Source organism: Nocardioides sp. BE266, from assembly GCF_031457855.1.
Taxonomy (GTDB): domain Bacteria; phylum Actinomycetota; class Actinomycetes; order Propionibacteriales; family Nocardioidaceae; genus Nocardioides.
Map to the genome: position 1 here is coordinate 55,838 of NZ_JAURTI010000009.1, position 56,808 is coordinate 112,645.

The following is a 56,808-nucleotide window of genomic DNA, read 5'->3' on the forward strand; positions in this document are numbered from 1 at the left end:
GGTTCACCGCGTTCCACGAGGAGGCCGACGAGCAGGCGGGTCGCGCGCCCGACCCCCACTCCGGGGAGCACAACACCCTTGACAGCGTGCTGGTGCGGATCCGCGAGGGCATCGAGTGGCTGTGGGAGCTGCCGGACGGCACGGTCGCGCACCTGTCCGGCGCCGGGCTGCCGTCGTACGGCGTCGGGCGGATCGGTCCGGTCTACACGCCCAAGGAGCACCGCGGCCGCGGCATCGCGTCGTACGTCGTGGGGGAGCTGACGCGGCGTGGGCTCGAGGCCGGCACCCGGATGTGCCTGTTCACCGACCAGGCCAACCCGACGTCGAACAAGATCTACGCGAGCCTGGGCTACGAGCCGGTCATCGACATGGCCGAGCACCTCGTCAGGGTCCCGCCGACCCCCTAGGCTCGCCCGATGCGGCGTACGACACTGGCCCTCGCGCTCCTCCCGCTCAGCCTCGTCCTCCCCGTCACGGCGGCACCGGCCTCGGTGCCCGCGGGTGGTGCGGCGGACGACGCGAAGGCGGCGCCCCGCGTGCACCGGATCGGCGGGTGCGAGGTCTTCCCCGCCGACAACCCGTGGAACCAGCGCATCGACAAGCGGCCCGAGTGGAAGTGGTCGGACGCGATCGTCGGCAAGCAGCTCGCCGGGCACGACCTCCACCTCGACCTCGGCACGACCGAGGAGTACTACGGCATCCCGGTCAACGTGGTGCCGCAGGACCAGCCGCTGCTGCCGCTGCAGTTCGGCGTCGACGGCGAGGACTACGGCGACGAGAGCGACCGCGGCCCCGTCTTCGTCCCGGCCGACGCCGCGATCGAGGGCGGCAGCCGCTCCGAGCCCGACCCGGGGGATGGCGACCGGCACGTCCTCGCCGTGCGCAGCGGCACGTGCGAGCTCATCGAGCTGTACGCCGCCGAGCGGGTGCGCGACGCGTCGGGCCAGGTCGTGGCCTGGCGGGCCGCCGCCGCCGCGCGCTGGGACCTGTCGTCCAACAAGCTGCGGCCGGCACGGTGGACCTCCGCCGACGCCGCGGGCCTGCCGATCACGCCGGGCCTGCTGTCCTACGAGGAGGCCGCGTCGGGCCGGATCACCCACGCGCTCCGCTTCACGATGCCGAGCGCCCGTAGCGCCTACACCTGGCCGGCCCGCCACTGCGGCCCGAGCGGCAACACCGCGCGGGACCTGCCGGCGTACGGGCTGCGGTTCCGGTTGCCGAGGTCGTTCCCGGCCCACCGCTACACCGGCGTGGCGCGCACCATCGTCAAGGCGATGAAGAAGTACGGCCTGGTCTACGCCGACCAGGGCTCGGCGATGTACGTCACCGGCACCGCCGACCCGCGGTGGGAGGACGCGCTCGACCAGTTCCGCGCGAAGCCGCTCGACGGCAAGGCGCTCCAGGTCGTGAAGCCGTGGCGCAAGGTGGTGTCCTGCTAGGAGCCCTCGAACCGGTCGCCGAGGAAGTAGGCCAGAGACGGGAGGAACGTCGGGTCGTCCTGGGTGTCGTAGAGCCACTTCAGCGTCAGGCTGCGACCGTCGACCAGCTCGAAGCTGACGCGCTGGTGCCGCCACCGGGTGAAGGGCTCTGCGCGGACGACCTGGTCCCAGGGCACGAACACGGCCCTGCGGTCGGCCAGCAGCTCGTCCGGCGTGCGGCGGCGTGCCGCCCGGAGCATGGCGGTGTAGGACCCCATGCCCTTCGCGCTGTCGCCGAGCCGCATCCCCCTCAGCACGAGGCCGTGGGTGAGGAGGAAGCAGTAGCCCCCGGACCGGAAGGCACCCGCGCACCTGACCCGACCGATCACCGAGAGCAGCTCAGGCGCTCGGGATGCGATGGCCTCACGATCGTCGGCCGCGGCCTGCGAGACGGGCGGCTCGTGGTCGAGCGACGCCCCGTTGGCGACGAGCCACTCGCGCAGGGCGCGCACGCCGGAGGGGTCGTCGAAGGACGCCGACACCAGAGGTGACGGGTCGAGCCGCTCGGCGTGCGGGCTCAGCACGTGGGCCGGCCCGGACCAGTTCACCCGCACCCGGGCACCGCCCGCGACCAGCGCGGAGCGGCAGAGCGCGTCGAGCAGCTCGCGCTGCGCCTCCTCGGCGTGTGCCTCGGGGTCGACCAGGACGGCCGCGACGTAGCCGCGGAACCGGCCGTCGGCGACCGCGTCGAGCACGCCGTCGAGCCGTGGCGCGTCGTCGCGCTCGCGTGCGGTCGAGGTGACCAGTCCGGACAGCTGGTCCCACGTACGTCGCGCGCCGGCGCCGACCACCTCGTCCCACCCGGCGGGGTCCAGGCCGGACCCGGCGAACATGTCGTCCTCCAGCGAGCGCAGCGCGTCGAGGTAGTCGCCGAGCAGCTCGATGGCCGGCGCCGAGGTGTCGTCGACGTCGGCCAGGCCGAGGCTCTCCATCGCCCGCACGCGCTCGGCGACGGGCGGGTGGGTGTCGGTCCACCGGTTGGCCTCCGGCTCGGCGCGCATGTTCAGCTCGGCGATCTGGCGCTGCCGCTCCGGGTCGTGGAGGAACAGCTCGAAGCCCCCGAACAGGTCGGAGGGACGCAGGCCGTCCTCGCGCCCGGCGAGGGCGTACGTCTCGAGGAAGAAGCTCCACGCCGCGGCGAGCGGCTCGATGGCCAGCAGCGCGCGCGTCGCCGTGGCGGGGCCGGCCACCGACACCGAGAGCCAGTCGGCCTCGAGCTCCTGGGCGCGGCTGGTGGCGGCGGTGACGGCGACGTAGAAGCGGGCGTAGAGCCGGAACGGGGCGGACACGACGGGGTGGTCCTGGAGGCGCTCCAGGGTCCGGCCGATGGCCTCCCGGCTGCGGTAGACCAACCCGCCCCACGCCGTGTGGCGCCCGCTGTAGTGGCCCAGCTCGTGGGCCAGGACCGACACCAGCTCGGACTCGCTGAAGGTCGTCAGCAGGGGAGCGCCGATGAACATGCGCCGGCGGCCCGGACGCAGCCCGAGCCAGCTCGACTCCTCGGAGACCGCCGCGTTCACGTCGGGGACGAGGCGGATCTCGTCGGGCGGCCGGGTGCCGACGGTCGCCCCCAAGTGGCGTACGACGTCCCACAGGCGCGGGTGCTCCTCCGGCGGCAGCAGCAGCCCGGGAGGAGTGGACGAGGCGTTCTTGCGCAGCCCGAACAGGCTGCGGACGACCGCGAAGGCGACGACCGCCAGGACCAGGAAGCCCTTGCCGGCGAGGAAGCCCGGGAGCCCGTGCTCCAGCGCGAGGACGAGCAGCCACCCGAGCCCCACGAGGACGCCGACTCCGTAGGCGTAGAAGCCGACGAGCAGCGCGACGGCGAGCGCCGCGCGGCCGGTGTGCTTCATGACAGGTCCTCCCCCAAGGCCTCGACTGCGGTGACACTAGACTCCCGGGAGTGTCAGAGCAGACGTTTTCCGGTAATGCCCGGCCCGCGGAGACCTTCGACGAGGTCGAGGACGCCCTGCTGTCGCGCTGGCCCGAGACCAAGCTCGAGCCGAGCCTGGACCGGATCGAGGCGTTCACCGAGCTGCTCGGCGAGCCGCAGCACTCGTTCCGCTCGGTGCACTTGACCGGCACCAACGGCAAGACCAGCACGAGCCGGATGATCGAGACGCTGCTGCGGGCCCTCGACCTGCGCACCGGCCGCTTCACCTCGCCCCACCTCGAGCGGATGAGCGAGCGGATCTCGATCGACGGCGAGCCGCTGGACGACGAGGCCTTCGTGCGCGCCTTCAACGACGTCGCCCCCTACACGCACCTCGTCGACGCCGAGCAGGACCACCCGCTGAGCTTCTTCGAGACCATCGTCGGGATGGCCTACGCCGCCTTCGCCGACGCCCCGGTCGACGTCGCGGTGGTCGAGGTCGGCATGGGCGGCAGCTGGGACGCCACCAACGTCATCGACGCCGACGTCGCAGTGGTGCTGCCGATCGCCGTCGACCACGCGAAGTACCTCGGCGAGGATCCCGCCACCATCGCGGTCGAGAAGGCCGGCATCATCAAGTCGGGCTCCTTCGCGGTGCTGGCCGAGCAGACGCCCGAGGTCGCCGCCGTACTCCTGGAGCGGGCTGCCGAGGTCGGTGCCACCGTGGCCCGCGAGGGTGTCGAGTTCGGCGTCGCCGCGCGCACGCCCGCCGTCGGTGGACAGGTGGTCTCGCTGCAGGGGCTCCGAGCCAGGTACGACGACGTGTTCCTCCCGCTCTACGGCGCCCACCAGGCGCAGAACGCCGCCGTCGCCCTGGCGGCCGTCGAGGCCTTCGCCGGCACCGGCATCCTCGACGACGACCTGGTCCGCGCCGCGTTCGCCGAGGTCACCTCGCCCGGACGGCTCGAGATCATCCGCCGCAGCCCCACCATCCTGCTCGACGCCGCGCACAACCCGCACGGCGCCGAGGCCACCGCGGCGGCGCTGGAGGACTCCTTCTCCTTCAGCCCGCTCGTCGGCGTGATGGGCGTGATGGAGGACAAGGACTACGAAGGCGTGCTGGTGGCCTTCGAGCCGCATCTCTCCCACCTCGTCTGCACCCAGAACTCCACGCCGCGCTCGATGTCGGCCGCCGCGCTGGGCCGCGTCGCCGCCGAGGTCTTCGGCGAGGACCGGGTCTCGGTCGTCCCCGACCTGGCCGATGCGATCGACCGCGCGGCCACCCTCGCGGAGGCGCAGGAGGCCATCGACGTGTCGATCGGTGCGGGCGCGGTGCTGGTCACCGGGTCCGTCGTCACCGTGGGCGAGGCCCGCGCGCTGCTCAAGGGCCGCCGATGAGCGAGGACACCCCCGAGCGGAGCGCCGAGCAGGACGCGCCGACCAACACCGAGCGCTCGCCGCGCCGCGGCATGTGCGCCGCCGTGCTGAGCCTCGAGGCGATCACCCTCGGCCTCACCACGCCCGTGATGATCACGATCGCCGACGTCTCCACGGGCACCGCGCTGTCCGTCGGCCTCGGCCTGGCGGTCGTCTGCCTGCTCCTCGTCGGCATGCTCCGCGCGGAGTGGGCCTACCTCGCCGGGTACGTCGTCCAGGTGGCCGCGATCGGCCTCGGGTTCATCGTCCCGGCGATGTTCGCCCTCGGCGCGATCTTCGCCGCGCTCTGGGCAGCCGCCGACCTGCTCGGCCGCAAGATCGAGCGCGAGCGCGCCGAGGCGTGGGCCGCCTGGCGGGCCGAGCAGGCCCAGCAGGAGTGAGCACGCTCACCGCTCGCTAGGCTGCCCGCATGACCGACGTCCAGCGCTCCCTCGTCCTCGTCAAGCCCGATGGCGTCCGCCGCGGCCTCTCGGGCGAGATCCTCCGCCGGATCGAGGCCAAGGGCTACACGCTCGCGGCCGTCGAGCTGCGCGAGGCGACCAGCGAGATCCTCGCCGCCCACTACGCCGAGCACGAGGGCAAGCCGTTCTACGGCCCGCTCGTGGAGTTCATGCTCTCCGGCCCGGTCCTGGCCGTGGTGATCGAGGGCCAGCGCTGCATCGAGGGCTTCCGCTCCCTCGCCGGCGCCACCGACCCCACCGTCGCCGCCCCGGGCACCATCCGCGGTGACCTCGGCCGCGACTGGGGCCTCGCCGTCCAGCAGAACCTCGTCCACGGCTCCGACTCCGAGGAGTCCGCCACGCGTGAGATCGGGATCTGGTTCCCCTCGCTCTGACTCGCGGGCTCGCTCGCGCGCCAGGCGCTGAGCGAGGTTCCTGAACCCGACGTACGTCGCTGCCGAGGCCCAACGGCGCGAAGGTGGCGGCGGACGACACTCGTAGGCCCGGTTTCGATGTCGTGTGCCGCCACCCTCGGACAAACCCGGGTGAAGGTGGCGGCGGGCGACATGCGTAGGCCTGGTTTCGATGTCGTGTGCCGCCACCAGCCGCGGATGACGCCGGGTGTCAGGCGTTCGCTGAACTTGTCAGGCCGTGCACGGGCCGACATGTTCAGCGATCCCCGGTCAGCCGGGGATCGCTCGGCGAGGTCAGCTCTTCCGGCCGCCGCCGAGCAGCCCGCCGAGCAGGTCACCGAGGACGCCGCCGAGGCTTCCGGAGGCGCTCGAGGAGCGGGACGAGCCGCCGGCGCCCTGAGCGGCGCCGGACAGGATCGACCCCAGGATCGAGCCGAGCACGCCTCCGCCGACCGCTCCGCCCTTCGCACCCATCTGCTTGGCGACGTACGACAGCACGATCGGCGCGAGGAGCGGCAGGAGCTTCTGCACGAGCGAGCTGCTCGCACCGGTCGACCCGAGCTGGTGGACGACCTGGTCGTGCTGGCCGCCGAAGATGTGCGCAGTGATCCGCTCGCCGTCGGCCGGGTCGACGTCGGCGAGATCGATCGGCTCCGTCGCGACGGCCGGGTCGTGCTGGCCGAGCGCCTCCGTGAGCGAGGCCTCGCCGCCGGGATCCGCGGCGTTGGCCTGCAGCCCGCCGAGCAGCGCGGGCAGGGCGACGTCCACCGCCTGTCGTACGGCGTCGGGGTCCTCACCGAGCCGTGCGGCGATCTGGTCGATGGGAAGTGACGCACGGAGCTCATCGAGGTCGGCCATGTCCCGAACCTAGACCCGCGCGTGTCCTCCCCGGAACAGCCGTGCGTGCTCCTTAGCCTGAGCGTGGGTCGGTGGCACCGCTGACCCCCTTCCCAGCAGCACCCGACCGCAAGGGCTCCAGCGCCAATGGCAAACAGCATCATCGGCCGCGACATGGCCGTCGACCTCGGCACCGCCAACACGCTGGTCTATGTCCGCGGCAAGGGCGTCGTGCTCGACGAGCCGTCCGTGGTGGCCATGAACACCACCAACGGCGAGGTGCTCGCGGTCGGCCACGAGGCCAAGCGGATGATCGGCCGCACGCCCGACAACATCGCCGCCATCCGGCCGCTCAAGGACGGCGTGATCGCCGACTTCGAGGCGACCGAGCAGATGCTGCGCTACTTCATCCACCAGGTGCACCGCCGCCGCTACTTCGCCAAGCCCCGCATGGTGATCTGCGTGCCGAGCGGCATCACGGCCGTCGAGCAGCGCGCGGTCAAGGAGGCCGGCTACCAGGCCGGCGCCCGCCGGGTCTACATCGTCGAGGAGCCCATGGCAGCCGCGATCGGCGCGGGGCTTCCGGTGCACGAGGCGACCGGCAACATGGTCGTCGACGTCGGCGGCGGCACCACCGAGGTCGCCGTGATCAGCCTCGGCGGCATCGTGACGAGCCTGTCCGTGCGCACCGCTGGCGACGACCTCGACCAGGCGATCATCGCGTGGATGAAGAAGGAGTACTCCCTGATGCTGGGGGAGCGCACCGCCGAGGAGATGAAGATGACCCTCGGCTCGGCCTTCCCGCTGCCCAGCGAGCCCGACGCCGAGATCCGCGGCCGCGACATGGTCTCCGGCCTGCCGCGCACCGTGGTCGTCTCCAGCTCCGAGCTGCGCCAGGCGCTCGAGGAGCCGCTGCACAACATCATCGACGCCGTCCGCACCACCCTCGACCAGACCCCGCCCGAGCTGGCCGGCGACATCATGGACCGCGGCATCGTGCTGACCGGCGGCGGCGCCATGCTGCGCGGCCTCGACGAGCGGCTCCGCCACGAGACCGGCATGCCCGTCCACGTCGCCGAGGACCCGCTGTCCTCGGTGGCCTACGGCGCCGGCAAGTGCGTGGAGGAGTTCGAAGCGCTCCAGCAGGTGCTCGTCTCCGACGTGAGGCGCTTCTGATGCGCGGCTTCGGGGGGCAGGACGGTCGCGAGCGGCGCTGGACCGGCCTCGACAAGCTCGAGTCGCGCAACCGTCCGCCCCGCTCGCTGCTCGTCGCGCTGGTGCTCGCCAGCATCACCCTGGTCACCCTCGACGTCTCCGGCGGCGGCAGCTCGCCGCTCGAGCCGGCCCGTCGGGCAGTGGGCGAGGCGTTCGGTCCTGCCGAGTCGGCCGCGGCGGCCGCCGTACGCCCGTTCACGTCCGTGCCGGCCTGGTTCCGCAGCAAGGGCGACCTCGCCGACGAGGTCCGCGACCTCGAGGCCAGCAACGCCGAGCTGCGCGGCAAGGTCGAGCTGGCCGGCTTCGACCGCAACCGCCTCGAGCAGTACGACGGCCTCACCAGCGCCGCGGAGGACCTCGGGTCCGCACTGGTCCCCGCCCGCGTCGTGGCGATGGGCTCGCGACAGTCGCAGAGCTTCACCGTCACCATCGACGCCGGCTCCGACGCCGGGGTCGGGCCCGACATGACGGTCGTCAACAACGACGGCCTCGTCGGCCGGGTGCTGCGCGTCACCCGCAGCACCGCGACCGTGCTGCTGATCGTCGACCCCGACTCGACCGTCGGCGGCCGGGTCGGCTCCAGCATGGAGATCGGCTTCGTCACCGGCAGCGGCTCGCTGAAGGAGGACGCCGGCCTCGACCTGCGCCTGGTCGACGACGCGTCCGTGCCCTCGCGCGACGACACGGTCGTGACGTGGGGGAGCAGCACCGGCCCCTACGCGCCCGGCGTGCCGATCGGCACGATCACCGAGGTCTACAGCTCGCTCCGCGAGGCCTCGCAGCGCGCGGTCGTCAAGCCGTTCGTCGACTTCTCCGCCCTCGACGTGGTGGGCGTGATGGTGCCCAGCGGCGCGGCGAGCGACCGCGCGATCATCGAGGCCGACGGGAGCCTGAGGTGACGTACCTCCGCTGGCTCGCCGCTGTCGCCGCCGTCGTCGTCGCGCTGACCCTCCAGGTCTCGCTGTTCCCGCACGTCGCGTGGCACGGGATCGTGCCCAACCTCTGCCTCCTCGTCGTGGTGGCCGCCGCGCTGACCGTCGAGGCGCCGTTCGCGCTGGTGCTCGGCTTCGTCGCCGGAGTCGCGCTCGACCTCGCGCCACCGGCCGACCACGTGGCGGGGCGCTGGGCGCTCGCGCTCACTGTCGCCGCCTTCCTGGCCGCCCGGGTGCGGCAGGACCAGAAGCCGACCGCGCTGGCCGTGGTCGGCACCGTCGCGGCCTCGTCGTTCGTCGCCACGTCGCTGTTCGCGCTCTCCGGGGTGCTGCTCAAGGACCCGGCCATGTCGGTCGGCAGCCTCCTCGAGGTCGTCCTCGTCGCCGTGGTCTGGGACGTCCTGCTCACGCCGTTCGTGCTCCCGCCGCTGATGAGGCTGTTCGCCCGGCTCAGCCCGCAGTGGGCCACCTCGTGAGCCCGTCCAGCCAGCGCAGCCGGCTCCGCCTCGTCGTCGTGCAGGCGCTGGCGTTCTCGCTCTTCGCCACGCTCTTCGTGCGGCTCTACTACCTCCAGGTGATCGGCGGCGAGTCCTACCAGGCGCAGGCCGCCAACCAGTCGGTGCGCGACATCGTCGTGCAGCCGCAGCGCGGCCTGATCGTCGACAGCCAGGGCCGACCGCTCGTCGCCAACCGCACGTCGTGGGTCATCTCGGTCGACCGCACGCTGCTCGGCAAGCTCGACGAGGACGAGCGCACCGAGCTTGTGCGCCGCGTGTCCGTGGTGGTCGACAGCACGCCGAAGAAGGTCGAGGCCCGGCTCGTCACCTGCGGCGACCCCGGCAGCGTCCGCGACGTGTGCTGGAACGGCTCGCCCTACCAGCCCGTGCCCGTCGCGACCGACGTCTCCAAGGACGTCGCGCTCCGTGTGCTCGAGCAGCCCGAGGACTACCCCGGCGTGCTGGCCGAGCAGCAGAACGTCCGCTCCTACCCGCAGCCCTTCGGCATCAACCTGGCCCACGTGCTCGGCTACCTGAGCCCGATCACCGAGGACGAGTTCGACCTCGCCTCCGAGCGCGACGACCGCTCGCTCAACGGTGCCTCCGTCGTCGGCCGCGCCGGCGTCGAGAAGGAGTACGACGAGTGGCTGCGCGGCCTGCCCGGCTACCGCCGCGTCGCCGTCGACTCGATGGGCCGCGTGCTGGGTGACGACTCGGTCGTGGAGAGCACCCCGGGCGACACCCTGGTCACCTCGATCGACGCCAAGGTGCAGTCGGTCGTGGAGAAGCAGCTCGCCGAGCGGATCAAGGTCCAGCGCGCGACCGTCGACCCCGTCACCGGCCGCAAGTTCGCCGCCGACTCGGGCGCCGCGGTGGTCCTCGACGCGAAGACCGGGCGTGTCATCGCGATGGCCAGCCAGCCGACGTACGACCCCGACGTGTGGACCGGCGGCATCAGCGAGAAGGAGCTGGCCCGGCTCTACTCCGAGAAGGCGGGCACCCCGCTGCTCTCGCGCGCGACGCAAGGCCAGTTCGCCCCCGGCTCGACGTGGAAGCCGTTCATGACGGCCGGCGCCCTGACCAACGGCTACTCCACCGACACCCAGCTCGACTGCTCCTCGGGCTTCCAGGTCGGCAACCGGGTCTTCAAGAACCACGAGTCCGCCGCCGAGGGCTTCATCGGCTTCGCCCGCGCCCTCGAGGTCTCCTGCAACACCTTCTTCTACCGGATCGGCTACAACTTCTGGCAGAAGTTCGGGAGCGACCCGGCCGACCTCGACGCCCGCGACCCGCTCGTCGAGATCGCCAAGGTCTTCGGCTTCGGCTCGCGCACCGGCATCGACCTGCCCGGCGAGGCACCCGGCCGGATCGCCGACCGGCACTGGAAGCAGGCCTACTACGAGTCGCAGAAGGACTACTACTGCGACCTGAGCAGCAAGCCGCAGGACGCCGACACCAGCGACTTCGTCTACAAGTTCGCCCGCGAGTTCTGCGTCGAGGGCAACCTCTACCGCGCCGGCGACGCGGTGAACTTCTCCATCGGCCAGGGCGACACCATCGTCACCCCGCTCCAGCTCGCCCGCGCCTACGCCGCGCTCAGCAACGGCGGCACGCTCTGGGCACCGACCGTCGCCAAGGCGATCGTGAGCCCCGAAGGCAAGGTGCTGCGCCGCATCGCGCCGCGCAAGGTGGCGAAGGTCGACGTGCCGGAGAAGGACATCGACTTCATCGACAACGCGCTCAAGGGCGTGACCACCGTCGGCACGATGGCCTGGAAGATGGGCGGCTTCCCGCTCGACCAGGTCACCGTCCGCGCCAAGACCGGCTCCGCCGAGGTCTACGGCAAGCAGTCGACCGGCTGGGTCGCGTCCTACACCAAGGACTACGTCGTGGTGATGATGATCAGCCAGGCCGGCACCGGCTCCGGGTCGACGGGTGAGGGCATCCGCGCGATCTGGGAGGCGTTGTACGGCATCGACGGCGAGACCGTCACGCCGAAGCGGGCGGCGATCCCCGGCACCGTGCCGCCGGCGAAGCTGCCGCAGTTCCTGGCGGACGGCTCGATCATGCCGCCGGCGATCGCGGCCAAGCTCGGTGAGAAGACGGGGGAGTGACCCGGTGACCATCCTCTCCACCCGCCCGGCCCGGGCCGGGCAGACGACCAGCAGCCTGCGCGCACCGGGTCTCGACTGGGTGCTCATGCTCGCCGCGACCGCGCTCGTGACGATGGGCACCCTGCTGGTCTGGTCGGCGACCTCCACCCGCGCCGACCTCACCGGGGGCGACCCCAACGCCTACCTCCGCAAGCAGCTGGTCAACGTCGCGATCGGCGTGGTGCTGATGGTCGCGGTGCTGGCGATCGACCACCGGTGGGTCCGGATCCTCGCGCCGCTCGCGTACGTCGCCAGCGTCGCGGGGCTGGTGATGGTGCTCGTCGCCGGCAGCACGATCAACGGCTCGCGCTCGTGGCTGCAGCTCGGCGGGATGTCGATCCAGCCCTCGGAGTTCGCCAAGCTCGCGGTGGTGATCGGCATGGCGCTGGTCGTCGCCGAGCGCACCGAGCGGCGCTGGGGGCGTGGCGTGCGCAGCGTGGAGGTCGTCGCGATGCTCGCCATCGCCGGCGTGCCCGCGGCGCTGATCCTGCTCCAGCCCGACCTCGGCACCATGCTCGTTCTCTCGGCCACGGTCTTCGGCGTGCTCGCCGTCGCCGGGGCCGGGCGCCGCTGGCTGGGCGGCCTGACCCTGGGCGCCGTCGGCGGCGCGATCGTCGCGGTGTCGATGGGCGTGCTCAAGCCCTACCAGGTCGACCGCTTCCTGGCCTTCATGGACCCCACGCTCGACCCGCGCGGTGCCGGCTACAACACCGAGCAGGCGCGCATCGCCGTGGGCAACGGCGGGCTCCTCGGCCAGGGCCTGTTCGAGGGCTCCCAGACGCGGTCCGGCTTCGTCCCCGAGCAGCACACCGACTTCATCTTCACCGTCGCCGGCGAGGAGCTCGGGCTCATCGGTGCGGGCGTGATGATCGCCCTGCTCGCGGTCCTCGTCTGGCGGGCCCTGGCGATCTCCGCCGACGCCGGTGACCTCTTCGGCCGCGTGGCCGCCGCGGGCATCGCCTGCTGGTGGGGCTTCCAGGCCTTCCAGAACATCGGCATGTGCCTCGGCATCATGCCGGTCACGGGCGTGCCGCTGCCCTTCGTGTCCTACGGCGGCAGCTCGCTCTTCGCGGGCATGCTCGCGCTGGGGCTGCTCCAGAACATCCACCTGAGGTCCTCGGGCCCCGTCGGTCGCTGACGCTCGCTGGCTAGGTCGCACCACCGGCGTCGAAGTAACCTTGATGACCGGCCGCCCTTCCCGTGCGCCGTCTTCCCTGATCCCGTCCTTCATCGAGGTGTTTCGAGCATGTCCGTCGCGTCGGTCTTCCCGCGCCTGGAGGCGAAGCTGCCGTCGGTGCAGAAGCCCATCCAGTACGTCGGCGGCGAGCTGAACTCCGTCGTCAAGGACTGGGACTGCGCCGCCTCCTCCGAGGCCGGCGGCCCGACCGTGCGCTGGGCGCTGATGTATCCCGACGCCTACGAGGTCGGCCTGCCCAACCAGGGCGTGCAGATCCTCTACGAGGTGCTCAACGAGCGCGACTGGATCCTCGCCGAGCGCACCTACTCGGTGTGGCCCGACATGGAGCAGGTGATGCGCACCGGTGACGAGCAGGGCCCGATCCCGCAGTTCACCGTCGACAGCCACCGCCCGGTCCGCGCCTTCGACCTCTTCGGCCTGAGCTTCTCCACCGAGCTCGGCTACACCAACATGCTCAACGCCCTCGACCTCGCGGGCATCCCGCTCCACGCGGCCGACCGCGGCGAGGACGACCCGGTCGTGATCGCCGGCGGCCACGCCGCCTTCAACCCCGAGCCGATCGCCGACTTCGTCGACGCCGCCGTGCTCGGCGACGGCGAGGAGGTCGTGCTGGCGATCTCCGAGGTCGTGCGCGAGTGGAAGGCCGAGGACCGCCCGGGCGGCCGCGACGAGCTGCTCCGCCGCCTGGCCGTCACCGGCAACATCTACGTGCCCCGCTTCTACGACGTCGCCTACGGCGCCGACGGCGCCATCGAGGCCGTCGTACCCAACCGGCCGGGGATCCCGTTCCGGGTGCGCAAGCACACCCTGATGGACCTCGACCAGTGGCCCTACCCGGCCAACCCGCTGGTGCCGCTCGCCGAGACCGTGCACGAGCGCTTCTCGGTCGAGATCTTCCGCGGCTGCACGCGCGGCTGCCGGTTCTGCCAGGCCGGCATGATCACCCGCCCCGTGCGCGAGCGCTCGATCGAGACCATCGGCAACATGGTCGAGAACGGCATCCGCAAGTCCGGCTTCGAGGAGGTCGGCCTGCTCTCGCTGTCGAGCGCCGACCACACCGAGATCGCCGACGTCGCCAAGGGTCTCGCCGACCGCTACGAGGGCTCGAACGTCTCGCTGTCGCTGCCCAGCACGCGCGTCGACGCCTTCAACATCACCCTCGCCAACGAGTTCTCCCGCAACGGCCGCCGCTCCGGCCTGACGTTCGCGCCCGAGGGCGGCTCCGAGCGGATGCGCAAGGTGATCAACAAGATGGTCAGCGAGGACGACCTGATCCGCACGGTCGCGGCGGCGTACTCCCACGGCTGGCGCCAGGTGAAGCTCTACTTCATGTGCGGCCTGCCGCAGGAGACCGACGAGGACGTGCTGGCGATCGCCGACCTCGCCAAGCGCGTGATCAAGACCGGGCGCGAGGTCTCCGGTCGCAACGACATCCGTTGCACCGTGTCGATCGGCGGCTTCGTGCCCAAGCCGCACACGCCGTTCCAGTGGGCAGCCCAGCTCGACCACGAGTCCACCGACGAGCGGCTCCGGCTGCTGCGCGAGGTGGTCCGCGAGGACAAGAAGTACGCCCGCGCGATCGGCTTCCGCTACCACGACGGCAAGCCCGGCATCGTCGAGGGCCTGCTCTCGCGCGGTGACCGCCGGGTCGGCCGCGTGATCGAGGAGGTGTGGCGCGACGGCGGCCGCTTCGACGGCTGGAGCGAGCACTTCTCCTACGACCGCTGGATGGCGTCCGCCGAGAAGGCGCTCGACGGCACCGGCGTCGACGTCGACTGGTACACCACCCGCGAGCGCGACTACGACGAGGTGCTGCCCTGGGAGCACCTCGACTCCGGCCTCGACAAGGACTGGCTGTGGGGTGACTGGGAGGACGCCCTCGCGACCGCCGACGGCGCCGACATCGAGATCGAGGACTGTCGCTGGACGCCGTGCTACGACTGCGGTGTGTGTCCTGAGATGGGCACCGAGATCCAGGTCGGCCCCACGGGCCAGAAGCTGCTCCCGCTCAGCGTGGTCTGAGGCCGAGACGCCCCGCGCGGGGCACCTCCCTGCCGGTACGGTGCGTCCCTCCACCGACGTGAGGGGGTCCGATGACCGTGCCCGACGAAGCGCCCCGACGGGCCGTCTACCGCGCCCTCGTCGGGGGCTACGAGCGCCTGCGCGAGGAGGAGGTCGCCCTTGACTCCGACCTTGCCTTCATCTGCTTCACCGACGACCCCGACCTGACCAGCACGACCTGGCAGCTGGTGGTCGTCGACCCGCGGCTGCCGCACGACCTCACGCGCAGCGCGCGGGCGCTGAAGATCCTCGGGCACCCCGCGTTGGCGGCGTACGACGAGACGCTGTGGATCGACAACACGGTGGCGCTCAACCGGCCGCCGGACGACCTCTTCGACGAGTGGCTGGCCGACGCCGACGTGGCGGCACCGCTGCACTCCTTCCGCACCTCGGTCCTCGGCGAGGCTGAGGCGGTCATCGACAGCGGACGCGACGACTTCGCGCGGGTCTACGAGCAGCTGACCCACTACCTCGCGACCGACGCCGCTCTGCTCGAGGAGAACCCGCACTGGACCGGGATGCTCGCCCGCCGGCACACCGCCGCGACGGCCGCGGCGATGCAGGCGTGGTGGGAGGACGTCCTGCGCTACTCGCGCCGCGACCAGCTCTCGTTCCTCCCGGTCATGCGTCGCCACGACGTGCGCCTGCGCTCGGTGGAGATCGACTCGCACTCCTCGCCGTGGCACGAGTGGCCGCGCGCGGAGGGGCGCGACCCCGCACGGCATGGCTCCGGGCTGCGCGTGGCGCTGCGCCCGCCCGCAGGCCGCGTCGGAGCGCTCGAGAAGGCCCTCGACGACGCCACGACCACGCTGGCGGCGACGGTGACCTCGCGCGACCAGCAGGTCGCCGGCCTCGAGGCCGACCTGGCCGAGGCGCGCGAGCGCGCGCACGCCACGCAGGTCGAGCTCGACCAGGTCCGCCACCAGCGCAACCTCACCGCGCAGGAGCTCGTCGACGCCCGCGACCGCATCGAGCGGCTGCGCCACGACGCCCGCCGGAGTCGTACGACGACAAGCGCGCGCCCGGGGCCCTGGAAGCGGCGGTGGCGCGGGCTCGTGCGCCGGGTCCGGGGTCGCGGCTGAGGGCATCCCGTGGGATAGCCTGCCGGGTGCGTGAACCCGGGACGCGACGAAGGAGACAGATGACCCACGAGGGAACCACCTCGGTCGACTACGGTCGGGACTACTACAACGAGGCCCACCTCGGTGGTCACGGCGACTACTCGTGGGACAACGAGGAGTGGCGGACCTTCTTCACCCGGATGGCCGAGCGGCTGCTCGCCGTCGCCCCCGCCGCGACGGTCCTCGACGTCGGCTGCGCCCGCGGCCTGCTCGTGCACGCCTTCCTGCTGCAGGGCGTGGACGCGACCGGCATCGACGTCTCCGAGCACGCCGTGGCGAGCGCCCACGAGGACGTGCGCGACCGGCTCAGCGTCGCCTCCGCGACGGAGCCGATCGAGGGCCGCTACGACCTGATCACCTGCATCGAGGTGCTCGAGCACATGGAAGCGTCCGCGGCCCACGACGCGATCGACGCGATGACCGCCGCGACCGACCGGATCGTCTTCTCCTCCACGCCGAGCGACCTCGACGAGCCCACCCACATCAACGTGCACGACACCCGCGAGTGGGCCGCCTGGTTCGCCGACCGCGGCTTCTACCGCCGCACCGACGTCGACCTGTCCTTCATCACCTCGTGGGCGATCCTCTTCGAGCGCGCCGAGCCGTCCTCGCGCGAGCTGGTCGACCGCTACGAGACCGTGCTCAACCGCTACGTCACCGAGACCGTCGCCAAGCGCGAGGCGCTGCTCGCCTCGCAGCGCGAGGTCAGCCGGCTGGGCCAGGAGGTCGACGGCGGCGACGCGAAGCTGCAGGAGGCGCTGCGCGAGGCCCGCCACGACCTGCTGGTCAACCGCGACCAGTTCATCGGCACCGAGGCCGAGATCGGCCGGGTCAACCGTGACCTCACCCGGATGGCCCAGGAGCTGCGCTCCACCTCGCGCAAGCTCACCCGCACCACCCAGAAGCGCGACGAGCTCCAGAAGCGGCTGGCCCGCGTCAACGAGCGCTCGGAGCAGCAGGTCCAGCGCCTGCGCCGCCGGGTGGCTGACCTCGAGGGCGAGCTGGCGGCCGCGCGGACGTCGTTCCCGCGCCGCGTCGCCCGTGCCGTACGACGGCGGCTCGGGTGAGCCCGCAGCAGGCCGACGGCGACCGCAGCGGCCCGCTGTTCTCGATCGTCACCCCGGTCTTCGACCCGCCCCTCGACGTCCTCGAGGAGACCATCGCCTCGGTGCTCGCCCAGGAGCACCGCGACTGGGAGTGGATCCTGGTCGACGACGCCTCGACCGATCCGGCGGTGGTCACCACGATCACCCGCTACATGCTCAAGGACGAGCGGATCCGGCTCCTCGAGCGCGATGTGAACGGCCACATCGTGGCGGCGTCCAACGACGGCATCGACGCCGCCCGCGGTGAGTTCATCGTGCTGCTCGACCACGACGACCTGCTCACGCCCGACGCGCTCGCCGTCAACGCCCGTCGCATCGCGCGGCACGACGACGTCGACTACCTCTACTCCGACGAGGACAAGGTCGACGTCCACGGCACCACCTACGGCCGCTTCACCAAGCCGGAGTGGTCGCCCGAGCGCCTGCGCGGCCAGATGTACACCTCCCACCTGTCGGTGATCCGCACGTCCGTGGTGCGCCGGGTCGGCGGCTTCCGCGAGGGCTACGACGGCTCCCAGGACCACGACCTCGCGCTGCGGGTGGGGGAGGTCGCCCGCCGCGTCGTGCACATCCCCCAGGTGCTCTACCACTGGCGCGCCGTCGCCGGGTCCACCTCCGCCGCGATCGATGCCAAGCCCTACGCCACCATCGCCGGGCAGAAGGCCGTCCAGGACCACCTCGACCGCACCGGTGTGGCCGGGCGCGTCGAGCAGGGCGCCGAGCCCGGCCGCTACGTCATCGAGCGCGAGCTCGACCCGGGCCTGCGGGTCTCGGTCGTGATCCCGACCCTGGGCCAGTCCGACGTCGTCTTCGGTGCGCGCCGGGTGATGGTCGTCGAGGCGGTGCGCTCGCTCCTCGCCCACACCGACCACGAGGACGTCGAGGTCGTCGTCGTGCACGACGCGCCGACCCCGCCCGAGGTGCTCGACGAGCTCCGCGAGGTCGCCGGCGACCGCCTGGTGCTGGTGCCGTACCTCAAGCCGTTCAACTACAGCGAGAAGATGAACGTCGGCGTCGTCGCGTCGTCGGGGGAGCGGCTGGTGCTGCTCAACGACGACGTCGAGGTGATCTCCGACCGCTGGCTGGAGAACCTCGTCGCGCCGCTGGAGGACCCGAAGGTCGGGCTGACCGGGGCGAAGCTCTACTTCGCCGACAGCACCGTCCAGCACGCCTGCCACGCCTACTGGGGCACCCACTACCGCCACCCGTTCCGCTTCTGGACGCGCGACGAGCCTGGCCCGTTCGGCGAACTGGTGGTCAACCGCGAGGTCAGCGGCGTGACCGCGGCCTGCGCGGCGATGCGGCGCGAGACCTACTTCGAGGTCGGCGGCTTCACCGAGGCGCTGCCGTCGAACTTCAACGACGTCGACCTCTGCTACAAGGTCCGCCATGTCGGGCGCTCGATCGTGTGGATCGCCAACTGCGAGCTGTTCCACTTCGAGTCGCGCACCCGCGAGGGCAAGGCCGAGGCGTGGGAGCGCTACGCCGTCGTACGACGCTGGGGGATCCCGGAGGAGGACCCGTTCACGCCGTCCGCCGTCGCGTCCCCGATGATCGACCCGCACCGAATCCTGCGAGAGCGGATCCGCGAGGCCGATCCGGGGCTACGCGCAGCTGGCGCAGCACCGCGGCAGTGACGATCGCGAACGCCATCGACGCGACGACCCACGTCAACGTGGGCCCGGGGCCGCGGCTCCACCACCACTCGATCTCGTGCCCGTGCCCGAACCGCACCGACGAGACGTCGAGGCCGGTGACGTAACGGCGCATCTGCACGTGCAGCGCGACCGAGTGCACGATCGCGAGCGTGACCACCGTGGTCCAGTACGCCGCCGGGGACAGGCGCACCGTCACGCCGCGGGTGCCGAGCAGGGCCAGTCCGGTGAAGATCACGATCAGCGGCAGCAGGTAGCGCGGCTGGACGCCCTGTCCCACCAGCAGGCCCGAGCGGACCAGCAGGTACAGCGGCTGGACGAACAGCGCGGCCCCGACCAGGACCAGGCCCACGACCTTGGCGGGGAAGAGCCGCTTGCGCCCCTGGAGCAGCAGCGGGAACCAGACCGCGATCGCCAGCATCGGGACGATGGGCGGGAAGGGGGTGTCGAGCCAGCCCGTGCGGCCCATCGGACCCGAGCCGAAGATGCCGAGCCAGAGCGTGGGCAGCAGGGCGAGGTTCATCAGGATCAGCTGGCTCAGGGACAGCGTCTGGTCGATCTGGCCGAAGCTGTCCGCGAGGGCCGAGCTGAGGCCCGACTGCATGAAGATGACCGCGGCGAGGACCAGGCAGACCACGGCGACGGCGGTGACGATCGGCGCCTTCCGGAGGTGCCGCGCCCGCAGGATCATCACCAGCACGACGCTCATGATCACGAAGAGGCAGGTGTCGGGCCTCGAGCCTGCGCCCAGGAACGACGCGACGAGGGCGAGCACGGCCAGCGCGTGGCGTCGCCACCCGGTCTCCTCGTAGGCGACGTAGAGCGCGAGCCACACCACCGCACACGCGACCACCGACCACGAGCTCGGGTTGGTCGAGGGGATGATCGACATGGACAGCGGCACCGCGGTCAGCAGGAGCGGGAGCGTGGCGAGCGGTCGCCGGCGCCGCGGCAGCAGTGCCGCGAGAGCGCCGATGAGCACCACCGCGATCAGGGAGTTCACCAGCCGCATGGTGAGGACCGACCCCTGGACGTCGTCGTCCACGAAGGGGGACATCGCCGCGTAGAAGTACGGCGGGTAGCCGCCGCCCCAGTTGCCGTGGTCGGTCGGGATGTCCTCCTGGGGGAGCTCGTCCTGGCATGCGCCGCTGATCGTGAAGTCGGTGGCGAAGCACGTGCCGGCGGCCACGAGGTACGGCACCGTGCGCAGGGTGTCGTCGCCCTCGACCGCTCCGCAGTGGCCGTCCTCGATGCCCTGGGCGCACCAGATGGAGGGCTGGTGGTAGTTGTCGTCGGGGGACGAGCCGGCCGGGGAGGCCAGCGCCCAGCCGGCCAGTGCCACGAAGGCCGCCACGCAGATGGCCAGCCACGCAGCCGCTGCCCGCAGGGCAGGGCGCCGGTGCCACCGTCGCGCTTCGGACACGGCGACGTACCTCCCGCTGGACATAAGGGACGCGAGCCTATCCGTGGGTCCGGCCCGCGCCCAGCGCGGGGTCGGCGGGCCGGTCGCCGGCCGTCGCGGCCGTCGGGTGGGGCTTGCGGCGCAGCGCGGGACGCTCGACGAGGCGCCAGGAGGCGATGGCCAGCAGCCAGACCACGGGCGTGGCGATGACGAGCATCAGCCACGGGTCGCGGACGCCCCACTGCACCAGCGCCTGCTGGATCGGGAAGGCCCAGATGTAGACGCCGTAGGACGCGTCGCCCCACCGGACCAGCGGCCGGCCCAGGGGAGGGACGGCGTAGGCGAACCAGTAGGAGAGGTAGACCGCGGCGAGCGTCCAGACGACGACGCGCACCGACGTCGGGCCCAGCCCGGCGGCGATGCAGATCGGGAACAGCGCCAGCGCGACGGGCCAGCTGAGGACGAGGCGGTCGCGCCACGTGTAGGCGGCGGCACCGACGGCGAAGGCCGAGAGGACGTACGTCGAGGCGATCGAGTCGGAAGTGTTCGGCACCCACCAGGCGGCCCACACCAGGCTCGCCCCCGCGACTGTGGTGACGAACCACCGGCGGGCCAGCAGCCCGGTGATGCCCATGAGGAAGAGGCAGAGGTAGGCGAAGACCTCGACGGGGAGGCTCCACAGGGGCCCGTTGACGCCGGGGTAGGGGTTGGCGTCGAACACCCCGGGCAGGGGCGCGCCGAACGTGTAGAGCAGCGTCACCCGGACCGGGTAGATCCAGGTCTCCCACGAGGAGAAGTACGACGACAGGGGGCGGCTGGTCACCACGGGGCCGAGCACGAAGGCCGTCAGGACGGACACCGCGGCCAGGGCGGGGAGCAGGCGGAGCGCCCGCTTGGTCCAGAAGTCGCGCGGGGAGGGGTCGTACTCCCAGCTGCGCCGGATCAGCAGGCCGCTGACCGCGAAGAAGATCAGGACGCCGACGTTGCCGAGGGTGGCGTTGAGCTGGTGCAGCGGCTCGGCGCGGCCGACGAGGGCGAAGCAGTGCGAGACCAGCACGGCCCACGCGGCGAACAGCCGCAGCACGTCGAAGTTGTTGTCGCGGTCCGCGAGCCGGTCACCGAGCCGGACGCCGCCGAGGCCCGGGCGCGCGGCCCTGACCGGACGGGACTGCGCAGACATGGGGTGCACCGTACCAACGGCCCACGGTCCGCGAAGAACTCGCGGCCTAGGGCTTCGGCGCGCCCGCGAGCGAGACGTAGGCCCCGACCTGCTCCAGCACCAGGCTGCGCGGGTCCTCGCCGTCGGCGGCCCGGGCGTACCACTCGAGGGACCGGTCGATGGCTTCCTGCCAGCCCCAGACGTTGCCCCAGGTCAGCACCTGCTGGGCCTGGCCGGCGTCGAGCGTGAGGTCGTGCGTCTCCTCCATCACCGGGTCCGGCTCGACCTCCCAGCGCGCCGGCGCGTCGGCGCCGCGGAGCTCGGCCCACCGCGTGGCGGCGTGCTCGACGAGCGACTGCACGGGCACGGCCTGGGCGGGGTCGGGTCCGAAGTTGAGGCTGCGCGGCACCTCGCGGCCGTTGGCCACGTCCTCGGTGTAGAGCAGGTAGCCCAGCAGCGGCTCGATGACGTGCTGCCAGGGGCGGACGGCGAGCGGCCGGCGCAGGACGAGGGTCTCGCCCGTCGACCACGCGCGCACGATGTCGGGGACGATGCGGTTGAGCGCGAAGTCGCCGCCGCCGATGACGTTGCCGGCGCGGGCGGTCACGACCCGGTCGGTCAGCCCGGGCCACGACTGGGTGACCAGCTCGGCCGCCGCCTTGCTGGCGGAGTAGGGGTCCTTGCCGCCGAGGAAGTCGCCCTCACGGAACGGCGTCGGCTGGCGCACGTCGTAGACCTTGTCGGTGGTCACGATCAGCGCGGCCCGCACGTCGGGGAGCTGCTCGACCAGGCTCAGCACGCGCACGGTGCCCATCACGTTGGTGCCGAACGTGGTGGCGGGGTCGCGGTAGCCCTCGCTCACGAGGGACTGCGCGGCGAGGTGCAGCACGACCTCGGGGCGGAACGCGGCGGCGCCGGCGAGCCACTCCGTGCCCGCGACGTCGGCGCGGACGTCCTGGACGCCCTCGAGGGCGAGCTGGTCCCACAGCGGCGTGTCGCCGGCCTCCGGCGGGAGCGAGACGGCGTACACCTCGGCGCCGAGCTCGCGCAGCCAGCAGGTCAGCCAGGCTCCCTTGAACCCGGTGTGCCCGGTGACGAGCACACGGCGACCGGACCAGAAGGCGGGGTCGTGGGTGCGATGCATGGGGGTCCCCTCGTGCGTCGTGGTGATCGGCCGCGATTGAACCACACGGCGTCGCGAGCCCGGACAGGTCGTCGGGTGCCCGGACGATAGGCTGGCGCGGGCTCCCGCCCAGCGCCCACCACCGTGAAGGAGCCACCCTCAGTGTCGGACCAGACCCCGCAGCCGGGACCGGTCCCGCGGGAGGCGAGGCGGACCACGCTCCTGACGGGGACGGTCGTCGTGGCCTTCGGGCTGGGGGTGACGGGTGTCGGCACGCTGGTGATGCTCGGCATCGCCTCACGCAGCATGCCGAGCGCCGAGTACGCCGACTTCGCGGTGTGGTGGACGGTGGCCACGCTCCTCGGCACCAGCTTCGGCGTCTTCGAGGTCTACCTCGCCAGGCTCCTCATCTTCGAGCTCGCCGGCGGCGGCTCGCCCACGCGGGTCACGGGGGTGCTGCTCGGCCGGGCGATGGCGATGGCCGCGGCCCTGGGCGTGGTGATCGCGGCCCTGTCGCCCCTGCTGGCCGACGAGCTGTTCAGCGGCGACCTGACGCCGGCCCTCCTGCTCTGGGTCTTCATGTGCTTGGGTGCGACGCAGTCGCTGCAGCGCGGGGCCGCGACGGGCCGCCACAACATGGTCGCGATCGCGACACAGCTGTCGACGGACGGCGTCGCGCGGGCGGCCATCATCGGGGTACTCGCCGCGACCGGCCACGACTCGGTCACGACGCTGGCGCTGGGCGCCTGCCTGTCGGTCGTGCTGAGCCTGCTCGCGGGCGGGCGCGTCATCGGACCGTGGCTCGCCCGGCCGACCCTGCAGGGCGCCGACGTGCCCCTCCTGCCGCTCGTGCTGCTGCTGATCGGCACCGCGGGCCCGCTCCTGGCGAACAACGGGTCCGTGCCGTGGCTGAAGTCAACTGACGCGGTGTCCCCGCACCTCCTCGGTGCCTTCGCCGGGGCGCTGACCCTGAGCCGCATCCCGACCCAGTTCTTCTCGGCGGTGATGAGCCCGCTGCTCGCGCACTTCTCCGAGGCCGTCGAGCAGTCCGACGAGGCGGCCTTCGAGCGCACCCGCGCCCGGGCCCAGCTCCTGACGGCCGGCGCCGGCGTCGCCTTCATCGTCGCCTTCGCGTTGCTCGGGCAGCTCGCGATCCGGATCATGCTGGGCCCGGACTTCTCGCTCGGCGTCGCCAACCTCGCCGTCCTCGCCGCGGCGAGCAGCGGGATGTTCGTCGGCGTCGTGCAGCAGGCCGCGCTCGGCGCGCTCGGGCGGTGGGACCGCATCGCCTGGGCGTGGGTGGTCGCCGCAGTGGCGTTCGTCGTGGTCCTGCTCATCCCGGTCGACCCGCTCTGGCGGGCGACGGCGGCACCCCTCGTGGGGGTTGTGGCGGCTCTGCTGACGATGTGGCTGCTCGGGCGGGACGGGTGGCGCTCGCGCACGAGGGTGCTCGCGCGAGCACCGCGTCCCTGACCCGGACGTGGGGCGCCTCAGCGGCGGCGGATGATCCCGTCGCGGAACTCGGTGACGAGCGCCCGACGGGTCCACTCGTCGGCGCGGTCGAAGTCGTCGTGCGCCTCGACGAAGGCGTTGACCGCGGTCATCGGGTTGTCGCCGCGGTCCCACGGACGACCCTCGTAGTGCCCCTCGGGGAACTCCTCGACGAGGGTGTCGGCGACCAGCACCATGCCGCCCGACGGCAGCAGCGGGGCCAGCGCCTCGAGCTCGCCGAGCACGTGCTCGTGCGTGTGGTTGCTGTCCAGCACCAGGACGACGCGCTCGGCGCCGTCGATGAACTCGCGCATCGCGTCGACGGCCTTCTGCGAGGTCGAGTCGGCCTCGAGGAGCGTGACGCCGGCCCCCAGCGGGTGGTCGGCCAGCGCGGTGGTCGTGTGGGGGAAGAGCTTGTGGTCGATGCCGAGCACCCGCGGCTCGAGGCCGCACATCGTCATCAGGCTGGTGTTGAGGAGCATGCTGCCGCCGCGGGCCACACCGGTCTCGACGACCCGCTCGGGGCGGTAGGACCAGAACAGCTCCTGGAGCACCATCACGTCGTCGGGGATCCGGATGACCGGCACCCCGGCCCACTCCCACTGGTAGGTGTAGCTGTGGGCCTCGGCGGCGACCTGGAGGTCCACCGCCTGCTGCCGCAGCGCCTGGTCGCCGGCGAGGGCCTCGCGCCACGCGCGTCGCTGGTCGGCGAACTCGCCGCCGTCGGGGACGTAGTCGCCGTGGGACTCGCGGTCGGTGGTGTCAGCCATGGGTGAAGAACTCCTCGGTTCGGGTGGGCGCCCAGCCGAGGGCGGCCAGGCGGGTGATGTCGGCAGTCTCGCCGGAGTGGGTCGGTGGTGGGGCCTGCTGGTCCTCGTCGGCGGACCACGCGGTGTCGAGCCGGGTCACGAGGTCTGCGACGGAGTGCAGGCTCCCCGAGCCGATCGACACCTCGCCGGCGAGGCCGTGGGACACGGTCGCCACGATCGCACGTCCGACGTCGGAGGCGTGGACGAAGTCGTGCTGCTGGTGCGGGCTGCGGAGGTGGAGGGCCTCGCCACGCTCGCGCGCCGCGGTCGCCATCTCCACCAGGGCGGGGCGACGGCGGTCCTCGTCGAAGACGTAGAAGGGGCGCAGCCACCCGACGACCGAGTCCTCGATGAGGGAGGACAGCGTGGTCTTGAGCCCCGCCTTGGAGCGGGTGTAGGCGTCGGCGGCGTCGGCCTCGTCGTCGACGGCCGTCCCGGTGAGCCACACGGCGGTGCCTGCGGCGCGAGCCGCCTCGACGAGCTCGAGGGTGGCCTCGACCCAGCGCTCGTTGTCGCCCGACGTGCGGTAGTCGGCGCGCCCGCTCGCCGACCAGGCGAGGTGCACCACGTGGGTGGCGCCGCTGCGGCCGATGAGGTCGGACGCAGCGCCGGGGACCAGGAGGTCGACGTCGGCGTGGCGCACGGGCACCGGCTCGATCGCCGTGTCTCCCCAGTGGTGCAGCACCCACTGGCCGAGCAGCCCCGAGGCGCCGGTGATCAGGGCGCGGGAGGCCATGCGTGTCCCTCGCGGTCCTTCACCGAGATGCGCGTCGGCGCCATCGGCCACTCGATCCCGACCGTCGGGTCGTCGTACGCCAGTGTGCGGGCGTGGTCGGGGGAGTGGCCGGTGCTGATGAGGTACGTCAGCCGGGTGTCGTCCTCGAGCGTCTGGTAGCCGTGCGCGATGCCGGTCGGCACGTGGAGCGCCACGTCGTCGCCGGCGGACAGCTCGACCGCGACCCACTGGCCGTAGGTCGGCTCGTCGGGGCGCAGGTCGACGAGCACGTCGAGGAGTGCGCCGTCGGTCACCCACAGCGTCTTGGCCTCGGCCGAGGGGGCCACCTGGTAGTGCATCCCGCGGATCGTGCCGGCGACCTCGTTGGTGGTCGTCACCACCTCGGCGACGCCCACGTCGAGGCCGTGCGCGCGGGCCTCCTCGGAGACCAGCACCTTGCGGAGGAACCCTCGGTCGTCGTGGTGGCGGGCCCCGCGGACCAGCGCCACCCCCCGGATCCCGAGATCCTCGATCACCCGATCTCCCGCATCTCGGGCACGGCGATCCAGCACGCCGCGCCCGGAGTCAGCTCGGCGACGAGCCGGCTGATCTCGGGGGCGATGTTCCACGGGAGGACGAGGACGTCGTCGGGTGCCGCGCTGGCGAGCTCGGAGGGCGCGGCGACGGGCACGTGGCTGCCGGGCAGGAACTTGCCCTGCTTCGCCTCGCTGCCGTCCACCACCAGCGCCAGGTCGTCGGAGCGCACGTCGGCGGCGTTCATCAGGGTGTTGCCCTTGGCCGCGGCGCCGTAGCCGGCCACCGTACGCCCCGCTGCGTGGCGCTCGTCGAGCCAGGACCGGAGGCCCTGGATCACCGCGCGGCTGCGCTCGGCGAAGTCCTCCCAGAGCTGCGGCGTGAGCAGGCCGGCGGCCAGCTCCTCCTCGATGACCTCCGCGACGCTCGGGTGCGGCTCACGGGTGCCGGTGCGGGTCAGCCAGTAGCGGTTGGACCCGCCGTGGGTCGTGAGCTTCTCCACCCGGGTCAGCTCGAGGCCGACGCCGGACGTGGCGGCCGCGACCGCGTGGGCGGAGAGGTAGGAGAAGTGCTCGTGGTAGATCGTGTCGAACTGCGTCTCGAGCATCTGGGTGACGAACGACGGGTTCTCGACCGTCACGACCGTCTCGTCGTCGCACAGGTGGCTCAGGCCAGCGAGGAAGTCCTGCAGGTCGGGGACGTGCGCCATCACGTTGTTCGCCGCGACCAGTCGCGGACGGCCGTGGGACTCCACGACCTGCTCGGCCGTGGCGAGCCCGAAGAACTGGTTGAGGGTCTCGACGCCGCGCGAGCGCGCGATCTCGGCGACCTGGAGCGCCGGCTCGATGCCGAGCACCCGCATGCCGCTGTCCTGCATCTGGGTGAGGAGGTAGCCGTCGTTGCTGGCGACCTCCATGACGAGGTCGCCCGCGGTGAGGCCGAGCTCCTCGGTCATGTGGCGGGTGTACTCGCCGGCGTGGGCGAGCCACGAGGTGCTGACCGAGGAGAGGTAGGGGTACTCGGCGCCGAAGATGCGCTCGGGCAGGACGTACTCACCGATCTGGCCCAGGCCGCAGCCGGGGCACACGCGCAGGTGCAGCGGGAACGTCGGGCTGGGCTCGTCGGTCGAGAGCGCCATCTCGTTGGAGAGCGGCTGCCGGCCGAGGTCGAGGACCGACACGAGGCCGTCGGCCCCGCAGCCACGACAGGTCCGGGACCCCCGCGGGGTCAGCTCGTCGCTCATGCCTTGCTCCACCATGGTGCCTTCCCGGATTCCCAGATCTTGTTCAGCTCGTCGCGCTCGCGGATGGTGTCCATCGGCATCCAGAAGCCGTTGTGCTGGTAGGCCCCGAGCCGGCCCTGCTCCGCCAGCATGGTCAGCGGAGCCTGCTCGAACGGCATCGCGTCGCCCTCGATCAGGTCGAGCACCTCGGGCTCGACCACGAAGTAGCCGCCGTTGATCCAGTCGTGGGAGTCGTGCGGCTTCTCGCGGAACTCCGTGACGATGCCCTCGCGCAGGCCCAGCGAGCCGAAGCGCGGCGGCGGGTGCACGGCGGTGATCGTCGCCAGCGCGCCCACGGACTCGTGGTGGGCGATCACGTCGTTGATCGGTACGTCGGAGAGGCCGTCGCCGTAGGTGAGGAGGAACCGCTCGGTGAGGATGTCCGACAGGCGCTTGATCCGGCCGCCGGTCATCGAGTCCGCGCCGGTGTCGATCAGGGTGACCTTCCAGTCCACCTTGCTGCGCGAGAGGTACTCCACGGACCCGGTCGAGAGGTCGACCGACATGTCGCAGGAGTGCATCAGCTGGTTGGCGAAGTACTCCTTGATGACGTAGCCCTTGTAGCCCAGCGCGACCACGAAGTCGGCGTACCCGTGGGCGGCGTAGTGCTGCATGATGTGCCACAGGATCGGGCGCTCGCCGATGGTGACCATCGGCTTGGGGATCGCATGCGTCTCCTCGGCCAGGCGAGTCCCTCGGCCTCCGGCCAGGATCACAGTCTTCACGGCGGCGTTCTTCCCCCTCGACACGACAAATTCAGAGACTGACCCTAGCGAAGCGGGGTGCTGCCGCGGAGGGCGGCCTCACGCCGGCGGGGCGATGCGCTGCCGCAGTCGCTCCACCAGGTTCCCGGGCACGACGTCGCCGGCGACGAGGTAGACGTCCCACGCGATGTGCTTGAGCCACTGGCGGTGCCACAGGGCGCGGACGAGCTCGCGGCGCGCCGTGCGACGTACGCCCGGGGACACGCCGGCCTCGCCGGCCTGGCGCCACAGGCTGCGCCACAGCGTGGTCATCAGCCAGCGGCGCCGCGTGGCCTTCGGGTTGAGCCCCTCGGCGGTCGCGTCTGCGGACTTGACCGGGTAGGTGCGGTACTCGACCAGCGGCTCGTCGATGACGACGAGCGGGTCGCGCAGCAGGAACCACCACGTCAGCAGCACGTCGGCGCCGTACTCGTCCTGGAACCTGGGCGAGGCCAGCAGCCTGTCGCGACGGTAGAGGGAGTAGACCTCCGTCCATCGCGGCCGGTTCAGGAAGGAGCGCAGCCGGGTGCGCGCGTCCGCGGACGCGAGGTCCGGGTCGCGCTGCACGCCGAGGAGGGCGCCGTCCGGGTCGATGAACTGGATGGCGGGCAGGCAGGCCGCGGCCTCGGGGTGGGCGCGCAGGGCGGCGAGGGTGTGCTCGACGAAGCCGGGGGACAGGCGGTCGTCGGCTCCGAGCCACGCGAAGTACTCCCCGGTGGCGTCCGCCACGGCCCGGTTGAAGTTGGCGACCGCGCCGAGGTTGGTCGCGCTGCGCCTGACCTGGGCCTCACCGACCCGCGCGGCCGCGATCTCGTGGGTCCGGTCGGTCGAGCAGTTGTCGAAGACGAGGAGCTCGTCGACGGCGCGGGTCTGCTGCTCGACCGAGCCGAGCGCCTCGCCGAGGTAGTCCTCGCCGTTGTAGACCGGTATCGCGATCGACACGGTCGCGTCGCCTGCCATGGTGCCCCCTCGGTTCTCCGTCTGGCCGCCGCCAGCATAGGAGCACCCGGCGCGTCGGCGACCGACCCCCGGCAGTGCCGTACGTCGCTCCCGTCAGGGACACTGGGGCGCCATGCATCCCCGTCTGCATCCCGGTGGAAGGAACCCCGTGCGCCCTCTCGTCCTCGTCGACATGCTGTCCTACACGGGCACCAAGGGCGGGATGGAGACCTACACCCGCGAGCTCTACCGCCAGCTCGGGCAGATGGACACCGGCCTGGACTTCGTGGCGCTCGCCAGCGCCGAGGGTGCCCGCCTGGACCTCTCGTGGTTCCCGGGTGAGGTCGTCGCGTCGCGCCTCAGCGGCGAGAACCGCTTCGTGTGGGCCTTCGGCGAGCTCGTGGCCTCGAGCTGGACCGCGCGGCGGCGCAAGGCCGACCTGGTGCACTGCCCGGCGACGCTGGGGCCGATGTGGACCTCGATGCCCACCGTGATCACGATCCACGACATGCTCTACTGGAGCCACCCCGAGCTCATGACGACGCCGCTCTACACCCGCCCGGTCATGTGGATGGAGAAGCGCGGCGCGGCCAACGCGGCCCACGTGGTCACCGACAGCCAGGTCTCCGCCGACGAGATCGTGAAGTACCTCGGCTTCCCCGACGAGCGGCTGCACGTCGTGCCGCTCGCCGCCGACCACCCGGCGGCGCCGGCCGCGGCCGACCGGCCCACGGAGAACCTCGTCATCGCCAGCGGCCAGCGCCGCCCGCACAAGAACTGGGACCGCCTGATCCGGGCGCTCGCGCTCGTCGACGAGGACGTGCGCCCGCGGCTGGTCATCACGGGTGGGCGGGGGGATGACCCGCTCGCGCCAGTAGTCGCCGAGTCCGGCATGGCCGACTGGGTCGAGCTGCGCGGCTGGGTCGAGGACGACGAGCTCGCCGACCTGCGCTCCCGCGCGCGGGCGATGGCCTTCCCGACCCTCGCCGAGGGCTTCGGCCTGCCGATCCTCGAGGCGATGGTGCAGGGCCTCCCGGTGCTCGCCTCCGACCTGCCGGTGCTCCGCGAGGTCGGCGGGGACGCCGCGCTGTGGTTCGACCCGTTCGACCTGCAGTCCATCGCCGACGCCCTGACGCGGGCGGCCACCCGCCCCGACGAGATGTCCGCGCTGGCGGTGGCCGGCCTGGAGCAGGCGCGGTCGTTCAGCTGGGAGCGCGTGGCCCGGGAGACGCTCGACGTCTTCCACCGCGCCCTCGCGGGGCGCCGCTGACGATCGGTCGCTCAGCGTCCGGCGACGTGCCGCAGCACCTGGGCGAGGCCCGCGCGCCGGTGCTGTCGTACGGCGTCGGGCAGGACGGTGATGCCGTGCAGCCTCGACGTCCACCGCAGGCGCGCGGCGCGGGCGGCCCGTGGCCAGCCGTTGCGCCGCATCTGCTCGGCGGCGCCCGTGAAGTAGCGTCGGTCCTGGGCGAACCTGCTGCCGTCGGTGAGCGTCGTGCCCGACATGCTGGCGGAGTGCCGGCGATAGGCGAAGGTCACCTCCGGGTCGATCAGGAGGGTGCACCCGTCGGCCACCATGTCGACCACCAGGGCCAGGTCGAGGATGATCGGCAGGTCGCGGCGGAAGGCGAACCGCTGGACCCGCTCGGTGCGGAAGACGAGCGAGGGCCAGTAGAGCCAGTTGCCGCGCAGGAGGCTGGCCGCCAGGTCCTCTCCCGAGTGGAGCGCCGGCACCGCGTCGTGCGGGCGCAGCCAGCCCTTGACCCGGTCGGCCAGACCGGTGACCGGCTGGTCCTCGTCGTCGATGACCCGGACGCCGGGCTGGATGATGTCGGCCTCCGGGTGCTGCTCCACCAGCGTGCGGACCCGCCCCACGAAGCCGGGCTCGAGCAGGTCGTCGCACCCCATGAACATCATCACCTCGCCGGACGCGAGGCCCAGGCAGCGCTCCCAGTTGCCGGCGATGCCGAGGTTGGTGGAGTTGCGCTCGTAGCGGATGCGTGGGTCCTGCTCGCCGGCGAAGTGCTCGGCCACGCTCGGGTCGGGGTAGCAGTCGTCGACGACGGTGAGCGTCCAGCCCGGGTCGTCCTGGGCCAGGATGCTCGCGACCGTCGCGTAGAGCCGGTCGGGGTCACCCCAGTAGGGGATGAAGATCTCGAGCGGCCGGGGGTCGGCTGCGCTCACTCGCGCAGCTCGTCGTGCTGCTCGACCCGTCCGCGCGGCCCGTCGCCGTCGCGGAGCTGGTCGATCTCGAGCTGCAGCAGCGCGATCTCCTCGGCAAGGGTGCGCGTGCGCTCCTCCAGCCGGCCGAGCTCCGAGCTGTGCTGGAGGGTCAGGATCATGATCACCATCGAGGCCACGAAAAAGAGCAGGTTGGCCGGCACGGCCAGCCCGATGGCCTCCGAGGTGCGGAACAGGATGGCCGGGAAGGCCGCCACGGTGATGATGGCCAGCGCCACGACCGCCCAGATGAGGGCGTACTTCTCGCGGAGCCGGTGGCGCCGCATCATCTCGAAGAGCGCCAGCAGGATGATGATCGAGCCGGCCAGGCCCAGGATCGTGGTGCCGCTCATCGGCCGACCTCCTGCTCGTGGCGGGGCTTGGGTGCCCGCTGCGGCGGCGGGGCGGCCGTCGGCTCGGGCGGGGTCGTCACCACCGGGATCTCCTCGACCTGGGCGGGCCAGTCGCGCACCAGCGCCAGCACGAGGGCCACGACGGCCCGGCAGAGGTAGATCGCGGCCTTGAAGGGGGAGTGCGACGCCTGCCCGGCGATGCGGGCGCGCATCGTCACCGGCACCTGGGTGATGGTGCACCCGGCGCGGGCGGCGATCACCAGAGACTCCACGGTGTCGCCGAGGTACTCGGCCGGGTAGTGGGTGGCGAAGACCGAGATCGCGCGGCGGTTGGACACGCGGAAGCCCGAGGTGACGTCGGTGAGTCGGGTGTGCGCGAGGTGCGAGAGCACCCAGGCGAGCATGACCATCGCCCAGCGGCGCGGTCCACGGACCTTGTAGGGGTCGTCGCGGGTCGCGAAGCGGGCGCCGATGACGACGTCGGCGCTGTCGAGCGCCTCGAGGAGCCCGGCGAGGTAGCGCGGGTCGTGCTGCCCGTCGGCGTCGATCTGCACCGCGACGTCGTAGCCGTGGCGCAGCGCGTAGCGGTAGCCGGTGCGCATCGCGCCGCCGACGCCGAGGTTGAACGGGAGCGGGCACACGATGGCGCCGGCCTCGCGCGCACGCGCGGCGGTGTGGTCGCTCGACCCGTCGTCGATGACGAGGAGGTCGGCGTCGGGCACGCACTCGCGGATCTCGTTCACGGTGCCGACGATGGCGTCCTGCTCGTTCCACGCGGGCACGATGATCAGCACGCGGTCCCCAGGCATGGGCGCGATACTATCGCGGCCGCTCGCGCTCCCAACCGTTGAGGAGGACAGGGTCCCAGTGAGCCACACCGTCACTGGACCCGGTCGCCGGGTCTCGTTCCGCAGCCTGCCGTGGGCCGTCGTCGCGCCGCTGCTGGCCTACGTCGTCGTCGTGCTCGCCGGCATCACCACCTCCTCGGTCGGCGCCGACGAGCTGCGCGCCGACCCCGCACACCCGACCGGGGTGATGCTCGGGGAGGCGCGCAGCACCCGGGCCGACGAGTTCCTCACCTCCACGCCACTGTCGCTGGGGGTGGCCGAGACCGGGCGGTCCGAGGACCTCAACCCGCTCACGGCCCCGCAGGCCTACCTGAACCTGGTCCCGACCGGACCGGCGACGGCGTTCCTCTTCGCCGACGGGTCCGCGCTGCGGCTCGGTCCGTGGCTGCCGGACGCGATGCTCTTCGCGGCCAAGTTCTGGCTCGGCACGCTGTTGCTGCTGCTCGCTGCCCCGGCGTGGTTCCGCGAGCTCACGGGCAGCCGCTGGATCGGGTGGTTCGCCGCGGCCCTGGTGCTCCTCTCCCCGGCCAACGCGTGGTGGTCCAACACCCACGCCACCCTGCTCGGCTTCACGCTGGCCGGCGCGGTCGCGCTCCAGCGCGCGGCTCACGCCACCGGCGACGGCCGGTGGTGGCGCGCCGGTCTCTGGGGCGTGGCCGGTGCCGCGCTGCTCGTGCGGACCCCGCTCTTCTACCCGCCCTGGGCCGTCGTCGTGGTGCCGGTGGTGCTGCTCGGCACGGTCGCCGGTCTGCTCGCCACCCTGCCCGGTCGTCGTCGTACGGTCGCGGCGGTGGGTGGCGTCGGGGCGCTCACCCTGCTCTTCCTGGCCGCGATCTATCTCGAGAACCGCGACGCCATCGCCGCGACCAGCGGCACCGTCTACCCGGGGGCCCGCGTGCTCACCGGCTCGGCCAACGCCGTCCAGGCACTCTTCGGTGCGACCAACCTGCGCGTGCTCGCCGACGGCGTCGAGGTCGCCGGGTCCAACTCCTCGGAGATCTCCTCCGGCTTCACCGTCGCGCTCGTGCTGGCCGTGCTGCTGCTCGCGCGCGGTGTCGTCTGGCGGGTGCCGGGCCAGCGGTGGGCCGTGGTGTCGATGATGGCGCTCACGGGCTTCTGGCTGCTGTGGTCGACCGTCGACTTCGGCACCTTCGGGTCCAGGATCCCGCTCGTCAACCAGGTGCCGTCCGCACGCTCGACGCAGATCATCGGCCACCTCGGCGTCCTGCTGCTGTGCCTGGTCCTGCCCGCCGCGCGTGACCGGGGTGCCCGCTCCTGGTCGCTGATGGCGGCCGGCACCACGGCCGTCGTGGCGGCGTACGCCGGCTCGCTCCTGCGCGTGCAGTCGGTCCCCGCCCTCACCGTCGGCGGCATCTGGCTGGCCGCGCTCGCACTCGGCGTGACGGTGTTCGTCCTCACGCTGCGGCCGCGGCACGTCGCCGGCTACGCGCTCGGCGGTGTCCTCGCGCTCTCGCTGGTGTGGCAGGTCAACCCGGTGATCGTCGGCCTCGGCGACCTCCGCGGCAGCGCCGTCGCGCAGCGGATGGAGGAGCTGGGCGACCAGACCCGCGCCGACGGGGGAGCGTGGGCCACCGACCACTACTCGGTCGACTCGCTGCTGATGGCCACGGGCGTCCCGGCGTTCTCCGGCCGGCAGATGTCCGGGCCCGACATGGCGACGTGGAGCCGGCTCGACCCGGGCCGTGAGCACGAGGACGTGTGGAACCGCGGCGGCTCCTACATCTGGTTCTCCTGGTCGGGCCGCAAGGAGCTCGAGTGGACCAACCCGAGCCCCGACGTCATCCACATCGCGGGCTCGCCGTGCGTGGTGGCCGACCGGCTGCCCCGCCTGACGACCGTGGTGGCGCGGCGCGAGCTCGACCTCGACTGCCTGGAGCCCGAGGAGTCGTTCACGTGGGGTGGCGAGGAGCGCTGGGTCTACTCGGTGGTCCGCTGACCCGGGCGATAGCCTGTGCCCGCCATGCCCCGCCAGGATCCTCCCCAGCAGCCGCCCCCCGTCCAGCGCCTCCGGGTGCGCTACGCCAAGCGCGGCCGGCTGCGGTTCACCAGCCACCGCGACTTCTCCCGCGCCTTCGAGCGCGCCGTGTTCCGCGCGCGCATCCCGATGGCGTACTCCTCGGGCTTCAACCCGCACCCGCGCATCTCGTACGCCGGTGCGTCACCGACCGGCGCTGCCAGCGAGGCGGAGTACCTCGAGCTCGCGCTGGCCGAGGTGCTGGTGCCCGCCGAGGTGCACCGCCAGCTCGACGAGTCGCTGCCGCCCGGCCTCGACGTGCTCGCCGTGGTCGAGTCGCCCGGCGGCTCGCTCTCCGACCTGCTCCAGGCCAGCCGCTGGCGGATCGAGGTCGACGTCCCTGCAGCGGACGCCGAGCGCGCCGTCGCGGCGTTCCTCGCCGCCGACGAGGTCTCGGTCGAGCGGATGACCAAGCGCGGGCTGCGCACCTTCGACGCCCGCGGCGCGGTCACCTCGCTCGCGGTGGTCGCTCCTGACGAGGCCGCGGCCGACGGCACGTCGACCGTCGTCGAGCTCGTGCTGCGCCACGGCGAGCCCGCCGTGCGGGCCGACGACATCCTCACCGGCATGACGCAGCTCGGCGGGCTCACGCCCGGCGGGCCGGCGCTGCTGACCCGGCTCGACCAGGGCCCCTACGACGAGGCGACCGGCGAGGTCGGCGACCCCTTCGCCAGCTGAGCCCGTCCGGCCAGGTGGGCCGAGATCGCCTCGCGCACCGGGCCCGCGACGGAGTCCCACGCCCAGGCGTCGTGGGCGTGCTCGGCCGCGGCCCGCATCGTGGCGGCGTAGCGCTGGGTGTCGCGGGCCAGGTCGACCGCCTCGGCCAGCGCGCCGTCCCACTCGTGGTCGCGCGCCAGCCGCCCGGTGACGCCGTCGGTGACGGCGCGGTCGAGCGACGGCGTGTGCGAGGCCACGGTCCAGGTGCCCACCACGGCGGCCTCGAAGAACTTCAGGTCGGACTTGCAGACGTTGAAGGCGTTGTGCTGGAGCGGCGCGATGTTGACCTCGACCTCGGCGATCGAGCGCTGGAGGTCGACGTAGTGCATGAACGGCACGAACTCGATGCGGTCGCGGAACTCCTCCAGCGGCCCGACGTCGTCGAGGAACCCGGCGACCCGGATCGACACGTCGTCGTCGCGCGCCAGGAGGCGGGCGAGCGCCGGCGCGGCGACGGTGAAGTCGCGCACGTGGGACGGGGTGCCGCTGAAGTAGCCGATGGTGACCGGGCCGGTCCGGGCGTAGCCGGAGGCCTCCTTGGCCTGCCAGAGCTCGCGGCTGTGGTCCTGCTGCACCCGGTTGAGCACGTTGGGCACGACGTGGACGCTGCCGGTGGGCAGGTGCCGGGACAGCGCGGTGCGCAGCGTCTGGTTGGTGGTGAGTGCGCCCTCACAGAGCCGCAGCGTGGCGTTGAGTCGGCCCATGTAGGAGAACCACACGTCCCAGTCCAGGCTCACCGAGGGGTCGCGGCCCAGGGAGTCCATCACCAGGTCGGCGTAGGACGTGTCGAAGACCAGGTCGTCGGTGTCGAACAGCAGGGGTACGCCGGCGCGCTCGGCGGTCGCGGCGAGACGTCGTACGTGCCCGCCGTAGCGGTGCCGGGCGAGCACGATCGCGTCGAGGCGGGGGACCACCGAGAGGACCGAGGGGATGTCGTCGTCGCTGAACCAGGCCGCCGACATCGCGCCGGACCGGTCGCTGTTGACGGCCTCGACGACGTTGGCCACCCGGTAGCGGAAGGTGCTGGTGTCGGGCTGGCCGTAGAACCACGCCACCTTGACGTCGCCGTCGAGCAGGCGGCCGACGCGCTGGGTGACCGTGCTGTCCCACAGGACCGGCAGCGGCCCGGACCAGCGGGGGAGGTCAGCGAACATCGTCGGACCGCATGACGCCGGCGAACCGCTCGACGAGGGCGTCGACGGTCGGGGCGAGGCTGGTGTTCCAGTCGCGCTCGATGCCGTCGGCGCGCAGGTTGGCGCTGCGCTGCGCCCGGTCGTCGGACAGCGCGAGGAGCCGGCGCATCCCGTCGAGCAGGCCGTCGACGGTCGACGGCGCGGTGAGGATGTTGGCGGAGTAGTCGGAGAGGTCCTGCTTGCTGCCGTGGGTGTTGGTCAGCACGGGGACCCCGGCCGCGGCGAGGTCGAGCGGCGGGTAGGACGGGTGCGGGGTGTCCATCAGCACGAGCGCGGCGTCGATGGTGCGCACCAGCGACGTGTAGTCGAGCCAGTTGAGGCCCTCGACCACGAGCGGCTTGGCGTCGCGCGGGAACGTCAGGTCGGGCGTGCGGCGGCCGACCAGGTGCAGCTCCCACTGCTCGGGGTCGATCAGTCCCTCCTCGACGGCGCGGGCGAGCACGGTGCCGCCGCGCCAGAAGAGGTTGCGCGCGTTCTCCGGGCGCGAGTAGAAGAACAGCCGCCGCTTGCCCTCGGGCCGGTCCGGGAGCTCGGCGTCGCGGGGGAGCCCGCCGGGGAAGGCCGGCGTGAGCGGGATCGCCTCCTCGGCGAGGTGCGGGTAGTTGTCGGGCGAGCCGAGGTGGTCGAGCAGGCGCTGGGTGTTGACCACGACCGCGAAGCCGCGCTCGTCCAGCGTCTCGCTGCACATCAGCCGCTCGTCGCCGAAGGCGTAGAACATCCGCTCGTCCTCCTGGAGGAGGTAGAGCACCTGCGCACGGTCGAGGGTGCTGCCGAGGGTGGCCCGGGTCGTCCACCACGACGTGGTCATGACGATCTCGTTGTCGGAGACCGCGAGGTCCTGGTCGCCCCCGACGGGGACGTACGCCGTCTCCAGTGCGCCCTCGAGGCGGACGCCCGCAGCCTGCTCCAGGGTCCGTACGACGCTGGGGTCGGGCTCCTCGGTGCGGGTGGCGATGCGCAGCGCGGCCCCGAAGCGGTTGGCCAGCAGGATGGCGAGGATCACCGAGGTGCCGACCCCGCCGAACAGGCTGGAGGGCCCGACGCTGTCGGTGAGGACCGTCACGCGCGGACCGGCCGAGGCCAGGTGGGCGATCGGGAGGGGCGCGAGCTGGGCCCACTGCTGGGCGAAGAGGCTGTCGAAGTAGGGCTCGCGGAGCTGGCCGCGCGGCGCGATCCGGCCCTCGTGGCGGCCGAACCGCAGGAAGTGGGTGAGCGGGTTGGCGCCGCTCTTCGCGACGTCGGCGTTCTGCCGCTGGTAGCCCGTGGTGGAGAAGAGCTCGCTCGGGTCGTCGCCGCGTCGGGCGCCGAAGCGGAGGTAGTGGCGCACCGGGTCGGCGTCGGCGGGCAGGTCGGGGTGGAAGTGGCGGTAGTAGTCGGCGTCGAAGAGCCCCGACTCCAGGATCAGCTCGACGTCCTCGGCGAGCGGGTTCATGCTGCGGCCCTCGGCCTGGCCGACGCGAAGGTAGTGCACGAGCGGGTTGATCCGCGAGGTCTTCACGTCGGGGTTGCGCTGGAGGTAGGCACGCGAGGAGAACGCCGCCGACGGGTCCTTGCCGTTGAAGCCGCCGCGCTTGAGGTAGTGCTCGATGGCGTCCTTGCCCTGCTTGCGCAGCTGGGGGTTCTGCTCGAGGTAGTAGGCCTCGTCGAAGAGCTCCGACTCGCGCAGCAGGTCGACGTCACTGATCTCGCGACGGTGGATCTTGCGCTCTGTGGTGGCCAAGGCCGGGATCCCCCTGGGACTCTGCGTGACTCTGCGGTGCGGGTGCCCCGGGAGCATATCGGTGGCCGCCGGCCCCGGGCGGAGCGCGTGTCTTGGGGCGACCGTGGCCCGGTGTGCGATACTCGCCACGTTCGACGCCCCGACCACCGTCGGGATCCGTCGAGCCGACGACGTTCTCGCCGGTCACCCTTGTTCTCTTGGGGAGTGCCCGGCACCCCGGACGGGTGGACGTCACCGGACCGCGACGCGGCCTCCGGAGTTGGTGACAGCGACTCCGAACGGGCCCGGCGACCGCGGCAGGTGACAGAAAGCCGCCGGTGACGCACACGCGGAGGGTGTCGCCGCCACAGAAGCTTTGCGCCCGCCACGATCGCCAGTCGAGAGCGGTGGACGCCGTATCCGGCACCGACAGGGTGCCCGAGGAGCACCACATGCTCGATTCCGACCAGCCCGACACCACCGAGGCCGGCAGCGGCTCTGCCGAGTCGCCCGCGGCGTCGCCCGTGGCGCCGGCTGCGCCCGTGGTCACCCGACGCACCCGCAAGGCGCCGGCCAAGAAGGCTGCTGCGGCCCCCGCCGCCGAGACCACGCCGGCGGACGCGTCCGCCGAGGCTCCTGCCGAGCAGGCCGAGGCCCCCGCCGCGAAGAAGGCCGCTGCCCGCAAGGCGCCCGTCAAGAAGGCCGCGGCGAAGAGGACGGCCAAGAAGGCCGCGGCCGCCACGCCTGCCGACGACGCCGCCGAGCCCGCGGCCGAGGTCGAGGCTCCCACCGAGGCTCCCGCCGCGAAGAAGGCGGCCGCCAAGCGGACTGCCAAGGCACCCGCCAAGAAGGCGGCCGCCAAGAAGACCGCCGCCGCGCCCGCCGAGGACGCCGCCGCCGAGACCGAGGGCGCCACCACCGACGCGGCCACTGACGCCGCCACCGGGCACGCCGTCCTCTTCCAGGCGCCCGTGGTCACCACCACCCGCCGTACGCGCAAGAAGGCCGAGCCCGCTCCCGCCGAGCAGCCGGCCGACGCCGACCAGGCGCAGCCGAGCGACGCCGAGCCCGCCGAGCAGGCGCCGGCGAAGAAGTCCAGCGCGAAGTCGGGCAAGAAGACCGGCAAGAAGGCCGCCGCGAAGAAGGCCGCCGCTCCGGAGCCCGCCGCCGACGAGGTGGACGAGGACGCTGAGTCGACCGAGACTGCCGAGACCACCGAGACTGCCGAGGGCGACGAGGCCACCGAGGCCGGGTCGACCGAGTCGGCCGACGGCCAGGACGGCGACGGCGAGGGCGGTCCCGCCCGCCGCCGGCGCCGCCGTGGCGGCCGCCGCCGGCGCAAGTCCTCCGACGCCGGGGGAGAGGGCGCCGACGACGCCGAGTCCGGCGACGAGGTCGCCTCCGAGGAGGCCGAGGCCACCACCGGCGACTCCGATTCCGCTGACTCCGGCGAGGGCAACGGCGAGGGCTCCTCGCGTCGTCGTCGGCGGCGCCGCCGTGCCGGTGAGGAGGGCGCGTCGGAGGACGACGAGCCGAACACCGTCACCCGGGTCCGCAGCCGTCGCTCGGCGGAGGACCAGATCACCGCCGTCTCCGGCTCGACCCGTCTCGAGGCCAAGAAGCAGCGCCGCCGCGAGGGTCGCGAGGCCGGCCGCCGCCGCGCCCCGATCGTGAGCGAGGCCGAGTTCCTCGCCCGCCGCGAGTCGGTCGACCGCGTGATGGTCATCCGCCAGCGCAAGGAGCTGACCCAGATCGGCGTGCTCGAGGACCGCGTGCTCGTCGAGCACTACGTCGCTCGCGAGTCGCAGACCTCGCTCATCGGCAACGTCTACCTCGGCCGCGTGCAGAACGTGCTGCCGTCGATGGAGGCCGCCTTCATCGACATCGGCAAGGGCCGCAACGCCGTCCTCTACGCAGGTGAGGTCAACTGGCAGGCGCTCGGCCACAAGGAGGGCGCGCCCCGCAAGATCGAGTCGGTGCTCTCCAGCGGCCAGATGGTCCTGGTGCAGGTCACCAAGGACCCGATCGGCCACAAGGGCGCCCGCCTCACCAGCCAGATCAGCCTGGCCGGCCGCTTCCTGGTCTACGTCCCGGACGGCACGACCTCCGGCATCTCGCGCAAGCTGCCCGACACCGAGCGCAACCGCCTCAAGACGCTGCTCAAGGAGATCGTCCCCGACACCGCCGGCGTCATCGTGCGCACCGCGGCCGAGGGTGCCAGCGAGGACGAGCTCACCCGCGACGTCGAGCGCCTGAAGTCGCGGTGGGAGGACATCGAGAAGAAGTCCTCCAACAAGGGCTCCGGCCCCCAGCTGCTCTACGGCGAGCCCGACCTGACCCTCAAGGTCGTCCGTGACCTGTTCACCGAGGACTTCTCCAAGCTCGTCATCGAGGGCGACGAGGCATGGGACACCGTCCACGGCTACGTCGAGTCGGTGGCGCCCGACCTCGCCGAGCGCGTCGAGAAGTACGAGCGCAACGGCGCCGGCGACGTGTTCTCGACGTACCGGATCGACGAGCAGATCCACAAGGGTCTCGACCGCAAGGTCTGGCTGCCCTCGGGCGGCTCGCTGATCATCGACCGCACCGAGGCGATGACCGTCGTCGACGTCAACACCGGCAAGTTCACCGGTTCGGGCGGCAACCTCGAGGAGACGGTCACCAAGAACAACCTCGAGGCAGCCGAGGAGATCGTGCGCCAGCTCCGGCTGCGCGACATCGGCGGCATCATAGTCGTCGACTTCATCGACATGGTCCTGGAGTCCAACCGCGACCTCGTCGTACGACGTCTCGTGGAGTGCCTCGGCCGTGACCGCACCCGCCACCAGGTCGCCGAGGTCACCTCGCTCGGCCTGGTGCAGATGACCCGCAAGCGGATCGGCACCGGTCTCCTCGAGGCCTTCAGCGAGAACTGCGAGCACTGCCACGGCCGCGGCGTGGTCATCAAGGACCAGCCCGTCGACCCCGGCGCGAGGAGCGAGGACGGCGAGGGCCGGCGCAGCAGCCGCCGTCGCGGCCGCCGCGGCGCCTCCGGTGAGGGCAACGACAACGCCAACGGCAACGGAGGCGACAAGCCGGCCGAGCACCACGCGCCGTCGCCGAAGGACGTCGCCGCGATGGCGCGCCACGACAAGCCCGCCGACGAGGCAGCGAACGAGACAGCGGACCAGGCAGCGGACCAGGCAGCGGACCAGGCAGTGGAAGAGGCTCCTGCCGAGACGTCCGACGTGACGCCTGCAGAGGTCCCGGCCGCGGAGACCACGGCCGAGACGCCGGCCCACCAGGCGCAGGCCGACGCTCCCGCCGCGGAGACGTCCCCGGCTCCTGAGGCAGGGTCCGAGCCAGCGGACGAGCCGGTCGAGGAGCCCGTCGGGGGGCAGGCCGCCGAGCCGGCCGCCGAGGAGGCGCCGGCCGAGGCCGAGAAGCCGCGGGTGGTCACGCGCACGCGTCGCCGCTCCGCCAGCCGCCCGGCCGGACCGCCGACGCTGCCCGAGGCCGACCCGGTCCCGGCGGCCACCGCCGGTGTGGCCGGCACCCTGCCGGACTCCGGTGCCGTGGAGCCGGGCACCGCCGAGGTCGAGCCCGGTGCCTCCACGCCGTCGGCCGACGACGCCGAGGCGGCGGCCGAGGCACCGCACGTCGAGCACGTCCCGATCAAGAAGAAGGGCTCGCGCAAGCGCTGAGCCCGGCCTGGGAGGGTGGCCGGACGTCGTTTTGCCCGGTCGCCACCCGATCCCGTACGCTTGACCCTCGGTGCTCAACACACCACCCTGCGCGCCCGCCCCGCGGCGTACCTCGCCCGAAGTTCAGGCGGTGTCGTGCGCAGACCCCAGTTCTATCTCGAATGTTCGCAGTCTGACGAAGGAGTGAGTCGCCGTGTACGCAGTCGTGCGCGCTGGCAGCAAGCAGCAGAAGGTTGCCGTGGGCGACGTCATCAACATCGACAAGACCGAGGCCGCCCAGGGTGACACCCTGACGCTCCCGGTCGTCATGGTCGTCGACGGCGAGAAGGTCACCGCGACCGGTCTCGACAAGGCCTCCGTGACCGTCGAGGTCACCGGTGCCGCCAAGGGCCCGAAGATCGTCATCCAGAAGTACAAGAACAAGACCGGCTACAAGAAGCGCCAGGGTCACCGTCAGAAGTACACCCAGGTCAAGGTCACCGACATCTCCCTCTGAGCTCTGCTCGAGGTCGACTCACTCCTAAGGACTGAACAATGGCTCACAAGAAGGGTGCTGCGAGCACCAAGAACGGCCGTGACTCCAACTCCCAGCGCCTCGGCGTGAAGCGCTTCGGCGGCCAGGTCGTCGGCGCGGGCGAGATCATCGTGCGACAGCGCGGCACCCACTTCCACCCGGGCACCGGTGTGGGCCGTGGCGGCGACGACACCCTGTTCGCCCTGCAGGCCGGCGCCGTCGAGTTCGGCACCCGCCGCGGTCGCCGCGTGATCAACATCGTTCCCGGCGAGTGACGTCACCGCGACACTGATCAACTTCTGCGAAGGGCGTCCCTGTCTAGGGGGCGCCCTTCGTGCTTTCGAGGCGTACGCCTCATCCACTGACAGGAATCTCCATGGCCATCCCCACCTTCGTCGACCAGGTCACGCTGCACCTCGCGGCCGGACGGGGCGGCAACGGCGTGGCCTCGGTGAAGCGGGAGAAGTTCAAGCCGCTCGGTGGCCCTGACGGCGGCAACGGTGGCCAGGGCGGCTCGATCATCCTCGAGGTCGACACCAGCGTCACGACCCTCGTCGACTACCACCACAGCCCCAAGCGCAAGGCCGACAACGGTGGCCAGGGCGCCGGCGACCACAAGAACGGCGGCAACGGCAAGGACCTCGTGCTGCCCGTGCCCGACGGCACGCTGGTCAAGGACGAGCACGGCAACGTGCTCGCCGACCTCGTGGGCCACGGCACGACCGTCGTCATCGCTGCCGGTGGCCGCGGCGGCCTCGGCAACGCCGCCCTCGCCTCGTCGAAGCGCAAGGCTCCCGGCTTCGCGCTCCTCGGTGAGCCGGGCGACGAGCTCGCCGTACGCCTCGAGCTGAAGGTCGTCGCCGACATCGGCCTCGTCGGCTTCCCGAGCGCCGGCAAGTCCTCGGTGATCGCCGCGATCTCGCGGGCCCGGCCCAAGATCGCCGACTACCCCTTCACCACCCTCATCCCCAACCTCGGCGTGGTCACCGCGGGCGAGACGACCTTCGTGGTCGCCGACGTGCCCGGCCTCATCGAGGGTGCCGCTGAGGGCCGCGGCCTCGGCCACGACTTCCTGCGCCACATCGAGCGCTGCGCCGCGCTGGTCCACGTCGTCGACACCGCGTCGATCGAGCCCGGCCGCAACCCGGTCGACGACCTCGACGTCATCGAGGGCGAGCTCGCGCGCTACGGCGGGCTCGAGGACCGGCCACGCCTGGTGGCCCTCAACAAGGTCGACGTCCCCGACGGCCAGGACATCGCCGACATGGTGGTCGAGGAGCTGCGGGGCCGTGGCCTCCGGGTCTTCGAGATCAGCGCCGCGTCGGGTGCGGGTCTGCGCGAGCTGACCTTCGCGATGGCCGAGATCGTGGTCGCGGCCCGCGAGGACGCGCCTGCGGCCGAGCCCGAGCGGATCGTGCTGCGTCCCAGGGCGGTCGACGGCGGCGACGACTTCGAGGTCGTCGCGACCGAGGATGGCTGGCGGGTGCGCGGCACCAAGCCGGAGCGCTGGGTGCGCCAGACCGACTTCAGCAACGAGGAGGCCGTGGGCTTCCTCGCCGACCGCCTCAACCGGCTCGGTGTCGAGCTCAAGCTCGCCCAGATGGGCGCGCAGGAGGGCGACGCGGTCCTCATCGGCACCGACGCGAACTCGGTCGTCTTCGACTTCAAGCCCAGCATCGAGGCGGGAGCCGAGATGCTCGGCCGCCGCGGCGAGGACGAGCGGTTCCGCGAGGACCGTCCGGCCCGCAGCCGTCGCCGCGACATCGACGAGGCGATGGAGACCAAGTCCGAGGAGGAGGCGCGAGCCGACGTGGCGCGCCGCCTCGACGCCGAGCGGAAGAAGAAGGGCCCCAATCGCAGCACCGGCAGCTCCGGCGTGGGCCCGATGGCCTACGAGATCGGCTCGAAGGACGACCCCGACTGGGACGGCAGTGACGACGACTGACCGGCCGGCCACCAGGTCCGAGCTGGTCGGCGCCGCCAAGCGCATCGTCGTCAAGGTCGGCTCGTCGTCGCTGACCACCGCCGCCGGCGGCATCGACCCGGCCCGCGTGCGCCAGCTGGTCGAGGTGCTCGCAGCCGCCCGTGACGGCGGCGCCGAGCTCGTGCTGGTCTCCTCGGGCGCCATCGCGGCCGGCCTGGCACCGCTGGGCCTGAAGAAGCGCCCGCGCGCGCTCCCGGCGCAGCAGGCGGCCGCGTCCGTCGGGCAGGGCCTGCTGGCCCACCGCTACCAGGAGGAGTTCGCCCGGCACGGCATCGTCACCGGCCAGGTGCTGCTCACCGTCGACGACGTCACCCGCCGCGCGCACTACCGCAACGCCCACCAGACCTTCGCCAAGCTGCTCGAGCTCGCCGTCGTCCCGATCGTCAACGAGAACGACACCGTCGCCACCTCCGAGATCCGCTTCGGCGACAACGACCGGCTGGCCGCGCTGGTCGCGCACCTCGTGCACGCCGACCTGCTCGTGCTGCTGTCCGACGTCGACGGCCTCTACGACGGCCCGCCCAGCCGCCCCGGCTCCCGGCTGATCCCGGTGGTGCACTCCGAGGCCGACCTCGCGTCGGTGACCATCGGGTCCGCCGGCTCGTCCGGGGTCGGCACCGGCGGGATGACGACCAAGGTCGACGCGGCCCGGATCGCGACCGGCGCCGGCATCGACGTCGTACTGACCTCGGCGGAGCAGGCCGCGGCCGCCCTCTCGGGCGCGGAGGTCGGCACCCTGTTCGAGGCGACCGGCAAGCGTCGGCCGACGCGGCTGCTGTGGCTCGCGCACGCCACCTCGGGGCAGGGCACGCTCACCCTGGACGCAGGTGCCGTACGAGCCGTGGTCGAGCGGCGTGCGTCGCTGCTGGCGGCCGGGATCACCGCCGTCGGGGGCAGCTTCGTCGCCGGCGACGCGGTCGACGTGCTCGACCCGTCGGGCGCCACGGTCGCACGAGGCCTGGTGAACTTCGACTCCGACGAGCTCCCCGCGCTCCTCGGTCGCTCGACCCAGGACCTCAAGGCGGCGCTCGGCGCGGCCTACGAGCGCGAGGTCATCCACCGCGACGACCTGGTCCTGCTCTAGCTCGCACGTCTCCCGCCGATGAACTTCCATGCGTGTGCGTGGAAGTTCAGGCCCGATGGGGGCTGCCCACGCTGAGGCGCCGATGAACTTCCACCCGACTGCGTGGAAGTTCAGGCCCGATGGGGGCTGCCCACGCTCACGTGCCGATGAACTTCCACGTGTGTGCGTGGAAATCCATCAGGAGCGGGCGAGGACCGCCTGCGGCGGTCCTGCCCGCTAGCGTCGCTCCATGGACGACGCGCGCGAGCCGCTGCACCGGACGCCGGAGGAGGTCGCGGAGGACGAGGAGTTCTTCCGGTGGTACGGCGCGTGGGACGCGCTCGACCCCGACGGCGTCGTCAAGCTGATGACCGGCTTCGACCGGCCGTGGTGGATCGTCGGTGGCTGGTCGATCGAGGCCTTCACCGGACGCCCGCGCGAGCACGAGGACGTCGACGTCTCGATCCTCGGCTGCGACCTCACCGCGTTCCGCGAGCACGTCGGCGACGACTGGAACCTCTGGAGCAACCACGGCGGGACGCTGCGGCCGTTCAACGACCGCCACCCCGAGGTGCTCGACGTCGGCAGCCAGGTGTGGATCCGCAGGAGCGCCGCGGAGCCGTGGGTGATCGACATGGTGCCGACCCCCGACCGCGACGGGCTGTGGACCAACAAGCGCGACCCGGACCACGTCGCGCCGCTGGACGACGTGACGTGGGTCGCCGACACCGGCGTGCGCTACCAGCGCCCCGAGATCACCCTTCTCTACAAGGCGGTCCAGAGCCGGCCCAAGGACGAGCGCGACCTGTCGGTGACGTGGCCTCTCCTCGACGCGGACGCCCAGGACTGGCTGCGCGCGGCCGTGGGTCGGCTGTACCCCGACCATGCGTGGCTCGAGCGCATGACCTGAGTCCGCTCAGCCGGCGGCCGTCACGCTGCTGTCGAAGGCCTTCAGCAGCGTGATCACCGCGGGCCGGGGCACGTTCGGCGCCTTGACGCCGAGGTTGCCGAACTCGACGGCGGCGAAGGACGCGAGGAGGTCGTCGGTGTGGACCAGCGCGCTGGTGGCCGTGCCGCTGCCGGGGACCGCGATGGCGAGGCCGGTGTCGCCCTCGTCGACCGGGAAGGTGTCCTTGCCCTTCTGCGACGCCAGCGCGTCGGCCTGTTCCTGCGGGATCGGGCCGGTGGTCAGCCGGAGGGTGCGGTCGCGCCCGGGGTTGCGGTAGAGGCACTGGATCTTGCCGGCCCCGTTGTCGGAGCCGCGCGCGGTCGTCGCCGTACCGATCACGGCGCGGACCTGCGGGTCGTCCTGGCCGGGGCACGCCTCGGGCAGCAGCACCTTGGGCTGGTCGTCGCGCTCGAGCGAGAGCGAGTCGAGGACGGCGAGCAGCTTGTCGGTGGTCGCCTTGCGCTTGGCCGGGTCGAGCTCGTCGAAGCGACGGGCCGCGCTGTCCTTCGCTATCACCCAGAAGCCCACCTCCTCGTTCGCGTGGTAGCCGTAGCCGTTGACGGAGAGGATGTCCGAGGTGGTGATCGCGGCGTAGCCGCGGTCGGTCGCCGTGCCGCCGGCCGAGGAGAGGATCCGGTTGACGTTGTCGGGACCGAACTTCCCGAGGAACCAGCCCCAGGCGACGACGTCGACGTCGTTGCCGTCCTTGCCGGGGTAGCTCACGACGCAGCCGTACTTGGGCGTGTCGTCCTGGATGAGCGCCCCGATCGCGTCGAGCAGCGTGATGGGGCCGGTGAGCTCGGTGTGCAGGCGGACCGACTCGAGCTGGGCCTTCGGGACGAAGGGCTGCCACTCCTGCGGGTCGAGGCTCTCGCACGGGTTGGTGTTCTCCGCCGCCGCGGGGTCGGCGGTCGGCTCGGGCTCGGCGGGGTCGGCCGACTCGGTGGGATCGGCGTCGGTGGACCCCGACGTCCCGCTGCTCGGCCCGCCGTCGCCGTCCGCAGGGTCGGACGAACCGCCGCTGCAGCCGGCGAGGAGCAGCGCGGCGAGCAGCACGGGGAGCAGCGGGGCGAGGAGGGGGCGGAGTCCGGACCGAGCGGGCGTCGTCATGGTCGCCATCCTGCCCGTTCGCCTGCTGGGTAATCCTCGTGGGTGCCTTCCGCGGGTCGCCCCGTAGGCTTGGCAGGTCATGAGCGAGCGCATCGTCTACCTCGACCACGCCGCGACCACGCCGATGCTGCCGGTCGCGGTCGAGGCGATGACCCGTCAGCTCACCGGGGTCGGCAACGCGAGCTCGCTGCACGCCTCCGGTCGCGGCGCCCGCCGCGTGGTGGAGGAGTCGCGCGAGACCATCGCCGGGGTCATCGGCGCGCGTCCCGGCGACGTCGTCTTCACCTCCGGCGGCACCGAGTCGGACAACCTCGCGCTGAAGGGGATCTTCTGGGCCAGGCGTGGGGAGGACCCGCGCCGCACCCGCATCCTCTCCACGGCGATCGAGCACCACGCCGTCCTCGACCCGCTGCACTGGCTGGCGGAGAGCGACGGCGCCGAGGTCGAGCTGCTGCCCGTCTCGGCGCAGGGCGTGCTGGACCGCGAGGCGCTGCGCGACGCGGTGTCCCGGGACCCGGCCTCGGTCGCGCTGATCTCGGTGATGTGGGCCAACAACGAGGTCGGCTCGCTGCAGCCGGTCGACGAGGTGGTGGCCCTCGGCGCCGAGCACGGCATCCCGGTCCACAGCGACGCGGTGCAGGCGCTCGGCCAGGTGCCCGTGGACTTCGCCGGCTCCGGTGTCGACGCCCTGACCTTCACCGGCCACAAGGTCGGTGGCCCCTACGGCGTCGGTGCCCTCGTCGTACGCCGTGACCTGACCGTGAGCGCACTGGTGCACGGCGGCGGCCAGGAGCGCGACATCCGCAGCGGCACCCTCGACGTGCCCGCGATCGCCGGCCTCGCAGCCGCGGTCGAGGCCTCGGTCAAGGACCAGCACGAGCACGCCGTCCGCGTCGCGGCGCTGCGCGACGACCTGGTGCGCCGGGTCATCGAGGTCGTGCCCGACGCCCACCTCCACGGCGCGCCGATGGGCCCGATGCGGCTGCCCGGCAACGCCCACATCGGCTTCCCCGGCTGCGAGGGCGACTCGCTGCTGATGCTGCTCGACGCCCGCGGCATCGAGTGCTCGACCGGGTCGGCCTGCTCCGCGGGCGTGCCCCAGCCCTCCCACGTGCTGCTGGCGATGGGCTGCGACGACGACCAGGCCCGTCACTCGCTGCGCTTCTCCCTCGGCCACACCACCACGCCGGCCGACGTCGACGCCCTCGTCGAGGCGATCGGACCCGTCGTGGAGCGGGCGCGGGCCGCGAAGGGGCGCTGAGCCCTCCGATGAAGGTCGTCGCCGCGATGTCCGGCGGGGTGGACTCCGCCGTCGCCGCCGCCCGCGCCGTCGAGGCCGGCCACGAGGTGACCGGCGTCCACCTCGCGCTGAGCCGCAACCCGGCGTCGTACCGCTCCGGGGCGCGCGGCTGCTGCACGATCGAGGACAGCAACGACGCCCGCCGCGCGGCCGACGTGATCGGGATCCCGTTCTACGTCTGGGACCTCTCCGACCGCTTCCACGAGGACGTGGTCGAGGACTTCATGGACGAGTACGCCGCCGGGCGCACGCCGAACCCGTGCCTGCGCTGCAACGAGAAGATCAAGTTCGCCGCCGTCCTCGACCGCGCGCTCGCGCTGGGCTTCGACGCCGTCGCGACCGGTCACTACGCCCAGCTGCGCACGGGCGCGGACGGGCTGATCGAGATGCACCGGGCCGTCGACCACGGCAAGGACCAGTCCTACGTCCTCGGCGTGCTCGACCAGGAGCAGCTGCGCCACTCGCTGTTCCCCCTCGGCGACACCGACAAGCCGGCCGTGCGCCGGGAGGCGGAGGCGCGCGGGCTGCTCGTCGCCAACAAGCCCGACTCCCACGACATCTGCTTCGTGGCCGACGGCGACAACGCAGGCTGGCTGCGCGAGAAGCTCGGCGACCGCGCCCCCAACCACGGCGGCGACATCGTCGACGCGACGACGGGGGAGAAGGTCGGCAGCCACGAGGGCACCTTCGGCTTCACGATCGGCCAGCGGCGCGGGCTGCGCCTCGGCGTCCCGGCCGCCGACGGCAAGCCGCGCTTCGTGCTCGACATCGAGCCGGTCACCGGCACGGTGACGGTCGGCCCGCGCGAGCGGCTGGCCGTCGACCACGTCTCGGGCATCCGGCCGCGCTGGTGCGGCACCGTCCCCGAGCGCGTCGAGGGCACCGTGCAGCTCCGGGCCCACGGCGCCGAGCACCGGGCGGTCGTCTCGGTCGCCGGCGACCGGGTGTCGATCGACCTCCTCGACCCGGCCGAGGGCATCGCGCCCGGGCAGGCGGCGGTGATCTACGACGGCACCCGCGTCGTCGGGTCCGCCACGATCGAGTCGACCCGGCCTGCCCGCGTCCCAGCATGAGCGCGCTGACCAACCGGGCCGGCGCGCTGCTCGGCCCCACGCACACGACCTACGCCGTCGCGCTGGTGACGCCGGACGGCGCCGAGGTGGACGCGGTGGGCGCCGCCACCCACGACGACCTCGAGCTGGGCTCGGTCTCCAAGGGGATCACCGGCATGCTCTGGTGCGACGCGGTCGCACGCGACGTGGTCGTCGAGGACGCGGTGCTGGCCGACCACCTCCCGATCGAGGGTCCGATCGGTGCGATCGCGCTCGCCGACCTGGCGACCCACTCGTCCGGGCTGCCACGGCTCGCCGGTGGCGCCGACGTGCTGCGCCGCACCTGGGAGCTGTGGCGCGAGGGCCGCAACCCCTACCGCGAGGACGTGCCCGGCCTGCTGGCCCAGCTCCGCCACGTGCGCATCGGCCGCCCCGGGCGGACGACGTACTCCAACTTGGGGTTCCAGCTGCTCGGGCACGCGGTCGCGGCGGCGGCAGGGACGACGTACGCCGTCCTGGTCGCGCAGCGCCTCGCCGCACCGCTCGGTCTCGTCGACACCTACGCGCCCGGCTCGGCGGCCGACCTCGGCGAGAGTGCCGTCACTCCGCGCCACCGCAAGGGCCGGGAGGTCGAGCCGTGGGCCAACGAGGCGATCGCACCTGCCGGCGGCGTGCGCTCCTCGGCCGCGGACCTCGCCATCCTGCTGCGCGCGCTGCTCGACCGCACCGTGCCCGGGGCGCAGGCGCTCGAGCCGCTGAAGCCGTACGCCGGCCGGCAGCGCATCGGCGCGGGCTGGGTGACCGGTGAGCTGCTGCGCCGGGAGGTGACGTGGCACAACGGCGGGACCGGCGGGTTCCGGTCCTTCGTCGGGATCGACCGCGGGCACGGCGTCGGGGTGGCGCTGGTGAGTGCCTCCACCCGGCCGGTCGACGGCGCGGCCGTGCGACTGCTGGCCGAAGCGGGCGAACCATGAGCACCGCGACGGGTGTCGGCTCGCTCACGGGCACCGACTACGGCGAGGCCGTGCGCCTCGTGCTGGGCGAGCTGCCCGACCTGCCGCACGTGCCCGAGCTCCCCGGCCGCGGGGTCACCGCCGGCATGACCGGCCGCGGGCTCGCCGTGGTCGAGGGGCTCGCCGCCGACCTCCAACCCGCTGGATGGCGGCTCACCGACGCCAGCGGCGTCGACCACCGCCGTGCCCGGTCCCAGCTCGCCCAGGACCTCGACACCGTCGAGGAGCTGGCCCAGGGCTACACCGGCGCGTTCAAGGCGCAGGTCGTCGGCCCGTGGACCCTGGCCGCGACGGTGGAGAAGCCGCGCGGCGACAAGGTGCTCAGCGACCACGGCGCCCGCCGCGAGCTCGCGCAGGCGCTCGCCGAGGGGGTCCGCACCCACCTCGCCGACCTGCGCCGCCGTCTGAGCGGGGTCGACCGGCTCGTGGTGCAGGTCGACGAGCCGGCGCTCGCCGCCGTCGTCGCCGGTCAGGTGCCGACCGCCAGCGGCTACGGACGCCACCGCAGCGTCGATCTGCCGGAGGCGTCCGCCCACCTCGAGTGGGTCCTCGGCGCGATCACCGAGGCCGGCGGCGAGCCCTGGGTGCACTCGTGCGCCCCGCAGACGCCGTGGTCGCTCGTCGCGGGCGCCGGCGCGAGCGGGCTGTCGGCCGATCTCGACATGCTCGGCCCGGCCGACCTGGACACCTTCGCCGAGGCGCTCGAGGCGGGCCGGACGGCCGCGCTCGGCGTCGTACCGTCCACGGACCCCGCTGCGGCACCGTCGGACGCGCGGATCACCGAGCGGGTGCAGCGCTGGCTCGACATGCTCGGGCTGGATCCCGAGGTCGTGGGGGAGCGGCTGGCGGTCACCCCGACCTGCGGGCTGGCGGGTGCCACTCCGGCGTGGGCGGCACGAGCGGTGCGCCTGTCGGCGACGGTCGCGCGGAACCTCTGACCTCCGCGCCGGGGTCGTCGGCGCGGTCGAGCCACCTCGTCGCCCGGTCGGTGTGCAGCAGCCGGACCACCACGAGCATCACGGCCATCGTCACCGCGACGAGGGGCAGCAGCTCGGTCGGGCGCAGCACGACCGCGTCGACGAAGGCGTTGCGCCACCACACGTCGCGCACCGGGACGTACATGTCGTCGGAGATCGCGCCCGGCGCGATGACCACGAGCTGGAGCGCCGCGACCGGCACGAACCAGCGCCGCGCCCGTTCCGTCATCCGCGGCGCGGCGAGCGCGAGCGCCGGCGCGAGGCAGACCACGAGCTCGAGGCTGGTGCGGTAGCCGTAGAAGTGGTCGCCGCCGCTGAAGCGGTTGAGCACCGCCTGGCTCACGGTGTACGCCGCTCCTCCCGCCGCCAGCCACCGTGCCCAGTCCGGCAGGTCGGCCCGGTGGCGCCATGCCGTCGGGCCGAGCACCAGCAGCAGCGGGCACCACCAGAGCAGCCCGCGGTCGGCGGAGACGAGGAAGCCGAGCCAGTTGAGCGGGTCGAGGGCGTGGCTCGCCGCCGACCCGGTGAAGTCATCGGCGCGGTAGCCGGAGGTCGGGTCCCACGAGCCGTACATCCAGCGGGTCCACACCGACGCCAGCGCCAGCGCGGCGAGGGAGGTCGTGCCCACCCGCCACGCGATGCCGGGTCGCCGTCGCGTCCACGCCAGGCCCAGCCCGACGACCGCGCAGATCACCGCGGCGTGCAGCCGGCCCCACAGCATCACGCCACCGAAGACGCCGACCAGCCACCAGCGGCGGCGGTCGGCCGCCCACGCCGTGCCGACGATGCCGAGGGTGGTGAGGGTGTGCGGCCAGACCGCGTCGGCGGAGACCGACCAGACCGGCGTGGCAAGCCCGAGCAGGCCGGAGGCGACCAGGGCGCTGTGGGTGCCGAGCCGGTCGCGCAGCAGCAGGAAGAACAGCACCACCGCGGCCGCCGTCAGGAGGGCGGCGGTGATGCCGCCGGGCAGCGGGTCGACCGTGGTGGGTCGCGCGACGACGTACGACGGCACGGCGGCCGCGATCACGCCCGGCGCCCGGCCGACGGCCTCGCGCCCGTCGGCGGTCTCCACGATCCACGTCTCGCGGATGATGTTGTCGTCGAGGTAGGGCCAGCCGGCGATGTCGGGGACCGGGTCGCCGGTGAGCGCGATGTGCCGTGCGGCGAAGTCGGCGGTGAAGGCGTCGGGGCTCGGGTCGGGGTTCGTCGTGAGCACGTAGAGGCCCGCGAGGACGCAGAAGAGCAGGAGGGGAACCAGCCGCCGAGGCATGCGCGCCATTGTCCGCGCGTCGTGCGGGCACCGCGAGGTGTGTGGCCGAGCGCTCGCCGACCGTTCGCCGACCTGTCACCTGCGCGAGGTTCGCGGGTCCCGGCCCACCCCTAGCGTCGCTGGCGTGAAGCTCGTGGTGCAGGTGCCCTGCCTCAACGAGGAGGAGACCCTTCCCCTCGTCCTGTCCTCGATCCCGGCCGAGGTGCCGGGCATCGACGAGATCGTCGTGGTGGTGATCGACGACGGGTCGAGCGACCGCACCGTCGAGGTCGCCCGCTCCTTCGGGGTCACCGAGCTCGTCCGCCACCACCGCAACCAGGGGCTGGCCCGCTCCTTCACCGACGGCGTCGACCACGCCCTCGCGCTCGGCGCGGACATCGTGGTCAACACCGATGGTGACAACCAGTACCCGCAGGACCGCATCGCCGACCTGGTGCAGCCGATCCTGCGCGGCGAGGCCGACATCGTGATCGCGGACCGGCAGGTCGGGCAGATCGACCACTTCTCGCCGACCAAGAAGGCGCTCCAGCGGCTCGGTTCGCGGGTGGTCAACGTCGCCGCCCGCACCGAGCTGCCCGACGCGGCCAGCGGCTTTCGGGCCTACTCCCGCGAGGCACTGATGCGGCTCAACACGGTGACCCGCTTCTCCTACTGCATGGAGACGATCATCCAGGCGGGCAACAAGAACCTGGCGATCGCCAGCGTGCCGGTGGTGACCAACGCGAAGACCCGCGAGTCGCGGCTGTTCTCGTCCACGCGCCAGCACGTGTTCCGCTCCGGGGCCGCGATCGTGCGGGCCTACGTGATGTACCGCCCCTACGTGATCTTCGGCGTGATGGCGGCCCTCTTCGGACTGCTCGGCCTGGCGCCGTACGCCCGCTACGCCGCGCTCGCCGCGACCGGCCACGGCGGCGGCCACGTGCAGTCGCTCCTCGTCGGTGCGGCCCTGGTCGTGATGTCGTCCCTGTGCCTGATGCTCGGCATCGTCTCCGACCTGATCCGCACCAACCGCGCGCTCATCGAGACCAACCTCGAGCACACCAAGCGCGCCCGCTTCGACATCCTCCGGGTGCCCGCCATGCCCTCGTTCGAGACCGCGTCCTACCGAGAAGGGGGCGTCCGGTGAAGTCGCTCTACATCCGCCTCGTCCGCGCCGTCGGCGCACTGCTGCGCGCGCTGGGCGTCCTGGGCCTGCTCCAGCGACGCGCTCCGCACTCGCGGGCTGCGACCTGGCTGGCCTCCCTCTTCGCGATCCACGACGTCGACGGCCTGGGCCGGCTCGACGTGCCGTGGTGGACCTTCGACTCCGCCGACCAGGTGGCCGCGTGGCTGCGCGACCACCCGGGCGCCCGGGTCTTCGAGTGGGGGTCGGGCGCCTCGACGCTCTGGCTGGCCGACCGGGCCGGGTCGGTGCACTCGGTCGAGCACCACGCAGGTTGGGCCCAGGTGCTGGCCCCGCGGCTGCCGGCGAACGTCGAGCTGCGCGTGGTCGAGGCCGCGTCGAGCGCCCACCCGGTCGTGCCCTCGGCCAAGCCCGGCCACGCCGGCCTGGACTTCGCGGCCTACGTCGGCGCCATCGACGAGGTGCCCGGCGACTTCGACCTCGTCGTGATCGACGGCCGGGCCCGCGAGGCGTGCCTCGCACGTGCTGTCGAGCGGCTCGCACCCGGCGGGGTCATCGTCTTCGACAACGTCGACCGCCGCCGCTACGTCGAGGCGATCGAGACGGTGGGGGACCGGCTCTCGGTGACGATGACGCGCGGCCTCACCCCGGCCCTGCCCTACCCGACGCGCACCGCCCTCCTGCGCCTCACGGCGACGTGACCCGCGAGCGGGCGCTCCGCGGCGCCCGGGCCGTGTTCGTCGTCCTCACCCTGGCCTGCGCCTGGTGGGGTTTCCGCGGCCGCTGGGACGAGGTCGGGTCGGCCATGGCGGCGACGGGTCCCGCACGGCTGGCGGCCTCCGTCGGCTGCGTGGCCGTGGGCCTGCTGCTGACCGGGCTGCTCTGGCGGCTCCTGCTCGCCCGACTCGGCTCGGAGGTCACCACCCGGCAGGCCGGCGCGGTCTTCTTCGTGGGCCAGCTCGGCAAGTACGTCCCCGGCTCCGTGTGGAGCCTCGCCGTCCAGGCCGACCTGGGTCGGAGGTACGACGTCCCCGTCCGCCGTAGCGTCACCGCCTCGGCGCTGTTCCTCCTCGTGCACACCGCCACCGGGCTGCTCGTCGGGGGCGTGCTCGCCCTCGGCGGCGCCTTCGCCGACCTGCCCGAGGGGCCGGTCACCTCGTGGCCCGTCGTGGTGACCCTGGTCGGTGGGGTGGTGCTCCTGCCGCCGGTCCTGCGCCGGGCCGGTGACCTGCTCGCCGGGCACGGGGCGCGGACGATCTTCACGGTCGTCGACCTGGCGCGGGTCGTCGTGCTCATGGCGGCGGTGTGGACGTCGTACGGCATCGCGGTGGTGCTGCTGGCCCCCGACGGCCTCGGGCTCGGTGCCGCGGTGGCCGCCTTCGCGCTGGCCCACGCCGCCGGGGTGCTGTTCGTGGTCGCACCCGCCGGCGTCGGCGCCCGCGAGGCGGTCCTGGTCGCGCTGCTGGCCCCGGTGCTCGGGGTGCCGGGTGCTGCCGCGGCCGCGGTGCTGCTGCGCGTCGCCCACGCCCTCGCCGACTTCCTGGTCGCCGGTGCGGCCGCGGCGTGGGGTCGGTGGGAGCCCCGGCCGACACCGATCCGGGAGCCCGCCGGTGTCCACGGGCAGTGAGGTCGCGCTCGCCGGGCCGCGCCTGCGGCGCACGGACGGGGTCGTCCCGGTCGTCGCGCTCGTGGTGGGCCTGCACGTGGTGTTCGTCGTCGTCCGGGTCCTCGCCGTGGGCGGCCTCGACGGGTTCGTGACCTACGACGGGCGTGCCTACTTCCGGATCGCGTCCGACCCGCTGACCCACCGCCTCACCGACCTGGGCATCACCTTCACGCGGCCGGCGTACTGGCAGACGCGCATCGGCTACCCGGTGACCGCGTGGGCAGCATCGCTCGGTGGTCGTCCTGCGCTGGTGCCCGCAGCGCTCGTCCTCGTCAACCTCGTCGCGATCGGGGTGCTCGCGCTGCTCGGCGCCCGGGTCGCCGCCCGGGCGGGGCGGTCGGCCTGGTGGGGCGCCGTCCCCGCGACGTGGGCGGGCTTCCTGGTGGGCCTGGGGCAGGACCTCACCGAGCCGCTCGCCGGGGCGCTCCTGCTCGGCGCGCTGGTCGCGACGCGCTCCCGGCGGTACGTGCTCGCGGCGGTGCTGCTGACCGCGGCCGGGCTCACCCGGGAGACGCCGCTGCTGGTGCCGGCCGCGGTCCTGGCCGTGGCGCTGGTGCCACGCTCCCGCGCGGGTCGCCGTCCGCCCTGGTGGGTTGGCGCGGTGCCGCTCGTCGTGTACGCCGCCTGGCGGGCGTGGGTCCGGTCGCGGTGGGCGGACGTGCTGCCGCACCCGCCGTCGGACGACGTGCTCGGGCTGCCGGGGACGTCGCTCCTCCGCTACGCCGGCTCGGTCCTGGTCCACCCCGGCACCGAGCTGGCCAACCTCGCGCTGCTGGTGCCCGCACTGGTGGTGCTGGTCCTCCTCGCTGCCGGCGTAGGACGGGGGCGCGTGCCGCACGAGCGCCTGGCCCTCGCCGGCTACCTGCTCCTCCTGCTGTGCCTGCCGGTCTGGGACCGCGGTCAGGCCTACCTGCGGTGGGGGTGCGAGCCGGTGCTGCTGGGCTGGCTGCTGCTGGTCGGCACGCCGCACCTCCGCCGGCCCGTGGCGGTGGCCGTCGGCGTGCTGTGGTTGCTCACCGCGACGCAGAGCGTGGCCTACCCGCTGGCCGACGGCCCCTGGGGCGGGTGGTGGACGTGGTCCTGACCTCGACGCCCGACGTGGCGACGCATCCCGTCGAGCCGGCGCGCCGCGACCGGACCCGGCTGTGGCTGGCGGCCGTCGTGCTGCTCGCGCTGGCTGTCCGGCTGGTGGCGCTGCGGCACGGCCTGCCCCACGCCTACAGCGCCGACGAGGAGCTGCACTTCGTCCCACAGGCGGCGCGGGCGGCCGACGGCGACTGGTACTCCGGCTACTTCGAGAACCCGAGCGGGCTGACCTACCTCCTCGCCGTGGTGTTCCTGCTCGTGCTGCCGGGGGAGGACCTCACCCGGCTGCTCGTCGACGACCCGGCGGTGGTCTTCACGGTGGCGCGCCTGGTGGTGGCGC

The 56,808-nt window shown here is 72.7% G+C and carries 51 protein-coding genes (2 of these 51 only partly in view); 33 read left to right on the forward strand and 18 right to left on the reverse strand.

Translation table 11 applies throughout. The features are described from left to right. Both J2X46_RS21420 and J2X46_RS21425 read left to right on the forward strand, forming a co-directional pair. A protein-coding gene (locus tag J2X46_RS21420) for a GNAT family N-acetyltransferase (protein WP_310254178.1) crosses the window boundary here: on the forward strand, positions 1-407 show its 3' portion. It extends 523 nt beyond the left edge of the window; only the last 407 of its 930 coding nucleotides appear in the window; its start codon lies off the left edge, out of view; its stop codon occupies positions 405-407. A gap of 9 nt (positions 408-416) precedes the next feature. Continuing rightward, positions 417-1,439, forward strand: coding sequence for a hypothetical protein (locus tag J2X46_RS21425; RefSeq protein WP_310254180.1), 1,023 nt, complete (start codon positions 417-419; stop codon positions 1,437-1,439). Here the strand turns inward: J2X46_RS21425 and J2X46_RS21430 are convergent. Beyond that, a complete protein-coding gene (locus J2X46_RS21430) occupies positions 1,436-3,331 on the reverse strand; it encodes a M48 family metallopeptidase (RefSeq protein WP_310254182.1) in 1,896 nt (631 codons plus the stop codon). The two genes, J2X46_RS21425 and J2X46_RS21430, sit on opposite strands and share 4 nt — an antisense overlap. A 50-nt stretch (positions 3,332-3,381) precedes the next feature. Between J2X46_RS21430 and J2X46_RS21435 the strand changes: the two genes are divergently transcribed. The 3 genes from J2X46_RS21435 to ndk are packed head-to-tail and all read left to right on the forward strand — an operon-like array spanning position 3,382 to position 5,623. Beyond that, a complete protein-coding gene (locus tag J2X46_RS21435) occupies positions 3,382-4,749 on the forward strand; it encodes a folylpolyglutamate synthase/dihydrofolate synthase family protein (RefSeq protein WP_310254184.1) in 1,368 nt (455 codons plus the stop codon). Further along, a complete protein-coding gene (locus tag J2X46_RS21440; protein ID WP_310254186.1) occupies positions 4,746-5,168 on the forward strand; it encodes a DUF4233 domain-containing protein in 423 nt (140 codons plus the stop codon). Before J2X46_RS21435 ends, J2X46_RS21440 begins: the two co-directional genes overlap by 4 nt. A 29-nt stretch (positions 5,169-5,197) precedes the next feature. Then, positions 5,198-5,623, forward strand: a complete 426-nt coding sequence (ndk, locus tag J2X46_RS21445; protein ID WP_310254188.1) for a nucleoside-diphosphate kinase — start codon at positions 5,198-5,200, stop codon at positions 5,621-5,623. 312 nt (positions 5,624-5,935) lie between these two features. Here the strand turns inward: ndk and J2X46_RS21450 are convergent, their stop codons facing one another. Continuing rightward, complete coding sequence (locus J2X46_RS21450; RefSeq protein WP_310254190.1) at positions 5,936-6,499, reverse strand: DUF937 domain-containing protein; 564 nt, start codon at positions 6,497-6,499, stop codon at positions 5,936-5,938. A gap of 126 nt (positions 6,500-6,625) precedes the next feature. On the opposite strand from J2X46_RS21450, the gene J2X46_RS21455 reads away from it, so the two are divergent. From J2X46_RS21455 to J2X46_RS21495, 9 genes are all read left to right on the forward strand, one after another. Further along, the gene (locus J2X46_RS21455; protein ID WP_310254192.1) at positions 6,626-7,654 is read left to right on the forward strand and encodes a rod shape-determining protein; all 1,029 of its coding nucleotides are present in this window, start codon (positions 6,626-6,628) and stop codon (positions 7,652-7,654) included. Continuing rightward, entirely contained in the window at positions 7,654-8,592 is a 939-nt protein-coding gene (gene mreC / locus J2X46_RS21460) for a rod shape-determining protein MreC (protein WP_310254193.1), read from the forward strand. Before J2X46_RS21455 ends, mreC begins: the two co-directional genes overlap by 1 nt. Beyond that, the gene (gene mreD, locus J2X46_RS21465) at positions 8,589-9,101 is read left to right on the forward strand and encodes a rod shape-determining protein MreD (protein ID WP_310254195.1); all 513 of its coding nucleotides are present in this window, start codon (positions 8,589-8,591) and stop codon (positions 9,099-9,101) included. Before mreC ends, mreD begins: the two co-directional genes overlap by 4 nt. Then, positions 9,098-11,236 carry a penicillin-binding protein 2 gene (gene mrdA / locus J2X46_RS21470; protein ID WP_310254197.1) on the forward strand — a complete coding sequence of 713 codons (2,139 nt, stop codon included), beginning with the start codon at positions 9,098-9,100 and terminating at the stop codon, positions 11,234-11,236. Before mreD ends, mrdA begins: the two co-directional genes overlap by 4 nt. A 4-nt stretch (positions 11,237-11,240) precedes the next feature. After that, on the forward strand, positions 11,241-12,413 hold the full coding sequence (gene rodA / locus J2X46_RS21475) for a rod shape-determining protein RodA (RefSeq protein WP_310254203.1): 1,173 nt from the start codon (positions 11,241-11,243) through the stop codon (positions 12,411-12,413). Between the two features lie 108 nt (positions 12,414-12,521). Next, complete coding sequence (locus tag J2X46_RS21480; protein WP_310254205.1) at positions 12,522-14,495, forward strand: TIGR03960 family B12-binding radical SAM protein; 1,974 nt, start codon at positions 12,522-12,524, stop codon at positions 14,493-14,495. 71 nt (positions 14,496-14,566) lie between these two features. Continuing rightward, positions 14,567-15,616 carry a glycosyltransferase domain-containing protein gene (locus J2X46_RS21485; RefSeq protein ID WP_310254207.1) on the forward strand — a complete coding sequence of 350 codons (1,050 nt, stop codon included), beginning with the start codon at positions 14,567-14,569 and terminating at the stop codon, positions 15,614-15,616. Between the two features lie 59 nt (positions 15,617-15,675). After that, positions 15,676-16,722, forward strand: a complete 1,047-nt coding sequence (locus tag J2X46_RS21490) for a methyltransferase domain-containing protein (RefSeq protein WP_310254209.1) — start codon at positions 15,676-15,678, stop codon at positions 16,720-16,722. Next, positions 16,719-18,398: a glycosyltransferase gene (locus tag J2X46_RS21495; RefSeq protein WP_310254211.1), complete on the forward strand. Its 1,680-nt coding sequence runs from the start codon at positions 16,719-16,721 to the stop codon at positions 18,396-18,398. Before J2X46_RS21490 ends, J2X46_RS21495 begins: the two co-directional genes overlap by 4 nt. Here J2X46_RS21495 and J2X46_RS21500 read toward each other — a convergent pair. From J2X46_RS21500 to rfbG, 3 genes are read right to left on the reverse strand one after another with little or no spacing between them, the layout of a single operon-like run. Further along, on the reverse strand, positions 18,286-19,839 hold the full coding sequence (locus tag J2X46_RS21500) for a DUF2142 domain-containing protein (RefSeq protein WP_310254213.1): 1,554 nt from the start codon (positions 19,837-19,839) through the stop codon (positions 18,286-18,288). The genes J2X46_RS21495 and J2X46_RS21500 overlap by 113 nt on opposite strands. A 37-nt stretch (positions 19,840-19,876) precedes the next feature. Beyond that, positions 19,877-20,998 (reverse strand): acyltransferase, encoded by a 1,122-nt coding sequence (locus J2X46_RS21505; protein WP_310254215.1) that lies wholly within the window; start codon positions 20,996-20,998, stop codon positions 19,877-19,879. 46 nt (positions 20,999-21,044) lie between these two features. Next, a complete protein-coding gene (gene rfbG / locus J2X46_RS21510) occupies positions 21,045-22,121 on the reverse strand; it encodes a CDP-glucose 4,6-dehydratase (RefSeq protein WP_310254217.1) in 1,077 nt (358 codons plus the stop codon). A 141-nt stretch (positions 22,122-22,262) separates the two neighbouring features. On the opposite strand from rfbG, the gene J2X46_RS21515 reads away from it, so the two are divergent. Next, positions 22,263-23,573, forward strand: a complete 1,311-nt coding sequence (locus J2X46_RS21515; protein ID WP_310254219.1) for a lipopolysaccharide biosynthesis protein — start codon at positions 22,263-22,265, stop codon at positions 23,571-23,573. 17 nt (positions 23,574-23,590) lie between these two features. Here the strand turns inward: J2X46_RS21515 and J2X46_RS21520 are convergent, their stop codons facing one another. From J2X46_RS21520 to J2X46_RS21545, 6 genes are all read right to left on the reverse strand, one after another. Continuing rightward, on the reverse strand, positions 23,591-24,361 hold the full coding sequence (locus tag J2X46_RS21520; protein WP_310254222.1) for a CmcI family methyltransferase: 771 nt from the start codon (positions 24,359-24,361) through the stop codon (positions 23,591-23,593). Next, positions 24,354-25,136 (reverse strand): NAD-dependent epimerase/dehydratase family protein, encoded by a 783-nt coding sequence (locus J2X46_RS21525; RefSeq protein ID WP_310254224.1) that lies wholly within the window; start codon positions 25,134-25,136, stop codon positions 24,354-24,356. Before J2X46_RS21525 ends, J2X46_RS21520 begins: the two co-directional genes overlap by 8 nt. After that, positions 25,118-25,651, reverse strand: a complete 534-nt coding sequence (locus J2X46_RS21530; RefSeq protein WP_310254226.1) for a dTDP-4-dehydrorhamnose 3,5-epimerase family protein — start codon at positions 25,649-25,651, stop codon at positions 25,118-25,120. The genes J2X46_RS21525 and J2X46_RS21530 overlap by 19 nt, the downstream gene beginning before the upstream one ends. Beyond that, positions 25,648-26,892 (reverse strand): class I SAM-dependent methyltransferase, encoded by a 1,245-nt coding sequence (locus tag J2X46_RS21535; protein ID WP_310254228.1) that lies wholly within the window; start codon positions 26,890-26,892, stop codon positions 25,648-25,650. Before J2X46_RS21535 ends, J2X46_RS21530 begins: the two co-directional genes overlap by 4 nt. Continuing rightward, entirely contained in the window at positions 26,889-27,656 is a 768-nt protein-coding gene (gene rfbF, locus J2X46_RS21540) for a glucose-1-phosphate cytidylyltransferase (RefSeq protein WP_310254230.1), read from the reverse strand. The genes J2X46_RS21535 and rfbF overlap by 4 nt, the downstream gene beginning before the upstream one ends. A gap of 78 nt (positions 27,657-27,734) precedes the next feature. Beyond that, complete coding sequence (locus tag J2X46_RS21545; RefSeq protein WP_310254232.1) at positions 27,735-28,634, reverse strand: glycosyltransferase family 2 protein; 900 nt, start codon at positions 28,632-28,634, stop codon at positions 27,735-27,737. A gap of 148 nt (positions 28,635-28,782) precedes the next feature. Here J2X46_RS21545 and J2X46_RS21550 point away from each other — a divergent pair, with 148 nt between their 5' ends. Next, complete coding sequence (locus tag J2X46_RS21550; RefSeq protein ID WP_310254234.1) at positions 28,783-29,883, forward strand: glycosyltransferase family 1 protein; 1,101 nt, start codon at positions 28,783-28,785, stop codon at positions 29,881-29,883. Between the two features lie 11 nt (positions 29,884-29,894). On the opposite strand, the gene J2X46_RS21555 is transcribed toward J2X46_RS21550, so the two are convergent. From J2X46_RS21555 to J2X46_RS21565, 3 genes are read right to left on the reverse strand one after another with little or no spacing between them, the layout of a single operon-like run. Further along, positions 29,895-30,797 (reverse strand): glycosyltransferase family 2 protein, encoded by a 903-nt coding sequence (locus J2X46_RS21555; RefSeq protein WP_310254236.1) that lies wholly within the window; start codon positions 30,795-30,797, stop codon positions 29,895-29,897. Further along, positions 30,794-31,186, reverse strand: coding sequence for a DUF2304 domain-containing protein (locus J2X46_RS21560; RefSeq protein WP_310254238.1), 393 nt, complete (start codon positions 31,184-31,186; stop codon positions 30,794-30,796). Before J2X46_RS21560 ends, J2X46_RS21555 begins: the two co-directional genes overlap by 4 nt. Then, entirely contained in the window at positions 31,183-31,995 is an 813-nt protein-coding gene (locus J2X46_RS21565; RefSeq protein ID WP_310254240.1) for a glycosyltransferase family 2 protein, read from the reverse strand. Before J2X46_RS21565 ends, J2X46_RS21560 begins: the two co-directional genes overlap by 4 nt. A 58-nt stretch (positions 31,996-32,053) precedes the next feature. Between J2X46_RS21565 and J2X46_RS21570 the strand changes: the two genes are divergently transcribed. Together J2X46_RS21570 and J2X46_RS21575 are read left to right on the forward strand one after the other, a co-directional pair. Beyond that, complete coding sequence (locus J2X46_RS21570; RefSeq protein WP_310254242.1) at positions 32,054-33,991, forward strand: hypothetical protein; 1,938 nt, start codon at positions 32,054-32,056, stop codon at positions 33,989-33,991. 15 nt (positions 33,992-34,006) lie between these two features. Beyond that, positions 34,007-34,747, forward strand: a complete 741-nt coding sequence (locus J2X46_RS21575) for a TIGR03936 family radical SAM-associated protein (RefSeq protein ID WP_397215607.1) — start codon at positions 34,007-34,009, stop codon at positions 34,745-34,747. On the opposite strand, the gene J2X46_RS21580 is transcribed toward J2X46_RS21575, so the two are convergent. Beyond that, positions 34,702-35,940 (reverse strand): glycosyltransferase, encoded by a 1,239-nt coding sequence (locus J2X46_RS21580; protein WP_310254245.1) that lies wholly within the window; start codon positions 35,938-35,940, stop codon positions 34,702-34,704. The two genes, J2X46_RS21575 and J2X46_RS21580, sit on opposite strands and share 46 nt — an antisense overlap. Further along, positions 35,930-37,699 (reverse strand): hypothetical protein, encoded by a 1,770-nt coding sequence (locus J2X46_RS21585; protein WP_310254247.1) that lies wholly within the window; start codon positions 37,697-37,699, stop codon positions 35,930-35,932. The genes J2X46_RS21580 and J2X46_RS21585 overlap by 11 nt, the downstream gene beginning before the upstream one ends. Positions 37,700-38,130: 431 nt before the next feature. On the opposite strand from J2X46_RS21585, the gene J2X46_RS21590 reads away from it, so the two are divergent. From J2X46_RS21590 to J2X46_RS21615, 6 genes are all read left to right on the forward strand, one after another. Further along, entirely contained in the window at positions 38,131-41,361 is a 3,231-nt protein-coding gene (locus tag J2X46_RS21590) for an Rne/Rng family ribonuclease (protein ID WP_310254249.1), read from the forward strand. Positions 41,362-41,554: 193 nt separating this feature from the next. Then, entirely contained in the window at positions 41,555-41,857 is a 303-nt protein-coding gene (gene rplU, locus J2X46_RS21595) for a 50S ribosomal protein L21 (protein ID WP_310254251.1), read from the forward strand. A gap of 38 nt (positions 41,858-41,895) precedes the next feature. Beyond that, positions 41,896-42,150, forward strand: coding sequence for a 50S ribosomal protein L27 (gene rpmA / locus J2X46_RS21600; protein ID WP_090967377.1), 255 nt, complete (start codon positions 41,896-41,898; stop codon positions 42,148-42,150). Positions 42,151-42,251: 101 nt separating this feature from the next. Further along, positions 42,252-43,820 carry a GTPase ObgE gene (obgE, locus tag J2X46_RS21605; RefSeq protein ID WP_310254253.1) on the forward strand — a complete coding sequence of 523 codons (1,569 nt, stop codon included), beginning with the start codon at positions 42,252-42,254 and terminating at the stop codon, positions 43,818-43,820. After that, positions 43,807-44,943, forward strand: coding sequence for a glutamate 5-kinase (gene proB / locus J2X46_RS21610; RefSeq protein WP_310254255.1), 1,137 nt, complete (start codon positions 43,807-43,809; stop codon positions 44,941-44,943). Before obgE ends, proB begins: the two co-directional genes overlap by 14 nt. A gap of 229 nt (positions 44,944-45,172) precedes the next feature. Continuing rightward, complete coding sequence (locus J2X46_RS21615; protein WP_310254258.1) at positions 45,173-45,832, forward strand: nucleotidyltransferase domain-containing protein; 660 nt, start codon at positions 45,173-45,175, stop codon at positions 45,830-45,832. A 6-nt stretch (positions 45,833-45,838) separates the two neighbouring features. On the opposite strand, the gene J2X46_RS21620 is transcribed toward J2X46_RS21615, so the two are convergent. Beyond that, complete coding sequence (locus tag J2X46_RS21620; RefSeq protein WP_310254259.1) at positions 45,839-46,981, reverse strand: hypothetical protein; 1,143 nt, start codon at positions 46,979-46,981, stop codon at positions 45,839-45,841. 79 nt (positions 46,982-47,060) lie between these two features. Here J2X46_RS21620 and J2X46_RS21625 point away from each other — a divergent pair, with 79 nt between their 5' ends. The 4 genes from J2X46_RS21625 to J2X46_RS21640 are packed head-to-tail and all read left to right on the forward strand — an operon-like array spanning position 47,061 to position 51,284. Further along, the gene (locus J2X46_RS21625) at positions 47,061-48,242 is read left to right on the forward strand and encodes a cysteine desulfurase family protein (RefSeq protein WP_310254260.1); all 1,182 of its coding nucleotides are present in this window, start codon (positions 47,061-47,063) and stop codon (positions 48,240-48,242) included. An 8-nt stretch (positions 48,243-48,250) separates the two neighbouring features. Beyond that, positions 48,251-49,354 (forward strand): tRNA 2-thiouridine(34) synthase MnmA, encoded by a 1,104-nt coding sequence (mnmA, locus tag J2X46_RS21630; protein ID WP_310254261.1) that lies wholly within the window; start codon positions 48,251-48,253, stop codon positions 49,352-49,354. After that, entirely contained in the window at positions 49,351-50,307 is a 957-nt protein-coding gene (locus tag J2X46_RS21635; protein WP_310254263.1) for a serine hydrolase domain-containing protein, read from the forward strand. The genes mnmA and J2X46_RS21635 overlap by 4 nt, the downstream gene beginning before the upstream one ends. Beyond that, positions 50,304-51,284, forward strand: coding sequence for a methionine synthase (locus tag J2X46_RS21640; protein WP_310254265.1), 981 nt, complete (start codon positions 50,304-50,306; stop codon positions 51,282-51,284). The genes J2X46_RS21635 and J2X46_RS21640 overlap by 4 nt, the downstream gene beginning before the upstream one ends. On the opposite strand, the gene J2X46_RS21645 is transcribed toward J2X46_RS21640, so the two are convergent. Then, positions 51,196-52,593 carry a hypothetical protein gene (locus tag J2X46_RS21645; protein WP_310254267.1) on the reverse strand — a complete coding sequence of 466 codons (1,398 nt, stop codon included), beginning with the start codon at positions 52,591-52,593 and terminating at the stop codon, positions 51,196-51,198. The two genes, J2X46_RS21640 and J2X46_RS21645, sit on opposite strands and share 89 nt — an antisense overlap. Before the next feature lie 124 nt (positions 52,594-52,717). On the opposite strand from J2X46_RS21645, the gene J2X46_RS21650 reads away from it, so the two are divergent. The 5 genes in view from J2X46_RS21650 to J2X46_RS21670 are tightly spaced (each overlapping or abutting the next) and all read left to right on the forward strand, a layout consistent with a single transcriptional unit that may run on beyond the window. After that, positions 52,718-53,719, forward strand: a complete 1,002-nt coding sequence (locus J2X46_RS21650) for a glycosyltransferase family 2 protein (RefSeq protein ID WP_310254269.1) — start codon at positions 52,718-52,720, stop codon at positions 53,717-53,719. Further along, on the forward strand, positions 53,716-54,417 hold the full coding sequence (locus J2X46_RS21655; RefSeq protein WP_310254271.1) for a class I SAM-dependent methyltransferase: 702 nt from the start codon (positions 53,716-53,718) through the stop codon (positions 54,415-54,417). The genes J2X46_RS21650 and J2X46_RS21655 overlap by 4 nt, the downstream gene beginning before the upstream one ends. Then, complete coding sequence (locus J2X46_RS21660) at positions 54,414-55,343, forward strand: lysylphosphatidylglycerol synthase domain-containing protein (RefSeq protein WP_310254273.1); 930 nt, start codon at positions 54,414-54,416, stop codon at positions 55,341-55,343. The genes J2X46_RS21655 and J2X46_RS21660 overlap by 4 nt, the downstream gene beginning before the upstream one ends. Next, positions 55,327-56,466, forward strand: a complete 1,140-nt coding sequence (locus J2X46_RS21665; protein ID WP_310254275.1) for a hypothetical protein — start codon at positions 55,327-55,329, stop codon at positions 56,464-56,466. The genes J2X46_RS21660 and J2X46_RS21665 overlap by 17 nt, the downstream gene beginning before the upstream one ends. After that, positions 56,451-56,808: the start of a glycosyltransferase family 39 protein gene (locus J2X46_RS21670; protein WP_310254277.1), read on the forward strand. Its footprint extends 1,295 nt past the window's final position; 358 of the gene's 1,653 nt are visible here — the first part of the coding sequence; its start codon is at positions 56,451-56,453; the stop codon falls past the right edge of the window. Before J2X46_RS21665 ends, J2X46_RS21670 begins: the two co-directional genes overlap by 16 nt.

What these genes read in the sequence shown, in the direction of transcription:
- J2X46_RS21430 (WP_310254182.1), bottom strand. Translation starts at nt 3,331, where the DNA reads ATGAAGCACACCGGCCGCGCGGCGCTCGCCGTCGCGCTGCTCGTCGGC.
- J2X46_RS21505 (WP_310254215.1), bottom strand. Translation starts at nt 20,998, where the DNA reads ATGTCTGCGCAGTCCCGTCCGGTCAGGGCCGCGCGCCCGGGCCTCGGC.
- J2X46_RS21545 (WP_310254232.1), bottom strand. Translation starts at nt 28,634, where the DNA reads ATGGCAGGCGACGCGACCGTGTCGATCGCGATACCGGTCTACAACGGC.
- J2X46_RS21525 (WP_310254224.1), bottom strand. Translation starts at nt 25,136, where the DNA reads ATGGCCTCCCGCGCCCTGATCACCGGCGCCTCGGGGCTGCTCGGCCAG.
- J2X46_RS21425 (WP_310254180.1), top strand. Translation starts at nt 417, where the DNA reads ATGCGGCGTACGACACTGGCCCTCGCGCTCCTCCCGCTCAGCCTCGTC.
- J2X46_RS21565 (WP_310254240.1), bottom strand. Translation starts at nt 31,995, where the DNA reads ATGCCTGGGGACCGCGTGCTGATCATCGTGCCCGCGTGGAACGAGCAG.
- J2X46_RS21620 (WP_310254259.1), bottom strand. Translation starts at nt 46,981, where the DNA reads ATGACGACGCCCGCTCGGTCCGGACTCCGCCCCCTCCTCGCCCCGCTG.
- J2X46_RS21490 (WP_310254209.1), top strand. Translation starts at nt 15,676, where the DNA reads ATGACCCACGAGGGAACCACCTCGGTCGACTACGGTCGGGACTACTAC.
- J2X46_RS21485 (WP_310254207.1), top strand. Translation starts at nt 14,567, where the DNA reads ATGACCGTGCCCGACGAAGCGCCCCGACGGGCCGTCTACCGCGCCCTC.
- J2X46_RS21615 (WP_310254258.1), top strand. Translation starts at nt 45,173, where the DNA reads ATGGACGACGCGCGCGAGCCGCTGCACCGGACGCCGGAGGAGGTCGCG.
- J2X46_RS21455 (WP_310254192.1), top strand. Translation starts at nt 6,626, where the DNA reads ATGGCAAACAGCATCATCGGCCGCGACATGGCCGTCGACCTCGGCACC.
- J2X46_RS21645 (WP_310254267.1), bottom strand. Translation starts at nt 52,593, where the DNA reads ATGCCTCGGCGGCTGGTTCCCCTCCTGCTCTTCTGCGTCCTCGCGGGC.
- mreC (WP_310254193.1), top strand. Translation starts at nt 7,654, where the DNA reads ATGCGCGGCTTCGGGGGGCAGGACGGTCGCGAGCGGCGCTGGACCGGC.
- obgE (WP_310254253.1), top strand. Translation starts at nt 42,252, where the DNA reads ATGGCCATCCCCACCTTCGTCGACCAGGTCACGCTGCACCTCGCGGCC.
- J2X46_RS21560 (WP_310254238.1), bottom strand. Translation starts at nt 31,186, where the DNA reads ATGAGCGGCACCACGATCCTGGGCCTGGCCGGCTCGATCATCATCCTG.
- J2X46_RS21480 (WP_310254205.1), top strand. Translation starts at nt 12,522, where the DNA reads ATGTCCGTCGCGTCGGTCTTCCCGCGCCTGGAGGCGAAGCTGCCGTCG.
- J2X46_RS21635 (WP_310254263.1), top strand. Translation starts at nt 49,351, where the DNA reads ATGAGCGCGCTGACCAACCGGGCCGGCGCGCTGCTCGGCCCCACGCAC.
- rfbG (WP_310254217.1), bottom strand. Translation starts at nt 22,121, where the DNA reads ATGCATCGCACCCACGACCCCGCCTTCTGGTCCGGTCGCCGTGTGCTC.
- J2X46_RS21520 (WP_310254222.1), bottom strand. Translation starts at nt 24,361, where the DNA reads ATGGCTGACACCACCGACCGCGAGTCCCACGGCGACTACGTCCCCGAC.
- mnmA (WP_310254261.1), top strand. Translation starts at nt 48,251, where the DNA reads ATGAAGGTCGTCGCCGCGATGTCCGGCGGGGTGGACTCCGCCGTCGCC.
- J2X46_RS21590 (WP_310254249.1), top strand. Translation starts at nt 38,131, where the DNA reads ATGCTCGATTCCGACCAGCCCGACACCACCGAGGCCGGCAGCGGCTCT.
- rpmA (WP_090967377.1), top strand. Translation starts at nt 41,896, where the DNA reads ATGGCTCACAAGAAGGGTGCTGCGAGCACCAAGAACGGCCGTGACTCC.
- J2X46_RS21450 (WP_310254190.1), bottom strand. Translation starts at nt 6,499, where the DNA reads ATGGCCGACCTCGATGAGCTCCGTGCGTCACTTCCCATCGACCAGATC.
- J2X46_RS21535 (WP_310254228.1), bottom strand. Translation starts at nt 26,892, where the DNA reads ATGAGCGACGAGCTGACCCCGCGGGGGTCCCGGACCTGTCGTGGCTGC.
- J2X46_RS21440 (WP_310254186.1), top strand. Translation starts at nt 4,746, where the DNA reads ATGAGCGAGGACACCCCCGAGCGGAGCGCCGAGCAGGACGCGCCGACC.
- ndk (WP_310254188.1), top strand. Translation starts at nt 5,198, where the DNA reads ATGACCGACGTCCAGCGCTCCCTCGTCCTCGTCAAGCCCGATGGCGTC.
- J2X46_RS21580 (WP_310254245.1), bottom strand. Translation starts at nt 35,940, where the DNA reads ATGTTCGCTGACCTCCCCCGCTGGTCCGGGCCGCTGCCGGTCCTGTGG.
- J2X46_RS21625 (WP_310254260.1), top strand. Translation starts at nt 47,061, where the DNA reads ATGAGCGAGCGCATCGTCTACCTCGACCACGCCGCGACCACGCCGATG.
- J2X46_RS21640 (WP_310254265.1), top strand. Translation starts at nt 50,304, where the DNA reads ATGAGCACCGCGACGGGTGTCGGCTCGCTCACGGGCACCGACTACGGC.